Here is a 57,671-nt window from a genome sequence, read left to right on the forward strand (position 1 = left end):
CCGGCGGGGACCGGGGTGCGGCTGACCACCAGATTGATGCCGCTGTCGTCCGGCAGCACAAAGACATTCATGGATTCATCCCGCCAGTTGCCCGGGATAGTCAGTGAGCCTTCATTCATTTGATAGGGGGTGTTTTCCATGTTTTTTCCGTTGTTGATTGAAACAGGTTGTCATGTTCCAGTGAACTTACCTGGCGTGGTCAGATAATAACAATCAGATAACAAGGTTAACTGAACGTATTATCAGGTCAGGGGAGCAGCTCATAAGCTGCCCCAAAGGTTAAAGCGCCTCGGGCAAGTTATGTCAGAACGATGAAAGCGCTGGCAGTCTGTGGCTGACAGTCTTATTGATAACCTGTATGAACAGGCAACGTCGGGGATATTCCATTGCGGCTTAAGAGCATCGTGAAGATAGCTCATCAGTCGTTTTATGTGTTTAATATCCAGTCAAAAACATATAACAAAAAACTTATGTTGTCCCGTCTGTTTGGGTGATGAATATTTGATTAACTTAATAAATGTGACATAAATCGCAAATCCTTTAACCCGCTACGTTCACCAAAAATCCGATTTAAGTGAAGCTCAGGTTAATTAATATTCATCAAATTCTTCAATGGTCACTTGCAGCGATAATATTTTCCCATTGCGCAATAAAGTGACAGGAACCACGCTGCCGGGGCGTATTTCAGCCACTTGATCCATTGTTTCAACCGCAGAAATAGCGGGTTTGTTATTGACGCTGGTAATGATATCACCCACTTTAATACCGGCTTTTTGCGCAGGCCCGTTTGTAGTTACCTGAAATACTCGTAGCCCTTGAAGCTGGTTAATATTGCCGTTAGAAGAGCGAATATGTGGCAGCTCTTGCGATGTTATGCCGATAAAACCCCGGATAACTCGTCCGTCACGGATAAGTTTCTGCATAATCTTAGTAGCGAGTTCAGTCGGAATAGCGAACCCCAACCCTTCTGGCGTTTCACCATTTTCACTTTTATCGAATGATAATGTATTGATACCTACTAGCTCGCCAAGGGTGTTAATCAGTGCGCCGCCGGAGTTACCCTGATTAATGGAAGCATCAGTCTGGAGAAAGTTTTGACGGCGGGTAGGGCTTAATCCAACGCGACCGGTAGCGCTAATAATCCCTTGGGTAATGGTTTGCCCCAAATTATAAGGGTTACCAATGGCGAGAACGACATCTCCCACATGGGCTACTCTATTTGGATTAATCGTTATGACAGGCAGGTTTTCAGCATCAATTTTCAGGACGGCAAGATCCGTTAAGCTGTCAGAGCCTATGACCAAGGCTTCATAAAAATGGCCGTCTTGCAGTGCAACAATAATTTGTCCTGCATTATTAATGACGTGTTTATTGGTAAGGATGTAGCCTTTATCACTCATGATGACGCCGGAACCAAGGGTATGGTTTTCCCGGCCTTGATGAGAAAAACTCCCCATGTTGCTGCTGTAGACGTTGACTACGGCGGGCGCTGCCCTGCGGACACCTTTATTAAAGCTGAATGGAGCTTCGTCATTACTGTTGCTGGTAATTGCAGACATCAGCCCGCTAGGGCGCAGTGATGGAATGGTAATCAGTAAAATTACAGCTACAAGTAATCCTAAAAAAGCAGAGCGCAGCAACTTGGCAATCATGGGTATTATTCAGTGTGAGTTAATGAGTCATGGCAGGATAACATAGAAATTAACAGATACTGCATTATGCTGTATCTCGGATTGCTGACTTTGAGCGCTTCGATTATCACCATTGAGTTTTTATTAATAATAAAACGAAAAAATTTGTACTGACAGTTTTCATGGGTATTAAACTCTTTTTTATCGTATTTTGCTACAACCCGCCGGGTTTTAACGCTGTTTTTAATTTTTCGTTTTAGTGTTTTTTTATTGACTTCGCCATGTTGAGATTCACTCAGATTAAATCATGTGGAGTACCGTTTTTCATATTGTTTGAATGCAAGGCGTGTCAGAAATTTTCACTCATTCAGGTAAGATGAGGTACGCTTTATCTGCATATGATAAAACAGTCGTTAAAAAGCCGTTTATGGTCTGCCAGTGTCGTTTTAAAATCTGGAAAAAATAGTCAGTGTGTTATGAAAAAACAGGTAAAAATTTTAATCATTAACGGTGAAAATAAGTGATTAAGGTTTTTTTTAAACGGGTAAAAAATTCACTGCTATATTAACATTGGAAGAGAAAACATCAGGAAAAACCGGTCTTGAATTGATTAACAAAGTGATAGCGTTAATCCAATGATAAGAATGAAAATATTTAACAGGATTTACGAGTTAAGCTAATGTGTTTAAATAAGCGGTTTTATATGGGCTGTAAGGGGTTTACGAAAACAGAGAAAATCGATAAACCTTTAGATTGATTAGATTAGCCGTATTAAACATGATGAAATAATCAGGTATTGAGTTTAAATATTATTAGCATATCGGTTATCTGCTCTGGTTTTAAAGTTAAAAAATTAAATATAGGAAAAAGGGAAAACTTAAACATCAGTTTAATGAAAAATGGGGAGGTTAAATGCGTATCAGGAAACGAAAAAACATAAGGTTTATAAAAACTGCTCAATGAACCCCCTCTTTTGCTTTAAAAAATAGGAAAGCCCCGGGAATGAGAGTTGTTTTAACGACTCCATCTCTTTTAACATGGTTAACTTTCTCTTTTTACGTGTATTTCCCGCTTTTAGCGATCATAAGCGCTTTTTTATCGGTAATTAATTCATCTGAGGATTAAAAAAGCAGGTATCCCATTAATGCCAGATTTTTAAAAGGGACGGCATAAATAAAAAAGGTTTATTCCTTGCTATGATGATTTAAAAGTGAGTATACAGAGAGATTAAAGATTTATATAAGGATTTAACTCAATAGATACCTTTTTATAAGGACAGTTAATTGATTGTAATAAAAGTCTATTAACCATTAACAGAGAGTTGAAAAGAAATCAGCAGGTAAAATAATGTTATTCGGCATGTTGATATTAAAATATTTTCTCACCGTTATTTTACTGAGCAAGTTATAAACATAACGCAATAAAAAGAAGTATAAAACGGTTAATGTGGTAGGATTTAACTTCTAAAAAGAGAGTTGATTATCAGAGAAAATATAAAGGGGTGTCTTTAATATTATCAGGCTGTTTACTGGCCTAATTTATGTGAAAAATAAAGGGTGATAGTCTATATAAACATCTCTGGATTGAGAGTAAACAGCCTCAGCAAAGATAAAAAGCGGGTATAATTAACGTTGGTTAAATGTAAAATACGATATGCCATGATGATTAAACTTAATAAAAATCAGGTATTAAAAGTGGTAAAAACAACGATTAAAACCTGATGCCAATTAAAATCAGAGGTTAAAACAATGGCTTATATTTTTTCATAACTTAACGCGTTCTTTTTCCACAATATCCAGCCGTTCGGTTAAAAAGTCAGAGTTAGCTTTTTCTTGTGGTAAAAAGGAATTCCAACTGGGTTTAATCGGTCGCAGAATAATGATATCGCCTTCACGAATAATCTCCAATTCGTTCACTCCCTCGAAATCGAGGTCGTGAGGTAAACATACAGCTCGGTTATTGCCGTTTTTAAATACGACTACGGCTCTCATATTGAGTCCTCCAGAAAAACTATTTACAAACTCACCCGTCGCGAGGGATATCAACGACTTTAAGACACAGCGTTACGCTGTGTCTTAAATGGAATTAGATCGATTTTTACTAAAAATATTAATTTCTCAGTAACAAATAGATACTCTCTTCGCCGCGAAGAATGTTCAGCGCTATAACTGGCGGTTTAGAATCAATAACTTTGCGCAGTTCGTTAATATTCTGTATCCGTTCATTATTGATCCCAACAATCAGGTCATTTTTCTGTAAGCCAGATAATGCCGCCGGTGAGTTTTGAGCGACACTATCTATTTTCACACCGTAAGTCCCTTTCACTTCGCCATTGCTCAGGGTTGCACCTTGCAGGGCAAGGGTCAGATTTCCGGCTTTGGTTGTTTGACCTTCACTGTTTTCCAGCGTAACAGAAACCTCCATTGGTTTACCTTTACGCAATAAGCCAATTTTAATTTCTTTACCTGGTATCGTTGTGCCGATTTTGGCTTTCAGCTCAGCAAAGCTACTAATCTTCTTACCATCAACGGAAACAAGAATGTCGCCGGATTTAATACCTGCTTTCGCGGCTGCGGATTTTGGTAATACTTCACTGACAAATGCTCCGCGCTGGGCATCGATATTGAATGCTTTGGCGATATCGGAATTCATTTCCATGCCTTTAATACCAAGAATACCGCGTTTGACTTCGCCATGAGCGATAAGTTGCTCACTCAAGGTTTTTGCCATATTACTTGGGATTGCAAAGCCGATACCGATGTTACCGCCGCCTGGGGCCAGAATAGCGGTATTGATACCGATTAATTCACCATTCAAATTAACCAGTGCGCCACCGGAGTTGCCACGGTTAATAGATGCATCCGTTTGGATGAAGTTTTCTAACCCTTCAAGGTTCAGACCACTACGCCCTAACGCAGAGATAATGCCGGAAGTTGCAGTTTGACCAAGGCCGAATGGATTACCAACCGCAACAGCAAAATCACCAACTCGGAGCTTATCGGAATCGGCCATAGTAATGGCAGTTAAATTCTTAGCATCTTTCAGTTGCAGCAGGGCGATATCCGTCTGAGGATCGCGGCCTAACAATCTGGCTTCATATTCACGTCCATCATTTAGTTGGACACGGATTTTATCTGCATTCTCGATAACGTGATTGTTGGTTAATATATAACCTTTGGCGGCATCAATAATGACGCCTGAGCCAAGCCCTTGGAATGGGCGGGTACTTTCACGGCCCATTGGTAGATTTGGACCAAAGAAGAATCTGAATTCTTCGGGTATGCTCTGTTCCTGTTGTACTTGCGTACCGGAAACATGCACACTGACAACGGCTGGCAGGACTTTTTCAAGCATCGGTGCAAGGCTTGGTAACGTCTGACCGGCAATAGCAGCAGGTAAAGCAGCGCTACTGATAGTCGGGATCGAAATTGTAGACAGTCCGATACTGATTGCTAACGCACTAAGGAGTAAGTGTTTTCTTTTCATCTAATTTTGTTCTCTTGTATACCTAAGCCAGAAGGCCAATGAAGTTAATTCCGGCAAGCAGCCATGATTATTCTATGACTGTTAATTATTAAATAAAGTTCATCGGGCAAACAGATTTAGCATGATTCTTTACAGGTATTTACATGATTGAGAAACAAAAAGACAAAACTTGCAGGTAGATAATAGATTTTACATTTGAATTAATGCTGTGGCACGAACATGCCACAGCAAAAATTTTTACTGGTTTTTTTCGTTCATCGGACGAAACAGGCCGGAAGCGCCGTCGGAATAATCCTTTGGTGGCATCTTAACCGGAGCTTGATCATTATCCGCTTCTGATTCAGTCAATCGATAATTAAATGGGTTGTCTTGTACTGGCATATTCGGCATCAGTTCATGAGAGCTTTTAGCCATATGCTGATATAACTGACGATAATCGCGAGCCATATTGTCGAGTAATTCTGCACTGCGGGCAAAATGACCAACTAATTCTTTACGGTACTCTTCCAGTTCTGATTTATTATTCTCCAGTTCGGTTTGTAAGGCTTTCTGCTGGCGCAGCTTAGCGTTACCAAAACGCATAACTAGCGCTCCGATAACAAAACCAACTACCAATCCAATCAGTGCATACTCCCAAGTCATAGCTACTCCTTCATCAACATCGTTGTTCCGCAGAATGTTTCACTTAATTATCGTCACTATAACCGTTAATCTAGTTAGAGTGGAATATTGATCATGATTTACATTTGTTTGTAGACCTTATTCTGAACCTTATTGTAGACAATTGATCCGGTAATAAGGTCAATCTGAATCATAAAAACGATAAAAAATGGGCGATTATTTTAAGGATTGTTATTGTCATGCCATCATTGATTACCCCTTCATCATACTATCAAAAAGCCCTTTCCGAGGGTAAATACCAACCAGATGAGGTTCAGCGTCAAGTCGTTGCTCAATTGGATACCATTCATCATGCTCTGATTAATGCTTCTCCCGGCCGTCCCGTGAAACGCCAAAGCTTGAAAGGTCGTCTGAGTAAACTGTTAGGCAAGCCGACTTCAATGATCTGTAGACCTGTTCAAGGGCTTTATATGTGGGGAGGCGTTGGTAGAGGGAAAACTTGGTTAATGGATATGTTTTACCAAAGTTTACCCAGTGAAAGAAAATTACGTTTGCATTTCCATCGTTTTATGCTGCGAGTGCATGAAGAGTTAAAGGCATTGCAAGGGCATGAAAATCCGCTGGATATTGTGGCGGATGGTTTTAAAGCGGAAACCGATGTGCTTTGCTTTGATGAGTTTTTCGTTTCCGATATTACCGATGCCATGATTCTCGGTACATTGTTGGAGGCGCTGTTTGTCAGGGGAATTACCTTGATTGCAACGTCCAATATTCCTCCTGATGAACTCTATCGCAATGGCTTACAGCGAGCTCGTTTTTTGCCTGCTATTGAGCAGATCAAAAAATATTGTGACGTTATGAATGTGGATTCGGGTATTGACTATCGGTTGCGCACATTGACGCAAGCTCATCTCTATTTCGCACCGCTGAATGAAGATAATGAACGAGCGATGGATCGAATGTTTATTCTTTTGGCCGGTAACAGCAGTGAACAAGCTTCGGTGTTGGAAATTAACCATCGGCAGATGCCGGCGATTCGTAACGCTGATGGTGTATTGGCAATTGGATTTAAAGTTTTGTGCGAAGATGCGCGTAGTCAGATGGATTATATTGTTTTAGCAAAACTTTATCACACTGTTTTGTTATATCAGGTTCCAGCGATAATGCCGGGTAATGAAAATGCCGCTCGCCGTTTTCTAGCGCTGGTTGATGAATTTTACGAACGCCGGGTAAAACTTATCATTAATGCGGCGGTGCCGATGGAGCAAATTTACCAAGGGGTGTTGTTGACTTTCGAATACCAGCGTTGCTTATCTCGTTTGCAAGAGATGCAAAGCGAAGAGTATCTGAAATTACCTCATTTACCTTAATTTTATGTTTACCCGTATATTTCAGATTCAAAACTGATTTTAAATATTCAAATTGGGGTCGATTTTTATTTTTGACTTCTCTATAATCTTGCGACCCCACGTTACAGCAATGTTTTTTTTCCCAAAAACTTGCAATAGTGCCGGCATAGGCTATTCGAAGGGGTAGGTTTGCTGGACAAGAGTCGTGTGAACCTCAGCAAGTTTCTGAACCTTGAGTGTTCACCAACGTGTAACTTATTATTGGGTAAGCTTTAATGAAAACTTTTACAGCTAAACCAGAAACCGTAAAACGCGACTGGTATGTTGTTGACGCAGATGGCAAAACTTTGGGCCGTCTTGCAACTGAAGTGGCTCGTCGCCTGCGCGGCAAGCATAAAGCGGAATACACTCCGCATGTTGATACCGGTGATTACATCATCATCGTTAATGCAGAAAAAGTTGCAGTCACCGGCAACAAGCGTTCTGATAAAATCTACTATCACCACACCGGTCATATCGGTGGTATCAAGCAAGCGACCTTTGAAGAGATGATTGCTCGCCGTCCTGAGCGTGTAATTGAAATCGCGGTTAAAGGCATGCTGCCAAAAGGGCCACTGGGCCGTGCAATGTACCGTAAACTGAAAGTTTACGCCGGTAGCGAGCACAACCATGCGGCACAGCAACCGCAAGTTCTGGACATTTAATCGGGATTATAGGCAATGGCTGAAAATCAATACTACGGCACTGGTCGCCGCAAAAGCTCTTCCGCACGTGTCTTTATTAAGCCAGGTAGCGGTAACATCGTCATCAACAAACGCAGCCTTGAAGTTTACTTCGGCCGTGAAACAGCGCGCATGGTTGTTCGTCAGCCGCTGGAGTTGGTTGATATGTTGGGTAAACTGGATCTGTACATCACCGTTAAAGGTGGTGGTATTTCTGGTCAAGCAGGTGCAATCCGTCACGGTATCACCCGCGCACTGATGGCGTATGACGAAACTCTGCGTTCTGATCTTCGTAAAGCTGGCTTCGTTACCCGCGATGCTCGTGAAGTTGAACGTAAGAAAGTTGGTCTGCGTAAAGCACGTCGTCGTCCACAGTTCTCCAAGCGTTAATTTTTTGTCTTTATGGCAATTATTTAATGTGCAAACCCGTCTTTGTGGCGGGTTTTTTACTTAATTATCCATACACTTCCCCCAAAATGTACAAAATCTGGTAAACTAGTGCCAATTTTTGCCTCATCCATTTGTCTGCCTATTATCTGAACGATGGTAATTGTGTTGGATAGTAATTGCGCTGGATAATAATTGTGTTGAGTAGCGCATTCCGTATTCACCGTTGCGGCGCAGAAACATAAAGGGTGAGAATGAATGAGTAAGAATAGTCGTGGTCGTGTGGGGCTATTCATTCCTTTTTTAGATAAACTTGGAGGTTTTCATGGCTGTCGCTGCCAACAAACGTTCGGTAATGACTCTGTTTTCAGGCCCGGCCGACATTTTTAGCCATCAAGTGCGAATTGTATTGGCGGAAAAAGGTGTCAGCGTTGAAGTTGAACAGGTTGAGGCAGGTAACCTGCCACAGGACCTCATCGATCTGAACCCTTATCAGACAGTTCCGACTTTGGTTGATCGTGAGCTGGCGCTATATGATTCCCGCATCATTATGGAATATCTGGATGAACGTTTTCCTCATCCGCCATTAATGCCAGTGTATCCAGTTGCCCGTGGTTCCAGCCGTTTGATGATGCACCGCATCGAAAAAGACTGGTACTCCCTGATGCATACGATTGAAGAAGGCAATTCTCAAGAAGCCAATACTGCCCGTAAAAGATTAGCAGAAGAGTTGCTAGCAGTGGCGCCAATATTTAAAGAGATGCCATTCTTTATGAGCGAAGAATTCAGTTTGGTTGATTGTTATCTTGCTCCTTTACTATGGCGTTTACCGGTATTGGGTATAGAGTTACCGAGTTCTGGCACTAAAGATTTACAAATTTACATGCAGCGTGTCTTTGAGCGTGATGCATTCTTGGCTTCGTTAACCGAAGCTGAACGTGAAATGCGCTTGCAATCCAGGAGCTGATTTATGGAGCTGTCTCAAATGTCTCCCCGTCGTCCTTATTTGTTGCGTGCTCACTACGAGTGGTTGCTCGATAATAATATGACTCCGCATCTGGTTATAGACGTGACTTTACGTGGAGTTAATGTACCAATGGAATATGCCCGCGATGGGCAAATTGTGTTGAATATAGCGCCGAGAGCTGTTGGTAATCTTGAGTTAACCAATGATGAAGTACGCTTCAATGCCCGTTTTGGTGGTGTTCCCCGTCGGGTTAATGTACCGATGGCGGCAGTTATAGCGATTTATGGCCGTGAAAATGGGGCGGGAATGATGTTTGAGCCTGAAGCAGCTTATAAAGATGAATATCTTTTTAAATCTGCTTCAGATCAGGATAAAGCGGGTACCTCTGCATCTGCGACAGATAATCTGGTATTAGTTACGGATACACTGAGTGATGCCGAAGATAATAGTGGAACTTCACCTGATGATGAGCCACCAAAGCCAACGAGAGGGCGCCCTGCTTTACGGGTAGTTAAATAAGCTTAGAAGAGGGGGCGATTCGCCTCCTTATTTTTTTAAATTTATTAATTAGAATTCTGTATTGTAGGCTTTTTCTAACTCCCAGAAACAATCATTAGCTCTGTCTTTAGCTTTGCTATCAGTGATGGCACCTAAACTCTTTTTGACCTTATCTATAAACTCTATTTTATTCTCTCTGGTTCCCAGTTCTGGTGGGATTGTGCAGATATCAGCCAGTGATAGATTGTTTTCTTTATCTGCGTTAGCAAGGACCTCAACAGGATTATTAATTAATGCCAGGGATAATGCGTAGCGTATCTCTTTGGCAAAATCCTGGTGCATGCTTTGCGTTAATTTGAAAGCCAGTTTTATCCATTTACGGTCACCAGTCGTAATTTTGTGAGTGATTTCTTGCCTGGCTCCCATTTCTCCTAATTCTGCCACTACAGAGTTGGTACCTCTGTTTATGATTTCTTTAGTAATATTTTCAGGTGTTAAGGGATGTGATAAAGCAAGAGCCGTTTGACTGATAAACAGAGTTGGAGACAACAAAATCAGGATTTTTATTAGCTTCATTAATGTTTCCAGTGTTTGTAGTTAAGTAAATATCGTAGAGTTTAGCCCTATTGGTTAGAATATTTTATTTAAATTCCACATTGATAAGAAATAATATTCTAAAATATTATCTATGACAGTAATAAGTTTGAAATGTTCATTAAATCTACTTACTTTTTTGTGTAAGGGTAATTCAATTAATATAATTTATTGAATTGGTAATAGAAAGAGACGGGAGCTGAAAAGCTCCCTTGGTTGATTAAATGTTTAGATAATCAAGAATGCCTTGCGCGGCTTTACGCCCCTCGGCAATTGCGGTTACAACGAGATCAGAGCCACGGACAGCATCTCCACCAGCAAATATCTGCGGATTGCTGGTTTGAAAGGGAATGTCTGAACTCTCTGGTGCGACAATGCGTCCCTGTTTATCCAAGGTTACTTGATGATCATTTAGCCAGTTCATGGTATGTGGTTTAAAGCCGAATGCCATGATCACTGCATCGGCCTTAAGCAGGTGTTCTGAACCTGCGATAATTTCAGCTTGGCGGCGTCCATTCTCATCAGGTTGACCTAATTGAGTCCGTACCATTTTTATGCCACAAACTTGACCTGAATGGTTGATTTCGATACTGACTGGTTGCAGATTAAACAGAAACTCTACGCCTTCTTCCTTGGCATTTTTGACTTCACGCTGGGAGCCTGGCATGTTGATTTCGTCACGACGATAAGCACAAGTAACTGAAGCCGCTTTTTGGCGAATCGAGGTTCTGACACAATCCATTGCAGTATCACCGCCGCCAAGCACCACGACTCGCTTACCTTGCATATTAATAAAAGGTTGCGATTGCAGGGCGGGATAACCCATCAAATGCCGGGTATTGGCAGTCAGAAATGGCAGAGCCTCATAAACACCATCAGCATCTTCATTTGCCAGCCCTCCACGCATTGACTGATAGGTTCCTACACCAAGGAATACTGCATCAAACTGCTCAGTCAGTTCAGATAAGGCAATGTCTTTGCCTATTTCAGTATTGAGCCGGAATTTAATTCCCATCTCAGAGAAAATTTCACGGCGGCGTATCATGACCTCTTTTTCCAGTTTAAACGCCGGTATGCCAAAGGTGAGTAATCCACCGATTTCCGGGTGACGATCAAAAACAACGGCTTGTACGCCATTACGGGTTAATACATCAGCACAAGCTAGCCCCGCAGGGCCTGCGCCAATAATCGCAACCTGTTTGCCCGTCGGCTGAACTTGTGACATATCGGGCTTCCAGCCCATAGCAATCGCTTTGTCATTGATATAGCGTTCAATATTACCAATCGTCACGGCGCCGAACTCATCATTCAGAGTACAGGCGCCTTCACAAAGGCGATCTTGTGGGCAAACACGACCACAAACTTCCGGCAGGCTGTTTGTTTGGTGGGATAGATCAGCCGCTTCCATAATACGTCCTTCATTGGCAAGTTTAAGCCAATTGGGAATGTAGTTATGAACGGGGCATTTCCATTCGCAATAAGGGTTACCGCAAGAAAGGCAGCGATCGGCCTGTGTCTGTGCCTGAATTGCTGAAAATGGCTCGTAGATTTCCACAAATTCTATTTTGCGGATTTTCAGCGGTTTTTTAGGCGGATCGACGCGTTGTAAGTCGATAAACTGATATACATTCTGGCTCATCTTGGCTCCTTATTGCGCTTGAATTCGCAATTCTGCGGAAGAACGACTGCGATGTCCCAGTAGGGCTTTCACATCACTGGATTTGGGTTTCACAAGCGCGAATTTACTCAGCCACTGTTGCCAGTTAGCAAGAATATCTTCACCGCGCTGAGAGCCGGTCAGGAGGACGTGCTCAGTGATAAGTCCTCTCAAGTGTTCTTCGTGGATAGCTAAGGTAGCTACTGCCAGTACTTCGACTAACTCTGGGTTAACCCGTTTGCGGAAATCATCATTTTCATCCAGGACATAAGCAAAGCCGCCAGTCATTCCGGCACCAAAATTTATTCCAGTGCGTCCGAGAATACAGACGATACCTCCTGTCATATATTCACAGCCATTATCTCCTATACCTTCTACAACCGTAATCGCTCCTGAATTACGAACAGCGAAGCGTTCTCCTGCCCGCCCGGCAGCAAACAGTTTGCCTCCGGTTGCTCCGTAGAGACATGTGTTGCCGATGATGGTTGCCTGATGGCTTTTGAAGGCAGAACCCACCGGCGGGTGTATGACAATGTGGCCGCCAGCCATACCTTTACCGACATAATCGTTGGCATCACCGATAAGTGTTAGCTCCAGACCGCCGGCGTTCCAGACACCAAAACTTTGACCGGCAGTACCGTTGAAATGAATTTTTATTGGCGCCGCAGCGATCCCCTGATTACCATGTCGAGCAGCGATAAAACCGGAAAGGGAAGCGCCCACTGAACGATCAGTATTACGGATATCGAAATAGAAAGTTTTACTTTGCTGGTTCTCAATATAGCTGGAAGCTTGAGCCAGTAAATTTTTATTCAGAGTCCCATTATCGAATGGTGGATTGTTTTCGGTGCAATATAATGTTTTGCCTTGATGGGGTTCTGCGGTTGCCAGGAGCGGATCAAGATTGAGTTTGCTCTGTTTTGCTGAAATACCTTCTAATACTTCAAGCAGGTCAGTTCGGCCGATTAAATCAGTTAGCTTTTTGACACCCAATGCAGCCATGATCTCTCTGGTTTCATGGGCGATAAAGCGGAAATAATTCATTACCCGCTCAGGCAATCCGTGGTAGTGGTCGCGACGTAATTTCTCATCCTGAGTGGCAACCCCGGTTGCACAGTTATTGAGATGGCAAATACGCAGATATTTGCACCCAAGGGCAACCATCGGTCCGGTGCCGAAACCGAAACTTTCAGCGCCAAGAATGGCCGCTTTGATAATATCTACGCCGGTTTTCAACCCGCCGTCAACTTGTAAGCGGATCTTATGGCGTAACCCGTTAGCAACTAGCGCTTGTTGGGTTTCCACCAGCCCCAATTCCCAAGGGCATCCGGCATACTTCACCGATGACAATGGACTGGCGCCGGTACCGCCGTCATAACCTGCAATAGTAATTAAATCGGCATAAGCTTTGGCAACGCCAGTGGCAACAGTACCAACGCCGGGTTCTGAAACCAGTTTTACTGAGATCAGCGCATTGGGGTTGATCTGTTTTAGATCGAAAATCAACTGAGCTAAATCTTCAATAGAGTAAATATCGTGATGTGGTGGTGGAGAAATAAGTGTTACGCCGGGCACGGAATAACGCAGTTTTGCAATATACGGTGTTACCTTATCACCTGGTAATTGCCCACCTTCTCCGGGCTTAGCGCCTTGCGCGACTTTAATCTGAATCACATCGGCGTTGACCAGATAAGCTGGTGTTACACCGAATCGACCGGAAGCAACTTGTTTGATACGGGAAACCTTTTTTGTTCCATAACGTGCGGGGTCTTCTCCACCTTCGCCGGAGTTGGAAAAACCGCCTAGCGTATTCATGGCTTCGGCCAGAGCTTCGTGTGCTTCGGGGCTTAATGCTCCAATCGACATCGCTGCGGTATCAAAGCGTTTAAACAGCTCTTCGGCAGGTTCTACTTCTTCAATAGGTAGAGGTTCAGCTTTTGTTTTTATCGCCAGTAAATCACGGATGGTGGTAATTGGGCGTTGATTAACCAGACGAGAATATTTCAAGTAATCGTGATATTCGCCACTATGAACCGCAGCCTGTAAAGTGCTTACAACATCCGGGTTATAAGCGTGGTATTCGCCGTTATGAACATATTTCAGCAATCCCCCCTGATCGAGTGGTTGACGGGCAAGCCATGCGCGTTTGGATAAGTTTCTCAGATCCTGCTCGAAATCGCTGAAATTAGCACCGCCAATTCGGCTGACGACGCCGTTGAAGCAAAATTCAGTTAATTCGGAATGTAAGCCGACAGCTTCAAATAGTTTAGAACAGCGATAGGAGGCGATAGTCGAGATGCCCATTTTCGACATGATTTTATATAACCCTTTATTGATACCATTGCGGTAGTTAAGCATGACATCAGCATAGGGTTTATTAATTGTGCCATTATCGACCATTTTGGCCAGTGATTCATAAGCCAGATAGGGATAAATCGCTGTGGCGCCAAATCCCAGTAGTACAGTGAAATGGTGTGGATCACGGGCACTCGCTGTTTCTACTATCAGGTTGGTATCACAGCGCAGGTTTTTTTCTACCAAGCGGTGTTGAATCGCGCCAACAGCCATAGGCGTTGGTATGGGTAACTTCTCCGGCGTAATGTTGCGGTCAGATAATACCAACAATACGGCGCCATCTCTGGCGAGTTGTTCTGCCTGGTCACACAATGCGAACAGGGCATTTTGCAGATTGGTTTCTTGTGGATTGAAAGTTAAGTCTAATCGTTCTGCGCGATAGTGTGGACTTTGCTGCGTGATTAATTGATGAAAATCAGAGTAGAGCAGAATAGGGGATTTAAAGCTTAATCGGTGTGCCTGTCCCTCTGCTTCGCAAAATACGTTCATCTCCCGCCCAATGCAGGTGGTGAGAGACATAACATGTGCTTCCCGTAGTGGGTCGATTGGCGGATTAGTGACTTGAGCGAATTGCTGGCGGAAATAGTCATAAATAATCCGTGGACGGCTGGAAAGGACGGCAAACGGTGTATCATCCCCCATTGAACCGGTTGCTTCCTGACCATTCTCTCCCAAGACACGGATGATTTGATCTAGCTCTTCGTTGCTGTAGGCAAATTGTTTGTGATAGACCGCTAAGGATTGATCGTTCAGATCCCGATGACCAGCTTGATCTTCCAGTAGCTCTTCAAATGGAGTAAGGCGTTTGACGTTTTTATCCATCCATTCTTTATAGGGATGGCGGCTTTTTAAGTCATTGTCTGTTTCTTCTGCATGAAGGATGCGGCCTTGGCGGGTATCAATCACGATAAGTTCACCGGGACCAACGCGCCCTTTTTCCACCACTTCGTCCGGTTGATAATCCCAGATGCCGATTTCGGAAGCACAGGTGATCAGCTTATCTTTGGTGATAACATAACGGGCCGGGCGCAAGCCATTGCGATCCAGATTACAGGCAGCATAGCGCCCATCTGACATAACGATACCCGCCGGGCCATCCCACGGCTCCATGTGCATGGAGTTGAAATCAAAAAAAGCTCGCAGATCTTCATCCATATCAGGATTGTTTTGCCATGCGGGAGGAACCAGCAATCTCATAGCACGGATTAAATCCATTCCGCCGTTGAGAAACAGTTCCAGCATGTTATCCAGCGAGCTGGAATCTGACCCTGTTTCGTTGACAAAAGGGGCAGCCGTTTGCAGATCGGGAATCAGCGGCGTCTTGAATTTATAGGCCCTTGCTCGTGCCCACTGGCGATTACCGGTGATGGTGTTTATTTCACCGTTATGGGCAAGGTAGCGAAAAGGTTGTGCTAATGGCCAGCGGGGGACGGTATTGGTTGAGAAGCGCTGGTGGAATAGGCAAATTGCCGATTCCAAACGTAAATCAGCCAGATCGGGATAGAAGCGGGGCAAATCTGCCGCCATGCACAGCCCTTTATAGATAGTCACCAGATTAGACAAACTGCAAATATAAAAATCGTTGTCGTTAATGCGTTTTTCTATTCGGCGGCGAGCAACGAACAAACGGCGTTCTAAATCACGTGCACGCCAGCCTGCTGGAGCATTAACAAAAATCTGTTCGATACGGGGGAGGCTTGAGAGGGCTATTTCGCCCAGAATATCACTGTTGATGGGGACTTCACGCCAGCCAACGACTGACAGAGTTTCATTTTGTAGCTCCTGTTCGACGATTTCCCGGCAGTTTTGTGCAATCTGAGGATTTTGGCTGAGAAATAGCATTCCGACGGCGTAATTGCGGGCTAAATGCCACTCTTGCTCCTGTGCGACCATCCGAAAAAAACGGTCAGGTTTTTGCAGTAATAAACCACAACCATCACCGGTTTTGCCGTCTGCCAGGATTGCCCCACGATGTTGCATTCTTGCCAAGGCATGGATAGCGGTACGTACTACTTTGTGGCTTGGCTCCCCTTCAATATGGGCTATCAATCCAAAGCCACAGTTATCCTTTTCTTGAGATTTGTTATACAGCATATATGAACCTCCCGAGGTTCTGTCCGACTCTCACAGAAACTCACAGACATTTGTGAGATTAATATTTTTACTGGCGTCTGAATTGCGCCCTCAATCAACCACCACTTGTTTATTTGTGATAAACAGGTGGTGACTTAAATGATATTGTTTCACTGCATAATTATGGTTCAGATGAGAATCTGACAGATGATTTCCAGTGACTTTCCAAGTTAACTAGAAATATAAATCAGGTCAAATATAGCCGGGATAAGATAAGGATAGGTGATAATTAAAGCTAACATTATAATTTTTAAGTAAAAAATTTAATATTGGAGTTATGTGATATAGATCATGTTAGGATTTTAATGTGATTTATATCACTAATATTAGTGTAATATCTGTTTTATATATGCTGTTAAACTTTTATTTATTAGGTTTAAAATCTAAACAATGTGAACTTTAAAGAATTAATATGTATTTTTGTTTCTTTATAAGAATAAAGTTTTATCTTTTTGGGGGTGTTAAAGGAGTAAAAAAGAATTTTATGCTTATTTTATCAATGTATTTGATTATTTATTCATATTTGGATTGTGCGAAAAGACCGGCAGGAGTAAAACGCCAGAATAATATTTGGTGAGTCATAACTAAAACTATTAAATAATACTATTGTTTTACCAGGTCAACAATTTCTGTTATTCCTTCAACGAAGTGGCCGGTCTTTTACGGTATGATCTGGAATGGTCATATTTAACGGGAGTTTTTATGAAATGAAGCTGCTCAGGGGCCTGGCCCAATATTATGTTGATTTAATGATGAAATTGGGGTTAGTGCGCTTTTCATTACTGCTTGCATCCGCATTGGTTGTTCTTGCAATGGGTGTACAGATGGTAGTCACTTTTTTGCTTCAAGGAGGAGTGCAAAGTATTGATTTAGTTCGCTCAATCTTTTTTGGTTTGTTGATTACGCCTTGGGCTGTCTATTTTCTTTCGGTTGTTGTTGAACAGCTTGAAGAGTCGCGCCAACGATTATCCAAATTAGTTGAAAAGTTGGAAGTTATGCGTCAGCGTGATCGGGAACTTAATCAGCAATTAAAAGACAACATTATTAAGCTTAATCAGGAGATCTCTGTAAGGGAAAAAGCTGAACAGGCGCACCTGATACTGTTGGATAAACTCAAAGAAGAGATGAAACACCGTGAGCAGACGCAGATTGAATTGGAACAGCAATCGGTATTGTTGAAATCTTTTCTCGATGCCTCTCCTGATTTGGTCTATTACCGCAATGAAAATAATGAGTTTTCTGGTTGTAACCGGGCGATGGAGTTGCTGACGGGGAAAAGCCAGAAACAACTTGTCGGGCTGACGCCAAACGATGTTTATGACAAAGAAGTTGCTCGCAAAGTGATGAAAACCGATGAAAAAGTGTTCCGTCATAATGTTGCGCTCACTTATGAACAGTGGCTGGTTTATCCCGATGGCCGGAAAGCCTGTTTTGAGCTTCGGAAAGTCCCTTTTTATGATCGGGTGGGAAAAAGACACGGGCTTATGGGATTTGGGCGCGATATAACGGAACGTAAGCGCTATCAGGACGCTTTGGAGAATGCAAGTAGGGATAAGACTACTTTTATCTCAACGATTAGTCATGAGCTTCGTACGCCTTTAAATGGCATTGTTGGTTTGAGCCGTATTCTGCTGGATACTGAGTTGACGTCTGAACAAAATAACTATCTGAAAACGATTCATGTCAGCGCGATCACGCTTGGTAATATTTTCAATGACATTATTGAAATGGATAAAATTGAACGGCGTAAAGTACAGATTGATAATCAGCCAATTGATTTTACCGGTTTTATATCCGATCTAGAAAACCTCTCTGGGCTGCTGGTACAGCCGAAAGATATTAAATTTGTAATGAGTCCAGAACTGCCATTGCCTGCCAGAATCATGACGGATGGTACTCGCTTGCGCCAAATTCTGTGGAATTTGATTGGCAATGCGGTGAAATTTACGCAAAAAGGGGAGATTAATGTTCGGATTTGGTACGAAGAAGGGGAACGCCTGCTGTTTGAAGTCACAGATACGGGGATTGGTATCCCATATGATGAGCAAGAGAAGATTTTTGCGATGTATTATCAAGTGAAAGGCAGTCATGGTGGTTGTCCTGCAACGGGAACGGGTATTGGATTGGCGGTATCCAAGCGTTTAGCTCAAAGTATGGGAGGGGATATTGTGGTGGAAAGTGAGCCGGGACAGGGTTCTCGATTTACACTATCTATCATTGCGCCTGCTATGGAGGAGTGTCTTCTATCCAAAGAAGATACAGAAGATTGCCCACTTCCGGCTTTGCATATCTTATTGGTAGAAGATATTGAGCTGAATGTGATTGTTGCTCGCTCTGTACTGGAGAAATTGGGTAACAGCGTAGAAGTCGCCATGAATGGTAAAGATGCGCTAGAAATGTTTGAGCCAGAAGAGTTCGATCTGGTATTGCTGGATATTCAGTTACCCGATATGACTGGATTAGATATTGCCCGCGAATTACGTCGGCGATATGCCAAAAAAGATCTGCCCCCACTGATTGCACTGACGGCAAATGTCTTAAAAGACAAAAAAGAGTATCTGGATGCGGGTATGAATGGTGTGTTGAGTAAGCCTCTCTCTGTGAATGCGTTAACCGCCATTATTGAACAATATTGGGGGGAACAGTCTGTGCATCATATGCAGCCGGAAGAAGAGGAGTCAGGATTGGTGAAAAAAAATGAAGATTTGCTTGATACAGAAATGCTTAACCAATACATCGAACTCGTTGGACCTCAGTTGATTAGCGATAGTCTGAGTGTGTTTGAAAAGATGATGCCGGGTTACTTGTCTGTTCTTGACTCGAACATGACAGCTAAAGACCAGAAAGGCATTACGGAGGAAGCGCATAAGATAAAAGGTGCCGCGGGATCGGTTGGATTACGTCATTTACAGCAACTGGCTCAGCAGATTCAATCACCTGATTTACCAGCATGGTGGGATAATGTTCAGGAATGGGTTGATGAGTTAAAGCAAGAATGGAGAAACGATACGGAAATTTTAAGAGAATGGTTGGCGGAAGCTGAAAAAAAATAACCCCAACCGAGGTTGGGGTGCGCGAATACTGCGCCAACACCAGGGAAAACTTTTTACACGCCTATTTAATAGATCTTTGGTTGCGGCGAGTAAATGGGGAATTCTCCGTACATCATACAAGTACCAACATAGCAAAGATAAGATTTTTTGTTACAAGATTCATTAAAATCTGTGATGAAGATTGGTGTTTAACCCCCTAAAGGGTTAAGCAATAATCTACTACAAATGGAGTGAGGTATGAAATCAGTTGCGGTTGTCTTAAGTGGATGTGGTGTCTTCGATGGTAGCGAAATTCATGAGTCAGTATTAACTATGCTTTCTTTAGACCGTTTAGGTGTTAAAACGAGCTTTTTTGCACCTGACGCACCACAACTTCATGTTATTAATCATATTAACGGCGAAGAAATAGGGGAAGAACGTAACATCCTACAGGAGTCTGCCCGTATTTCGAGGGGAAAAATTAAGCCTTTATCACAAGCAAATGCAGATGAATTTGATGCCCTGATAATTCCTGGGGGATTTGGTGTTGCGAAGAATTTATGTGACTTTGCTGTTAAGACAGTTGATTGCGAAATAAATAAAGATTTATTAAGTTTGGTAAGGGCTATGCATAAGCAACATAAACCAATGGGATTTATGTGCATTGCGCCTGTTATGTTGCCAAAATTACTTAATAAACCGGTGAAACTAACGGTCGGCAATGATCCTGAAACGGTTGCTCAAGTAGAGGCTATGGGAGGTGTCCATATAGTTTGTGAGGTAAATGATGTTGTTATTGATTTAGAAAATAAAATTGTGACAACACCAGCCTACATGCTTGCTGAATCTATTTCTCAGGCAGAAGTGGGAATTGATAAACTTGTCAGAAAAGTATTGGAAATGACTGAGTAACTGGATGCGAAATCCTTTTCAATTTTTATGGTACTGGCTTAAAAAAATCGTAATCTCAGTTACTATCTTATGGATAGTTTCTGTTGTTGCATTTTCATTTTTGCCAGTGCCGTTTTCTATGGTTATGGTTGAGCGCCAGATTAGCGCTTGGTTATCAGTTAATTTTTCTTATGTATCTCATTCTGACTGGGTAGGGCAAGGACAAATATCGCCAAATATCGCATTGGCTGTTATTGCTGCGGAAGATCAAAAATTCCCACAGCATTGGGGATTTGACTTTGATGCTATCGAAAGTGTACTTGCGCGTAACCAAAATAATTCTGGAAGACTCAGAGGGGCTTCAACGATTTCTCAGCAAACGGTCAAAAATTTATTTTTGTGGTATGGGCGTAGCTGGTTAAGAAAAGGGGTGGAAGCCGGGATGACTTTTGTCATTGAACTAGGATGGTCAAAAAGTAGAATTCTGACTGTTTACCTTAACATAGCAGAATTTGGTGATGGAATTTTTGGTGTTGAAGAGGCATCCAGGCACTATTTTCATAAATCGGCCAGTAAATTGACGGCATCAGAAGCGGCTTTACTGGCGGCTGTATTGCCTAATCCACACCGCTATAAAGTTAACGCACCTTCGGCTTATGTTTTACAGCGTCAACAATGGATTTTGCGGCAAATGCGGTTGTTGGGCGGGGTGAGTTACCTTGAGAAAAATGGGTTAATGCAGAATGATTGAGGGAAGAATAGAGAAGTTATTCGGTTTGACGTTGGATGATGAAAAGAGGTAAAACGCCGGCGCCAAAAAATGACGCGGCCTAATACCTAGATGTTTGACCGATTTATCGTGTCATCATCTTCAATCAATATGGTTAATTCAGATAAGTGAATGCAGTTGTTACCCGCTTAACACCGTTAGTTTCGCTGGCAATTTTTGCTGCGGCGTTACCTTCTTGTTTGGTCAGAATGCCTAATAAAAAGACTTCGCCGTTTTCCGTAACGACTTTTATGTTAGAAGACTTAACTGAGTCACTAGCCAAGATTTTTGAGCGTACTTTAGTTGTAATCCAGGTATCTTTGGAGGCTGTACTTAATGCAACGGGTTTCCCCTGACGAATTTCATTGTAAACAGTATGTGCCCCATCAACCCGCGATGCTATCTGTTTAGCTCGGTCTGAAAGGTTTGAATCTGGGCTTTGACCTGTCAGTAAAACTTTTCCTTGATAGGCGGTGGTAATAATACGGGTTTGCTCTTTGAGCTGCTTATCTTTGTTAAGCGCATTACTGACACGGGCTTCGAGGGTACTATCATCAACCTGTTGACCAACTGTTCGGGGATCGGTTGCTGTTTTAGTCGCTACGGCGGCAGAGCCTACCACGACTGCACCAATACACCCCTGTAACATCACAGCAGTGCAAATCGTAGCTAATAGGGAGAAAAATCGCATTATTGGCTCCTTAGTCATCCTGATGGGGAAAGAGTGTATTATCGATTAAGTCACATAAGCAGTTAACTGTTAGCATATGAACTTCTTGAATTCTGGCACTGCGATGAGATGGAATACGAATCTCTACATCTTGTGGCCCGAGTAAGCCGGCAAGCTCGCCGCCATCGTAGCCTGTAAGGGCGACAATCGTCATATCGCGGGTTACAGCGGCTTCAACGGCTTTAACAATATCACGGCTATTACCATGCGTGGAAATCGCTAATAACACATCGCCTGGCTGACCTAATGCCCGTACTTGTTTAGCATAAATTTCATCATGCTGTTTATTGCTTGAAATCGCGGTGATGACCACATTGTCTGCGTTAAGCGACAATGCAGGCAGGCTTGGACGTTCAGTCTCAAACCGGTTGATCATATTGGCAGCAAATCGTTGGGCGGTCGCGGCTGAGCCGCCATTGCCACAGCAAAGAATTTTGTTACCATTCAGTAATGACTGAACCATCATCATTGCCGCTCGCGAAATAGCATCAGGTAATGCTTCTGCGGCTGCAATCTGAGTTTGAATACTTTCTGTAAAACAGACTTTAATTCTATCCAGCACCTTTATAACCTACTCAGTATCATTTTAACGAGAGAACTCATTTTGATTGAAGGCATTTTGCAACCATTCAAATTGTTGACCAGTAATAGCACAAATATCAAAGCGACAAGAAGAGGTTTCAAAACATTCACCCCGTTGCAACAGCCATATTGCGGCTGAGTGTAATAATTTTTTACGCTTGCTATGGGTGACGGTCGCCAGTGCATCTCCATGTTGCCCTGATTTGCGGAAACGGACCTCAATAAAAACCCAAGTTTGCTTGTCTTTCATAATCAGGTCAATTTCACCACCACGAACTTTCACATTTGCGGCGATAAAAGATAGCCCTTGTTTTTGTAAAAACAACTTTGCTTGCGCTTCATAGTTGCGTCCTAGCAAATAACTTGTCGGCTTTTTTATTTTCATCCAGCTTTTTTATTTTCATTCTGACAATGAGTCATTTGAATTGAAAGGCCGCTTGGTAACAAGCGGCAAATTACTTAATTAAATAGCCGTGATTTGGCCTTGATGATATTTCATCCATGAGAGCTGTCGGAAAATGGTACAGTTTTCCTGAACGGACAGCATCCCGGAAGCGCCATTGAGATGGAAATCGCTTTGAAGTTGAACCTGGCTGAATTGATTTGCTAATGACCAGGCATCAATGCCCATAGCGTAAAGGCGCATCAAAGAGTAATCATTTGCAAATTTACTTGCTGCTTGCTGCATCAGCGGCAGGTTAGTTCCGGCGATTAAGGGAATGTCGCTGAATTGCATTCCTTCCATCTCCAGACGGAAATCGGGACCGACGCCAGCCTGATTACTACGGGAACTTGCGTAAAGGGCAGGCTTATCGCGGGAACTGATCGCCATATCGATCATTGTCTTAATCAGCGTCAGTTCATCCAGAGTAGAAACAATATAAACTGCATCCACTGATCCACCGGTAGAGGCAGGAACAACATCGGTGTTTATCTGAGGGATTTCCAGATCACCAATGGCGATAGATGCAGGTTGATTGCTTGTGACATTGACGGCTGTTCCGGTTAGGCGAATGCCCGTACCTCTATTAATTAATTGTTTCAGTTCGGCGGAAGAGCCAAAGGTTTGTTGCAGAACAGTATGCCCCCCTTGTTTTTGCCATTCCTGTGCAAAGGCGTTGGCAATACGGTCGCCAAAAGTCCCTCTGGGGACTAAAATCAGAGGATTATGTTTCTGCTGTTGCCAAATGTGTTCCGCGGCATTTTTCGCTTCATCTTCTGGCGATAAAGAAAAATAGCAGATATTGGGGTGTGGTTGAGCATTATCTAACTCGTTGAGTACTAGCATATTTAATGAAGTATTTATCTGGACGAGTTTAACCACATCGGGTTTGAGTAACGGTCCGACAACTAAATTCACGCCGTCCTGCTTAGCCTGAATTAATAAATTTTCCAATGGCTGGCTGGCGGTGTCATAGATTTTGACCTGTTGTGTATTAATCGGCGCATTGGCTATGACAGGGGTTGTCTGAATAGTTGGTGTTGCTAATTCCACGGGCACCACTTCACCGGGGGAGATATCGGCAGAAACCACGCCATCTGACGCACTATCGCTGTCTGCCATAGATAAATTTTCCGGGTTTTCTATTGGCAGTGATGGACTTGGTAAACCGGCCTGAGCATCAAGAAAACCTTGGCGAATGGCTTCACCGAATACTTTTGCTTGACCGCTTAACGGCAGAAACAGGGCAATACGGATATTCGTATCTTGCTGTTGGATGGCTGCCTGTTGTAACTGAGTTGGGAGTGACAGTGCGGCAGGGTTTTGTGGATAACGAATTTTCCAGTCATGGATAGCCGCCTGTAGTTTGTCAGAGTCCTGTTTGTTATCCTGATAGGCACTGAGTAAGTCCAGCCAGCCTTGCAGAACATTTTCATCAGCGTTGATGACTAACCCACGGCGCTCTTGTGGTGAAAGACGGGTCAGCATTTGCCAGGTATCATCAATATTTTTTTGATGAGCCGCACTCTCTTTCAGAAGTGGTTCCTGAGCAATATAAGCACGGATAACATCAAGAGAAGGTTCGCCATGAGCGGCATCAATGATGGATTGATAACGGGCGATTTCTGTACTGATTTTGTCCTGAATTTGCGAAGGTGGTTGCCCCTGTTGGTCAGGCGCGGTACATCCTGCGATGATCATAACTGCCAGCATAGCTGAACAGACTAAACCAGTTTTGATACGCACAAAAATTGAGGAAAGCATACTGTATCCAGCGATGTTTTTTTCAAAGATGCTCAATTTTAAATCGGCCATTCGGATGAAACAATGAATCAACCTAATCGAGCAGTGGTTACGACATCCACGCTATATGTTGTGCCAACCCCCATTGGAAACCTGGGTGATATCACTCAGCGTGCGCTTGAAGTTCTTGAGCATGTCGATCTGATTGCTGCCGAAGATACGCGACATACTGGCTTGTTGCTTCAACATTTTGCCATTAATGCGCGCATGTTCGCACTTCATGATCATAATGAACAGCAGAAAGCAGATCAATTAATTACAAAGCTCCAACAAGGGCAAAGTATCGCATTAGTCTCTGATGCAGGAACGCCCCTGATTAACGATCCTGGTTATCATGTGGTTCGCCGTTGTCGTGAAGCCGGTATTCATGTTGTCCCACTTCCGGGGCCTTGTGCGGCGATAACCGCCTTGTCTGCTGCGGGTCTGCCATCAGATCGTTTCTGTTACGAAGGGTTTCTGCCCGCAAAACGTAAAAGTCGGAGTGATACGTTGCGGGCTTTGGAAAAGGAGTCGCGCACATTAATTTTTTATGAATCTACTCATCGTCTGATCGATAGTTTGGAAGATATGGTTGAAGTGTGGGGAGTTGAACGTTACGTCGTTCTGGCGCGAGAATTGACAAAAACTTGGGAATCTATTCAGGGGATGCCAGTAGGTGAACTTTTGGCGTGGGTTAAGGAAGATGAAACCCGTCGCCGTGGTGAAATGGTATTGATCGTTGAAGGCTATAAAAAACCGGATGACGATGTTTTGCCTTCAGAGGCATTAAGAACACTGGCGCTTCTTCAACAAGAATTGCCGTTGAAAAAAGCGGCTGCATTGGCGGCAGAGATTCATGGCGTGAAGAAAAATGCGCTTTATCGTCATGGGTTGGGACAGAGTGAAGAATAATGGTAATTGCTGATAAACAGGGCAGATAATCAGTAAACGCCTATACATCGTCAGGCAAACCCCTTATAATCCGGCGCGGAGTTGACTAGACAGTCGCTGCTTTACCATTAATCCTTTGGACGATGGGTAGAGGAGAGGAAAGTCCGGGCTCCACAGGGCAGGGTGCCAGATAACGTCTGGGGGGTGAAAGCCCACGACCAGTGCAACAGAGAGCAAACCGCCGATGGCCTGCTTAATGTAGGATCAGGTAAGGGTGAAAGGGTGCGGTAAGAGCGCACCGCACGGTTGGTAACAGTCCGTGGCACGGTAAACTCCACCCGGAGCAAGGCCAAATAGGGGTTCATTAGGTACGGCCCGTATCGAACCCGGGTAGGCTGCTTGAGCCAGTGCGTAAGTGCTGGCCTAGATGAATGGCTGTCCACGACAGAACCCGGCTTATCGGTCAACTTCAAAAATTTAGCCCCATTAGATTAATCTGATGGGGCTTTCACTTTTCTAAGCAGCCAGATCAATTAACAGCCCCTGAAATTCAGTATCTGCTTTTAAAACCAGACGATTTTCTTCATGAATAAAAGCGCCATCTCCGCATTTAATCAAAATATTGTCCTTGGAATTGCCTCTTATTTTTATATTTCCGTTTAAGGATTGCAGATAGGCATTTTTTCCCTTCAATTGCAGATGATGAGATTGATTTTTAGTCAGGGAAATATGATTTACCCACACTTGCTGACGTAATTGCATACTGCCATCTTCTGCGGTTGGAGAAGCTAGCATAGCCAATGGTTGTTCTGGTAGCTCCATTCGTTGCAATGGTAAGCTTTCCTGCTGAGGAAAGGCATTCAGCCAAAGCTGTAAGCGCGTCAGTGGTTTGTTAGTACTGGCATTATGTTCACTGTAGCTGATGCCTTGACGGGTAGAAAATAGTAAACATTCTCCCTTACGCGCTCTGATGTAGTTGCCTTCGCTGTCACGGTATTCTGCTTCACCTTGTAGAATAATATTCAATATATCCACATGTGGATAGGATTTAGGTTGGAAAGCGGCTTTGGGGGCGATGACTTCTTGATTGAGTACACGTAGTGCGCCATAACCTAAAAACTTTGGGTCAAAATAGTGACCAAATGAAAATGTATAACGAGCCTGTAGCCAACCATAGTCAGCTTTCCCACACTGTTTTGCTGTTCTATTTATAATCATGATGGCGGTTACCTTGAAAAAAACACACACTAAGAATAGTAATTATCTGGACGGCGAAATGTTAGCCAGTTAATCTGGTCACCATATTCAAATTTCCTGATTGAGAAAAATATGAGCAAAGAACGAGCGCTTACACTGGAATCTCTCCGGGTCATGGATGCGATTGACCGGCGGGGAAGTTTTGCTGCGGCTGCTGATGAGCTTGGCCGTGTTCCTTCTGCACTTAGCTATACGATGCAAAAATTAGAAGAAGAACTGGATGTAGTACTGTTTGATCGTTCAGGTCACAGAACTAAATTCACCAATGTTGGTCGTATGTTGCTTGAGCGTGGACGTCAATTGCTTGAAGCGGCGGATAAATTAACCGCTGATGCAGAAGCATTAGCGAGAGGTTGGGAAACTCACCTGATAATTGTTTGTGAAGCGTTGGTTCCGGCTTCTTCATTATTCCCATTAGTGGGCAAGCTTGCTCAAAAATCGAATACTCAGCTCTCTTTATTGACTGAAGTTTTGGCCGGTGCATGGGAGAGGCTGGAAACGGGTCGGGCGGACATTGTTATTGCACCAGATATGCATTTCCGTGCGTCGGCAGAAATTAATTCACGTCAGCTTTATAGCATTACCAATGTTTATGTCGCTAGCCCTGATCATCCTATACATCAAGAGCCGGAACCTTTGTCCGATGTCACGAGGGTGAAGTATCGGGGTATTGCTGTGGCGGATACAGCTAGGGAGCGCCCGGTATTGACGGTTCAATTGTTAGATAAGCAACAGCGTTTGACAGTAAGTTCTTTGGAAGATAAACGCCGTGCTCTCTTAGCTGGGCTGGGCGTTGCTACCATGCCTTATCCTATGGTGGAACAAGATATTGCAGAGGGTCGTTTGCGGGTGATTAGCTCCGAATACAGCCATGACACAAATGTCATTATGGCATGGCGACGAGACAGCATGGGGGAAGCTAAGTCTTGGTGTTTGCGGGAAATCCCTAAATTGTTTGTTAGTCGGTAAGTGGAAGTGATGTGAGTAATCAAAATTAGAAGGCAGGCTGAAAAAACATGATTTGATGATTGCTTAACCTGTGTCTTCCTGCGCCCTTAATCTGATTGCCGAAAGAGCTTGGGGGCTTTGCTACCAAGCTCTTTTTGAGCAGAGTTATCATCATTGGTAGGTGTAAATTTTTTGATCTCTATTCGATAAATATTGATGGTTCTATTCTTTGGGTACCAGACAGTGATGAAAACAGGGGGACTTTCGGATTTATTAATAACACCAGAACGGTTTTCCCTAGGTCAGAATGGTTGTTTTGATGTCAATATATTCTTATAGGGTTGTTGGCTGTATCTCGTGACACTGGTAAGAAAAGTGAGTTTATCTTGCTCGGGATTTAATTTCTTTTGTCCCGGAGCATTCGTTAACTTTTCTTGACGGGGCTATTATAGTGCATCTTTTGTTTATCAATGGCAACAAATAGGCTAGGCCATAGTGCATTTTTCTTTGGCAAGAAAGATGCTACTATAGCAACCGCCTGACTTTTTGAAAAATTGTACTTATTAGCTTAATTCGTCTCCATCTATTATTTTTAGCCAAAATTATCTTTTACCATATGATATTGCTTGAGAAGATCATCGGTATTGTCATATATGACAGACCAGCTACTTAGGCTAATTGTTGTGTTATGTTTAGCGTTGTCTTTGCTCTTTTTTCTATAATCTTTTATTTGTAGTCTCCAACGTATTCCTAATACCCCAATTCCATTGCCTGTATCTTTTTCTTTATCGAAATTATCTATTAGTAAGAGGAGTTTTATTCTCCAGCCGGAATCATAATTTTGGATATTGTCATCATTAATTGAGCTTAGGAGATTTGTTAGCGCAGATTCCATATCTGTTTTGTCCAGAGGTTGTACTAGAGTCTCAGAAGATCCTTTGGCAATTTGGATAAAGGCACTTTTCACTGCATCTACGTTATCATATTTATCTGTTGATGCTGGTGGATCATCCTCATTTCCCGCAAATGTACTACAATTTTTCCCTAGCCATTTAAAATGTTCAGGTACACCAATATAAATTAGTTGCGTTTTGTATCCAAGGGCCTGGTCCTCTGGTGACCAGTTAGCTCTGGATGTATGTACGAATTTGTCAGCAATATATTCCCCAATTGCAAATGACTGTGTACTTCCTGTAATTAGTTGTCTTCTTACGTCCTCAATATATTCTGTGAGTAAACTTTCATCCGTAAGGTCACATGTTAATCCAATAGCAGTCAATTGTGCCTTTAAGTCATTTGCGGATAGTTGGTCTGGTGTGTCTTTTCTTAATTTCACATTTATTTTTTTACCATGAATAGTCATAAATTCTCCGTTATTATTTTATGTGAATTAAATGTTGATTTAACAATGCATTATAAGTACATTGATTAATGTTAGCTCTATTTTTCTGGCTTGGAATTTTATGGTCTATAAATTAATTCAATGCCTCTTAAATTACCAAGTCTTACGCAAACGTTAACTTCTAATGCATTGAGATAAGCATTATGACTCATATCATAGAGTCCATAAACACCGTTACCCTCTGTAATACCAGGGGTTAGATATGTATCATACCATTGCCCTTCTACTAATACATTCATGGCAGGTCCATTTCCATTTTGGTTGCTAGTAATATTTATACTGCTTATAGATGTATTAGTAATTAATTTACCGTCGCAAACATCCTTTAATTTTCCTGCTCCGGTAGCATAAAATGGCATTAAACAAATAATGGTATAAGCAATTGAGCTATATTTCATTTGTCTTCCCTATTCGTTTATTTTATGAAGAATTCTGTGAATTATCTGGCACAGGTATTTTGGTGAAATTAAAACATAAATATTTAAATTTAAATACTAACTATTAGCCTACGTTACTATCAATGTTTTTAATGGCTTTCCTGTTGATTAAATGATTTTCTAATGTATATAGTTATGTGTCAAGTTGTTTTGTTCAAGAGTTATAGGAATTTTTAGTTTTATGCTGTAATTTAAAAAACAACTGATTGTTTTTTTAAAACCGATTGTCTTAATATTATTTTTAGGGAAAAGTGGTTGTAATATAATAAGTGTAGCTATTGTTGAAATGGTTTTTAATTTAATGTGATAATGTTAAATTTTTATTATTTTATTGCCTGGAATATAATGAGCGATAATTATGTAAAGGAAACATATTAATCGTAAAATTAAATAATAAAAACGTGTGAATTTTAATTTAAATCGCTATATAAATAATCATTCGATGTTGTAATAGCAATAATTTATTATAAAATAATAAAGTAATTTAATTATAATAGGAGTGCAAAAATTATTTTTTAAATTTGATAATGTCTGATTTATGCTGAAATATATTATGACCTATTTGTGAATGTAATATTATTGATATGTGGTAATTTATTTCATTTTACGGGAGCAAGTTAAATAAATTTAAAGTAATTATATTGTGATTAAAAAGTTGAATTTGATTAAATAATCTTTAAATATATTTAAGTTAATTGTTGTTTATTTAAATTAGTATTGTAGGTGTTAATAGGATTTACACTGCAAATTCTATACTCTTTATGTTAAATTATTAATGGTGCTTTTAATATGTTGTCGAAAATAGAGTTAATTATTTCCTGCCGAGAAATGAGGTGGTTATTTATTTTGATAAAATAATTATTTTACCAGAATCACTATAATTCAATAAAAGTTTGGTCTATTGATTAAAGTAATCCGAAAGATCTTCCAGATCTCTCGAATTACTATTTATCTTTAGGCTCAATATTGGGTGATTGGCTGATAAAATCCTTGAGCAAGAGAGGGATTTTAATCGTTTCACTTTTTACCTGAGAATGGTTATCTCTCAGATTCAGAACAGCCACAGCAAGATATTACCAGTTTCTCTTTATCAAGTGGTCGATACTGAATTTACCTGGACCTGTGATAGCCAGTAACAGGTAACCTCCACCGATGGTCAGGTTCTTGAGAAACATAGTCTGGTTCATGCCTTCAGCGAAATTGCTGTGGAAGAGTATGGCAGTCAAGATACAGAAACCAAAGGTAAATAACGCCGTGGTACGAGTTAAGAAACCAAATAGAACGGCCAGACCACCACCCAATTCAAGTAAAATCGTCAGTGGTAATAGAAAACCAGGGACGCCCATAGCATGCATATATTGCTGAGTATCCGCGTAGGAATCACCTAATTTTCCATAACCTGCAACGATAAATAGGATTGGCATTAAAATACGGGCCAGTAGCAGGGCATTGTCTTCAAATTTTTTCATTAACAACTCCAGATATACAGGTAAATCACGATGGTTTGTTTGATGATTAACTTGTACCAACCCGAAATAGCACAATTTGTTAATCATTAACGGATGGAATGTATACTAAAGAGAGATGAGCTTAGTTGTAAGCAAGGATTATTAACAATTTTATACAAAGTTTTTGAATATAAGCAACCAGAGTGATCATCAACCAAAGATATTATGAAGAATTATTACCATTTTCATTTCAATAGTCGAATGATATAGCGCGACAAATGATAGAACTTCACAGGGTGACGGAGGCTATATAAAGAGATAGCGTGGATTGCGGGTCGCAGATAGGGTTTTAATGACAAAAGCTTCTGCCAGCTTTTGTCATAAGGTTCAGTGAGGTTCTTCCAGAGCTGTGTATTGTTGGAAAGTTCAAGTCGTTGTAGCTGGATATTTCTGAGTAACTGCTGTTTTCTCAGCTTTTTTTCCTGACGTTGTTTACTCATTACTGTAATCTTCCAGCATTTCTCGGTCGATCTTGAGTTGCTCGCGAGTAGCGCTAAGTAATGTTGAACTTTTCGCTTTCCTAATGGTCCATATAAGGCCAATAAGCGCCAGAACGAGTAGTGTGCCAGTGGTACTTGCTAATACGGTAAAACGCCAGTTGGGATCGATAGCCCAAAAAATCATAACAAGTAGACACATGAGGCCGAAAGCGGTGAGTAGTAATGTCAGGCTGGCTATGACTATCAGCTGTATCAAAGTGGCTTTTTCTTTTTCCAACTCTACAACGATGAGTTGTAAACGAGTTTCTACTATCTCGACAACAACAGTGGCAATACGTTGGAGAATATCAAGGACCCCTTTACCGGGGCCTTGAGATTTGGATGAGTTACTCATATTAGCGTTTAGCTAATAATACACCTAATATGGCACCAACCGCAGTACCTATACCGATGCTTGTCCACGGTTTGTCATGAACGTAGAGATCGGCACGGCCCGCCATATCTTTTGTTTTCTTAACAACCATATCGCTGGCATTACCGAGTTTAAAACGAGTATCTTTGATGACTTCCTCTACTTTGTTGCGAAGTTCTTCTAACTCAACTTTGGATTTATCACCAGAGCTTTTGATCACTTCTTCCAGTGTTTCTGCAAGTGATTTTAGTTCAATGCGTAGATCTTCAGTATTTTTCATCTGTGACATGTAGATTACTCCTCATTTAAGGTATGTATATTTGACTTAGTTAGTCGCTTTTCCTGATGCCGGAAAAGACTATCCTTAAATATAGCTTATATTTGGAAAGGTGAATAAAAAACATTAGAGTTATTTCACTATTCTGCTGCAAACAATACTTCTATCTACAGCAGGGAGGAATATTAGGTTTTATTGGAATTAATTACTTCTTTTGAGGGGATTGGCAGGTTTTTTTACGCCACACAACTAACAAACTGCCGCTAAAACCAATAATGAGTAAAGCAAGTGGCAGTAATATCAGGAAATTCATTACCAAGTCTTCATACTGACGGAAAATGGGGGTCTTACCAAGTGCATAACCCAAAGAGGTGAGGATAATGACCCACAGGAAGCCACTGAGCCAGTTAAAAAACTGGAAACGGCTGTTTTGTAGACCTGTTAGTCCTGCAAGTGTTGGTAGCAGGGTTCTGACAAATGCGAGGAAACGGCCGAGAAGTAAAGCTGACAGGCCGTGGCGGTGAAAAAGACTGTAAGCTCTTTGGTGGTAATAGGCGGGAAGGTGAGAGAGCCAGCCTTGTACTATTTTGGTATTTCCTAGCCATTTCCCTTGGAGATAACCGACCCAACAACCTAAGCTTGCTCCGGCGGTTAATATTACAATCGTCAGAGGGAAACTCATTGCACCTTTGGCAATTAATACGCCAACCAGTATAAGCAGGCTGTCTCCTGGCAAGAATGCAGCGGGAAGGAGGCCATTTTCAAGGAAGAGGATCAAGAATAGCATGATATAAATGGCCCATAATAGGGATGGATTGGCCAGAGTTTCATAATCCTGGTGCCAAAGTGCATATATAAGTTCTTTTACTATTTCCATCAGGTGTTCCTAAAATGCCTTTGTTCGTTCATCCTGAAAGCATGAGGCTAAACTGATTAAATTACGTCCTGTTTTACGTTATTTGGCTGGTTTTAATGCCTTTTTACTCCGTTGAAAAAGGCAAATGACGCAGCCTGTGCCACTGTAACAAAATCAGGGGTGACTAAACAGAAAATTTTGGTGATCAATTGAACGTTCATTAAAATGGGATAGGAAATGGTTTATGAGGTTGGATGAATTGCGTTTGTTCCTACTGTTTTTGCTGTTATTTTTTCAGTGGTAGATTGATTCTTGTATCGATTTGATTTATTTTTCACCATAGCAAAGGGGAGTAACTTCCTTGCCGGTTTATCGTCATTACGATGCAACAGCATCCGGTAGCCGGGCAACCCTGAACTTATACCTGATGGTGCATTTTCTGTGTTGTAAGTGAGACCTTGCCAGAAGGCGAGGGTTGCTTGCGATACATCCATCTCCACGATGTGGGGAAGAAATATAGCAGCGGCTGGCGTCTTCTGAGACTTCAGCCGTTTTTGTTTGTGAGAGAAAGAAAATGAACTCTGTGGGTAGCCCTCTTTTATGGGGAAGTTTTGCTGTCTTAATTACGATTATGTTACTGCTGGATCTATCCTTACAGGGGCGTAAGAAAGAGCAGGCAATGTCATTTCGTCAAGCTGCTGTCTGGAGTGTGATCTGGATAAGTTTATCGCTCTTATTTGCATTAGGATTATGGTGGTATTGCAGAGAAACCGCAGGGGAAGCTGTTGCCAACAGTCAGGCGATGGCTTTCCTGACAGGGTATTTACTTGAGAAAGCACTTGCTGTTGATAATGTGTTTGTTTGGCTGATGTTATTTAGTTATTTTGCTATTCCGGCAAATTTGCAACGTCGGGTACTCATTTACGGTGTCTTAGGAGCAATTGTGCTGCGTACCGTGATGATCTTTGCAGGGAGCTGGCTGGTTTCTCAATTCAGTTGGATACTCTATCTGTTCGGCATCTTTCTGCTGGTTACCGGTGTTAAGATGGCGTTGGCGAAAGAGGATGACTCCCCGATAGGCGATAAACCTTTTGTCCGTTGGTTAAAAGCGCATATTCGCATCACTGATAATCTTCACGGAGAACGTTTCTTTGTGGAAGAAAAAGGTTTGTTATATGCGACTCCACTAATCCTGGTTCTGATTTTGGTTGAAATTAGTGACGTTATTTTTGCTGTAGACAGTATTCCTGCTATTTTTGCCGTGACGACAGATCCTTTTATTGTTTTAACTTCTAATCTTTTCGCTATTTTAGGATTACGTGCAATGTATTTTTTACTGGCAGGTGTGGCAGAGAAATTTACAATGCTGAAATATGGTTTATCAGTCATTCTGGTATTTATCGGTATTAAGATGCTAATAATGGATTTTTATCATATTCCTATGGGGGTTTCCCTGGGAACTGTAGCGAGTATTTTGATAATAACAATGATTATTAATGTTTGGGTAAATAAGTATAAAACTAAAGAGATCCAGTAATTAGATAACTATTTTTTAACAGATAACCATATCTTTCTTGAATGGGAAGATATGGTTTCTTTTTGTCTTAAATTGCTGCGAAATGATTAAACATAAAAATAAATAATTGTGTTTTGTAAATGTGTAAATTGCCGTTTTGATCACACAAATGTGAATGTATTGTTAATAAGTGCTGGCGAGGTTGTATATTTTAACTATCGCAGCTTTTCACTACTCTTGGTTTCCCTATACTGAGGAAACAAACACAAAAAATATAGGCTTAACAGAACTGTTAATAAAATGGATTAGCTATGGAAAAACAAAAACGTGGCTTCGTGTATTACCTTGTACAAGGGAGCCTGGTTAAACAAATTTTGGTAGGTTTAATTGCAGGGATACTGTTAGCGTGGTTGACGCCTTCGGTTGCCAAATCAGTCAGTTTGCTTGGGACGTTGTTCGTTGGCGCCTTGAAAGCGGTAGCCCCTGTATTGGTATGGATTCTGGTTATGTCTTCTATTGCTAACCATAAAGAAGGCCAGAAAACCAATATTCGTCCGATCCTTATCCTCTATGTCTTGGGTACTTTTTTTGCTGCTTTGGTTGCTGTGGCCGGTAGCTTTATGTTCCCGTTACAACTGGTGTTAGCTGTCAATGATGCTCAGATGTCTCCGCCTGAAAACATTATGGAGGTGATTAAAGGGTTACTGGTTAATATTGTCGCTAATCCAGTAAACGCGTTACTGAACGGTAATTATATCGGTATTCTTGCTTGGGCTATTGGTCTTGGGATCGCACTGCGCCATGCAACGGATTCAACTAAATCTCTAATTCATGATATGTCTGAGGCGGTTACTCAGATTGTTCGGGTGGTCATTCGTCTTGCACCGATTGGTATTTTTGGTCTGGTGTCTTCAACCATTGCAGAAACGGGATTTGGTGCCTTACTGGGATATGTTCAATTGCTGGTTGTATTACTGGGTTGTATGTTGGTTATGGCGCTCATTGTAAATCCATTGATTGTTTACTGGAAAATTCGTCGTAATCCTTATCCGCTGGTATTTGCTTGCCTGCGTGAAAGCGGCGTAACTGCATTTTTTACTCGCAGTTCGGCTGCAAATATTCCGGTGAATATGGCGATGTGCCGCCGTATGAATCTGCATGAAGATACTTATTCAGTTTCTATCCCGTTGGGAGCTACCATCAATATGGAGGGCGCTGCGGTGACTATTACGGTATTGACTTTAGCCGCGGTCAATACGCTAGGTATATCGGTTGATTTGCCTACAGCATTTCTACTGAGTGTGGTTGCTGCAATTTGTGCCTGTGGTGCTTCTGGTGTGGCAGGAGGATCATTATTGTTGATCCCTTTAGCGTGTAGCATGTTTGGGATTTCCAATGAGATGGCTATGCAGGTTGTCGCAGTCGGTTTGATCATTGGTGTATTACAAGATTCCGCGGAAACGAGTCTGAACTCTTCTACCGATGTATTGTTCACTGCCGCTGTTTGTCAGGCTGAGGATGACCGTCTGTCATCGGATCAGCTAACTCAACGTAATTAATTGATTAAAGTATTCAGGTTTTAAAAAATTAGGTAAGAGCGAGTAAAATGTCCGCGCCAGGAATGGCGCGGCTTGAGGATTTACTTTGTTTTTACGACTTGTCTGTGACCGCTATTATTTATCATCAAATTTTAAGACCCAACCGAGTACCTTGATCGATAGCCCGTCGAGCATCCAATTCGGCAGCAACATCTGCCCCACCAATAAGATGCACAGTTTTTCCTGCTTGCTGTAACGGTTGATACAATTCTCTCAGTGGCTCTTGCCCTGCACAAATGATGATGTTATCTACGGCAAGACAGCTCTGTTCCCCATTGCAACTAATATGTAGCCCTTGATCATCTATTTTTAAATATTGCATGTTGTTTAGCATTTTTACGCCGCGCAGGTGTAGATTGGTTCTATGTATCCAACCTGTTGTTTTACCTAGTCCTTCACCAACCTTTGTCGGCTTACGTTGCAATAAATAAATTTTCCGGGGAGAAGCTTCTGGTTTGGGGCCTTGAGGGGATAAGCCACCACGGTGAGTCAAATTATGGTCAATACCCCACTCTTCACTGAAAGCGGTACTATCAAGGCTAGAACTTTTTCCTGGTTGACTCAGATATTCTGCGGTATCAAAGCCGATGCCGCCTGCGCCAATGATAGCTACACGTTGACCGACATTTTTCTTATCCCTTAATACATCTAGGTAGCTCAGTACCTTTTCGTGATGGATACCCTCGATCGTGAGTTGGCGAGGCGCAATGCCGCTGGCGATAATCACCTCATCAAAATCGGAAAGCGCTTCTGTTGTTGCGGTCTGGTTCAACCGTACATCAACATGATGGATTGCTAACTGGCGTTGAAAATAACGCAGTGTTTCATGAAATTCTTCTTTACCAGGGATCTGTTTGGCAATATTAAATTGTCCGCCAACCTGTCCGTTACGTTCAAACAGAGTGACATGATGGCCACGACTGGCAGCGGTCACGGCGAATGACAATCCGGCAGGTCCGGCGCCGACAACCGCCAATTTTTTAGGCATAGTAACAGGTTCGGCGGCCATTTCTGTTTCGTGGCAGGCGCGAGGATTAACTAAACAAGAGGCTATTTCACCGACAAAAATCTGATCCAGACAGGCCTGATTACAACCAATACAAGTGTTAATCTCATCGGCTCGTCCTTGCTGGGCTTTCATAACAAATTCAGCATCGGCCAGAAAAGGTCGCGCCATAGAAACCATATCGGCACAACCTTGTGCTAGCACTTGCTCTGCAATGTTGGGATCATTAATTCTGTTTGTTGTGATCAGCGGGATAGAAACTTTTCCCATTAGTTTTTGCGTTACCCAACTGAATCCAGCACGAGGAACCATAGTGGCAATTGTTGGAATCCGAGCCTCATGCCAGCCGATACCGGTATTGATAATAGATGCTCCCGCTTGCTCAATGGCAACAGCGAGTTGCTCGATTTCCTGCCAATTAGATCCCTCTTCTACTAAATCCAGCATTGAAAGCCGGTAGATTAGAATAAATTCTCGTCCAGTTGCTTGGCGGACAGCTTTAACAACCTCCACGGCAAAGCGCATTCGATTTTCAAAACTTCCGCCCCATTTATCTTTACGGTGGTTGGTACGGGTAGTCAGGAACTGGTTAATCAGATAACCTTCAGAACCCATGATTTCTACGCCATCATAACCTGCTTGTTGTGCCAGTTGTGCGCAATGAGCGAAATCAGCAATGGTTTGCTGGATGTCCTCTTCTGTCATTTCACGAGGCATGAATGGATTAATCGGTGCTTGAATAGCGGTGGGGGCGACAAGGTGTGGTTGATAGCTGTAACGGCCGGTATGTAAGATTTGCATGGCAATTTTTCCACCAGCCTGATGAACTGCATCTGTAATAACTTTATGGTGAATAAGGTCTTTTTCATCTACCAGAAATGCAGTGCCTTTTCCTATAACACCTTGTTTATTTGGTGAAATTCCTCCGGTGACAATCAATGCCACGCCTCCGGCTGCTCGTTCAGCGTAAAAGCGGGCAAGCCTCTGAGCGCGATCGGGATGTTCCTCTAGCCCAGTGTGCATTGATCCCATCAAAATGCGGTTTTTCAGTGTGGTGAACCCTAGGTCTAGAGGGGTCAACAGGTGAGGATAATGGCTCATTGCAATCTCCGTCGGGTGTTTGTCAATCATAACCAGATTATTATTGTGTCCTAAACCACGGGACAAAACTCCAGGTGGTCGGATGAGTAATGGTTCAAATTTAGATGGAATAAGGTTAATTGGGAAAAAAATGTTAAATGAATGTGATGAAGGTCATGAAATCAGGTTCTTTCATAAAGTTAGTGAAAAAAATCTGAATGTAAACGTTATTGATGTACTCCTTGTTGATTGATTCGTACAGGAAAGGTTAACCAGCCTACAATATAGGCCATAATCGATTTCAGTCGTTCACTTTCCCGGAGAGTCCGTAGCGTGGCTTTGTATTTTTACACGGCAAGAATATGACTAATTCAGCTAGGCGATTTGTTTACCCAATTTTAGTATTTTTTTCTGAATGATATGAGAGTCATCAGAGATGTTAAAAGTGCGGGTTTTGCTTTAATAGGGAATTGATTTTCCATATATTAACTTAATTCCGGTTTTGACTCCGGAATAGGGTGAATTCCTCTATTCTGACTTAATTTATAACTCAGTGGTTATTATGAAAAAACAGATGATTGAATGGGTAACTTTGGCGGGAAAAGGGGTGACTTTAGAACCTCTGACACACCAACGGCATGATGAGTTTTTACAGGCAATCGAAGAGGGTGAACTGCATAAATTGTGGTACACCAGTGTCCCTTCGCCAGCTGAGCTAGGTAACGAGATTGAACGCCATTTATTGCTACATGAAAAAGGTACTATGCTGCCTTTTGCTATTGTTGATCATCGAACAGGTAAAGCGGTTGGAATGACCACGTATATGAATATTGATTCTGGTGCCCGCCGGTTGGAAATCGGTTATACCTGGTATGCACGTTCTGTTCAGCGGACACATATTAATACGGAAGCAAAATATCTCTTATTGAAGTACGCTTTTGAAGAACTGGGATGTATCGCAGTGGAGTTTCGCACTCATTTTTTTAATCATCAGAGTCGGAAGGCGATAGAGCGACTGGGCGCAAAACTTGATGGGATTTTGCGTAGTCATGCTGTATCTAAAGATGGCAGTATCAGGGATACTTGTGTTTACAGTATTATCAGTTGTGAATGGCCTGCGGTTAAAATGCATCTTGAATGGCAGATGGTTAAACCGAGGTAAGAGTCATCGCAAAATTAGGCCGTCCTGTGAAAGGGAGCGGCCTAATATCTGATTTAATTTGAAAGTAGGGAATGCAGCATGCCATTGTCCAGTTCATCTAGTAATTGATAACGGCGACGATATTCCGCCCGCTTTTTACTGGCTATATCTTCAAGAGGTTTTCTTTCAATAGATAATGGCAGATGGAAATCTTTATTTTTTACCTTTGCTCCACCCAGTGATTCCCAGAAAGAATCGTAATCAGCGACTAATTTATCTTTCTTTTTATGCCAATAGCGTAGGCTTTTATAGATATGGGTATCGTTGCTGGCTGCCAGAATTTGCTGACATTTAAAGTGGGCAGCAAAGCGGCAAATAGATTCAATCAGTAAGCGTTTTGGAAATAATCCATAACAATCTTTTGTTGCATCGCGGATAATCTCAAGGGTTGCATCGCCTTTGGAGCCTTGCAGCCCACCGATGAACAGTGTTTTTTTACCGGCAATAGTGAGTAATGTGAAAGCACATCTCGCCAAAGTTTTATTATCTTCTGTTGCAATAAATAGAGTAAGCTCACCTTCTTTATTAAAACAGTCCATAGAATCTAAAAAAATAGTATAAGCTCCACTCTTACCATTGATAACCGCTAATGGATATGCATTGGAACGAAATATTTTATTAACAATAGACTGGTTCAAACCAGTAAATAATAGCTGGTAATGTTCATTTATTGCACGTAACGTCTGCCCTCTATTGAAGTTAATACTGAGATAAGGGCGATGCAGTTTAGAAGGTAAACAAGGTTGTTTCTTCAAAATATCCAGATAGAACGGTGTATTAACTATCTGGTTTAGTAGTTTTAACGTCGCTATTGGCATCAGAGCGCTGCGTAAAGCAAATTTAGTGCGATTCTGGGCCGAATACCAATGGGGGCTTGGGCTGATTTTTTTTCCGACTAAATCTGTGAACAGTCGAATTCCTGAGCTGGCAGGTTGATACATATATTCCATTTCTTTATCTAGTTCTAAAAAATACTGGTAGGGAAGAAGACATTGAGAAGGCTGAGTATACTCCTTTGGTATTAAACAAAACTTCAACGGATGTGTATTTATGTTTTTTTAAGATAAAAAATCAACAGTTGTTTAGTGAATGTTTAGTTTTCAGGGGGATTTTTTCTTTTTTGTTTATTATTCGTTTAGTTTTCAGTGATGTTTTTTTGTTGTAAAAGCACATCCAAAAAGATGAGAAAAACAGTTATAACTTTGGTGTGGTACCCGTGGTTATGATCTGTCACAAATTTAGTAGGTGAGTATTAATGGTAAATAATGAATATATTCTTTTTTGAATCCGTTTAATTAAAATATTAATAATTATTATATTAATTTGTTTTGTTTTTTCGTTAATATCAAAACGGAATGGATGAGATATTTTTATTTTATGATGTGTGTCATATTTTCATGATGAATTTCTTATTCTTATAAAGTTAATTTGGCACTTGCAGAATATGGATTATGTTTTATTGTTAATTAAAGTTTTTGATTCTATGTTATTCAATACACACAAAGGCTATTAATAATGGATGAAATACTTGTTCTTGTTGATAAATATGACAATCCCATTGGTTCGGCGGGAAAAACTGATATTCACCAGAAGGGTATGTTGCATCGGGCCTTTTCTATCTTTATTTTTGATAATAAAGGAAATTTACTCCTACAGAAGCGAGCAGCAACCAAATATCATTCAGCCGGACTTTGGACTAATAGCTGTTGTGGTCACCCTAGGGTTGGTGAAGTTCTGGGAGCCGCTGCGCACCGGCGTCTTGGAGAAGAGATGGGTTTTGACTGTCCATTGAAAAAGGTTTCGTCATTTATTTATCACGCGATACTACCTAATGATTTGATTGAATATGAATATGATCATGTTTTTATCGGGCGCTTTGATAAAGAACCGATAATTAATCCTGATGAGGTGTCCGATTACAAATGGGTTAATCCATTGAAATTGAGGGAGCTAATTAATAATGCTCCTGATGTGTATACGGTGTGGTTCAAAAAAATCATTGATGGCCTTTCGTATCAAAATATTGAGGAGTGGCAAAGACTGATCTGATAGTAATGTAATTTATCGGTAATCACGGCATTAAATTAATTAGATATGAATATTTCGTTGAAATTTACTAATACGCCGCAAATCCTGACAAATTAAGGGTGCGACGTTTTTAAAAACCTTTAATAAGGAAAAGCTCATGAGTAGCTTTAATAATGTATTTTACACTGATGTTGAGCCTGTCCTGCCCTATCATATCATCCGGGGGGAAACTACCGACGACTACGAAAGTAAGGTGGTACAAACTTATTGCGAAGATCCAGAACACTGGCGTAAGGTGATTGGCGATACGCTGTTATTCCAGTTTGGTGTTTACGATGATCCGGCTTCAAAACCACCAATTTCATTGGGTGAGTCAGGTATCCGCTATTTTGATCGTCAGTTGCTATTGGCTGGTTTGGAAACAAAGATCGAAAGGCCACCAATTCGGCGTATCTTGGATCTCGGTTGTGGCTGGGGTTATGTCTTGAAATATCTGGCTGAGCATTTTCCTGAATGTAAACGTTTAGATGGCGTAAATATCAGCGAACAGCAGTTGCAATATTGTGCCAAATTTCATGCACAACGTGGACTTTCTGAGCGTATCAATCTGTATCTGTGTAATGCACAGGATATTGATTGCTTGCCTGATCCACAGGAGCCTTATGATTTGGCGATTATCCGTGGTGTTATTTCGCATTTTCCGAACTCGTTGTATGAAAAGGCTATGAGTGCATTGTTCAAACGCATGAGCACGGGTGGTCAGGTGGTGGTTTCTGACAGCCTCTATAATGTGGCTTTGAATAGCTATCAATCGGATATTTCCGACACCATTGATCGCCTCGCTTGTGGTAATCGCAAAACGCCTGCTTATTTTAGACAAGTATTGGAAGAAAGTGGCTTTATTATCAAAGATATGAGGGTGTTGCCATCTAATATTGATGTTGTGCATTGGCTGTTAGATATTAAGGCTAACATCGAACGAAATTTTCCTGAAGGTGTTAGTAGCTCTTTCGAAGAGCTGCATGCAGTAACTGAAAATTTCTCGATTGCCTTGGTAAAAAATTATGTATCAGTCTATAGCGTTATCGCACAAAAACCATAGCGAGTAACTTTGTTTTCTTGGTGTTGAAAAGTGGGGCTGCTAAAACCTTTGTTGCTGTTTTGTTGTCACTGACCGTTGAAATAAAATCTGTGTCCCCCTTTTTTACGGAGTAGCCTGATCAGATCGAGCCAGCATTGATGGAGCGAGAGAAATCTCCAACTGAAAAGTTTTCAATAAATTTCGGTTCTTGGGCCTTATACACCTGTGATTTGGGTAGGAAGCCAGTGAATCAGTGTCATGACCTTGATGTTAGAGAGGCTGGGTGTGGTTAAGGAACTGGCTGAACTGACGGCCGCGCATACGTACCACAATACAGGCATGCCGGAGAACGCCAGTGCGATAAAGAACACGGCTTGTAAATCGGATGAGCTGAAACAGAAGTATTCTCCTGTGATTGGGTAAATATCATTCCATTTATGTGAGGTTTTTTTACTCTGCACCCTAGGTTGATATTTTATGCTGTAGGCATTAGACTAGTTATGTCAGTTAAGGAATATCGCGCTAGGACTGAGGCTACCAATCTCGGTAATGGCACAAAAGATGCCCGCGCCCTGTATGGGTAAAAACAAAAAAGCCAACCTCACCAGTTGGTTTTTTTGTTTTTACCAACTCACCATTTTAATTGATTGAATCATCTGAAAATAAACCTATAATCAACGGCTGTTAGTTTTGGGTAGCGTTCTGGCCTGTGTATCTCTGACGCAAGTTTTCGTAAGTCCTGGCTGAAGAACAGGTGGTGCTGCTTCAGTGCCTCGGTCAGAGTGCGATATTCCTTAACTGACTTGATGGAAGTCAGCCGGACAGGCAGCGTAAAGGCAATGGCTGGTTAAATCGTGCTCCTAACTGGAGCAAACGGGTGAAAGCATTTATTGACACTGCTATCATCGTTCTCAAAGCGTTAATCGCGCTTTTAGAGCTGATCCGTGCATTTCTGAAATAGATAACGGAAACGTAGCTAAGGCCATCGGGGTAACCTCCCGGTGGCCTTTAACATTTACCGCCTTTGATCAAGCAAGCCACTCTTGTTTAAGTCGCCCAATATACTGATCTAACAGCTTAAATTTGGTAATCCCTACTGGACTTGAACCAGTGCTCAAGCTAGGCGAGCAACTGCGGCGGCGGCAGCGGTCGGAAGTCTCGCAGAGGGTAACTCAGGAAGGGAATTGGATTCGTCAGACTGACCAGACCATTAATGAATCGTCCATGCACCGTGAAGTCAGGACAGACACGGAAACACGTACTGTAGTCGCACGGGAAACCACGATACAGGCCACGGATAAAACCACGGTTTTGGGCACGTCTATGCTATTGGCAGGCGCTGTCCAGCAAATTGCAGACGGTGACTATAGTATGGCGACCTCATCAAATTTCGTTGCCAGTGTAGGGAAAGAGGCCAATGTTGAAGTCGGACAAAAGCTGATAGAGAAAATTGGCCTGCTTAAGCAGAGCATCGCCGGTGCCAGGCAAGAAATCATCGGCCCGTGGTTTGGGTGGGCAGCCAGCAAATCAATGTTATGCAATTGATGTTAGAGACGCTGGATGTGGTTAAGGAACTGGCAGAACTGGCTGCCGCGCATACGCATCACAACACAGGCACGCCAGAGAACGCCAGTGCGATAAAGAACACGGCCTATAAATCGGATGGGCTGAAACAGAAATATTCGCCTGTGATTGGCTAGATTGATTGGCCTCTCTTCGGTAAGGTTTATTTTTACCTTTTCTATATGGTAAACAAAAATGTTGACATGGTAAGCATAAATGTTTACTGTGTTTGTATGTTCAACAGAATGGAGGAGTGGTGAAGCAAAGCGAGTTTAGACGGTGGCTGGAAGCTCAAGGCGTCGAAGTTTCAAATGGGACAAACCATCTGAAACTGAGATATCAGGGGAAACGAAGCATTATGCCGAGACACCCTAGCTAAGAGATCAAAGAGCCGCTGAGGAAAGCAATCATTAAGCAATTAGGATTGTGATAAAAACCCGCCTCGCAAGGGGCGGGTTTTCGCACAGGTTCACCATTAAAAATATGCGATATCCAGTCACACTAGAGCCAGTAGAAGAGGGCTGTTATTTCGTCTCGTTCCCGGATATCCCCGAAGCTTTAACCCAGGGGGATACACGGGAAGAGGCGCTAGAGATGGCACTCGATGCGCTAATAACCGCCTTTGAATTTTACTTCGAAGATAATGAAAAGATCCCGCTTCCTGGCCCCGTAGGGCAGGATTATGTTGATGTGCCCTTAAGCGTGGCCTCTAAGGTGCTTATGCTCAATGCGTTTCTTGATTCCAAATTAACGCAAATTGAATTAGCCAACCGTATGGGGGTGAAAAAGCAGGAAGTGACCCGTATCTTTGATTTACGGCACTCAACTAAAATTGATACGGTGGGTAAGGTCGCATCGGCTATCGGACATCAGTTAACTTTGTCCATTGAATGAAAATCACCATTAATTAACAGGCTGCGTTAATACGTGGCCTTTTTTATATCCTAATAAACTGCAACCAGATGCACACAGCACTGTTATCAATCAAACCAATACGTACCAGGTTAATAATGCGGTATCAATCAGCGCTACGGGTTCGTGTTCTGATGGTCTGAAACACATAATTGATTAATTATCTCGCTCGCAAAATATGCGGGCTGTTTTACATCTTTATAGAGCTATGAATACAATTCTGATATTAAAAGAATGGGCAATAAGTGTAATAAAAAACTGATAATTCAGCGTGTTATATTAGCTTAGTGATTTAAAAGTTGTCGTTACTTTTTCGGATATAGAAATAACTTATGTGATATCAGAATTGTTTGGTAAATCATTTCGGATGATTCGTTTGATAGGCTGCTTATTTTCGTCAAAATACCGACTGGGCCATATCTCAGCAGGTGTAACACCAATTTCCTGAGCAATCAACCATTCCCCTTTAGGCCAGGGACGCGTTAAAGCATTTGCTAATGTTGAAGAACTTAAACCGTGCTCTCTGGATAATGATGCCAGCGTTTTATTCTTCTTGCGTATCGCTGCGATAATATCGGCGGTATGCCAATCTTTTTTCATATTCCTGCTTACCTCTTTGGTGGTGGCGGTTCAAACAGGGTTCGCAGTACCGGAGAGTAACCATTCCGGCGAGGCATAGCCTCCCCTGCCTGAACCGCCATAGAGGGGCGATAGCAGGCGCATTGGTAAAAACTTCTTACCAGCGTCCATGAACGCAAGGCTGCAAAACCTTGGTCACTGGATTTTGCCAATGACAACACTGCTTTAACCGATTGTATTATCTGACTCAAGAATCAAATAAATACCTTAGTGATGGTTTGTCTCACTGCGCTTATGACGAAATAAATGAACTTATGGCGAAAACGGCACTACACCGCACCCGCCTGCACGTTTTGGATCAAAAAATTTTTTCAGTTTTAAAATCCTACGAAGCATATAGCCAGACTGCGCCAGCATTGGCAGTGCGAGAGAAGCCGTAAACTGAAATGATTGAAAAGATTTACAGGAAATTTCAGTTTTTGGATCAAGAGAGGGTCACGGCAGAAAGGTTAACACAATGATAGTAAGGAAATATTTCTATTTTACGTAAGAAGTAAGATCACGAAGATAAGCCGAAGGAAATTGCAAAACACAGTACTAGCGTGGTCTCGTGGCTATTAGAAAATTGAAATCAACTAAGTTAAGTAAATATATTTTCATTGGCAGAAAATTTTTTTCGTGTTTGGTTCGTTCGGTCAAAAAATAATCTCCCTTGTGTATGAACAATGGTACAACAGGGACATGAAAGTTTTCTCAGGGGACAAAAAGGGGACACTGGCTAAAAGACATAAAAAAACCACTCTTGCTTGAGTGGTCTATCTATCTGTTTTCACAGCTAAAATCTGGTGGCCCCTACTGGACTTGAACCAGTGACCAAGCGATTATGAGTCGCCTGCTCTGACCAACTGAGCTAAGGGGCCGTTGGATGGAAGGGATTATACGTACAGTTTTGCTCGCGGTCTAGCTTTGTAAATTCGTATGATCATTTTATGTGCAAAATTGCGTTTTTAGTAAGTAGTGAAAACGGGGAGTGATATATGTCAGTTGTTTTTATAGCCTATTTAACGTTTTTATCCGTCACTGGATTAATTTTTCAGAAGCGATTTTGCGTCATCTGGTCATATTATTATTCCGATAAAAAGCTATTCTATACGTGATTATTTTAATGATAACTATGTCCCTTTCATTCCTCTTTAATCACCAAATGGAAAACGACTTTTTTATCTATCGATTGGAGAGAGTGTTAATTGAGTTATATCAGAGAACTTGTGATGATATTTCTGCGTAAATATCATATTGTCAGAGGATTTAAAAAGTGTCTCCGATATAAAAGACAAAAGCGTCTACCGAAGCAGACGCTTTTTAGTCAGAATGAATAAAATTTGTAATTATTCATCAAGGAAGCTACGCAGAACTTCAGAACGGCTTGGATGACGCAGTTTACGTAGTGCTTTCGCTTCGATCTGGCGGATACGTTCACGGGTAACGTCGAACTGTTTGCCGACTTCTTCCAATGTATGGTCAGTATTCATATCAATACCAAAACGCATACGCAGTACTTTTGCTTCACGCGCGGTCAGACCCGCTAAAACATCATGGGTTGCTGAACGCAGGCTTTCTGAGGTTGCAGAATCCAGTGGCAGTTCCAGTGTTGTATCTTCAATGAAATCACCTAAATGTGAATCTTCATCATCACCAATTGGCGTTTCCATTGAGATAGGTTCTTTGGCAATTTTCAGTACCTTACGGATCTTATCTTCCGGCATCAACATTCGTTCCGCCAGCTCTTCCGGCGTTGGCTCACGTCCCATTTCCTGCAACATTTGACGGGAAATTCGATTGAGTTTGTTGATTGTCTCAATCATATGAACGGGTATACGAATGGTACGAGCTTGGTCAGCAATTGAACGTGTAATTGCCTGACGTATCCACCATGTGGCGTAAGTTGAGAACTTATAACCACGACGATATTCAAATTTATCAACCGCTTTCATCAGGCCAATGTTGCCTTCTTGAATTAGATCCAAGAATTGCAGGCCACGGTTGGTGTATTTTTTGGCAATTGAAATAACCAAACGTAAGTTGGCTTCAACCATCTCTTTTTTCGCTCGGCGAGCTTTTGCTTCACCGATGGACATACGACGGTTGATATCTTTTACCTGTTCAATGGTTAAACCAGTTTCTTCCTCAATTTGACGAAGTTTTTGCAGGCTGCGCTGTACTTCTTCTTCCACCTCAAGTAGTTTTTCAGACCACGGTTTGTTCATTGCTTTTGCAGCAGTAAACCAAATGTCGCTGGTTTCATTACCGGAGAACAAAGTGATGAAGTTCTTCTTCGGCATTTTGCACTGTTCAACACACATTTTCATGATTTGGCGCTCTTGAAGACGAACGCGATCCATCATAGAACGCATGTTGTTGACCAGATAGTCAAACTGTTTTGGCACCAGACGGAACTGTTTGAAAACTTCTGAAAGTTTTAAAATTTCGGCCGCAGTATTTGGATGGTTGCGACCATTATCCTTAATTTCCTGACGGGTAATATCATACTGTTGTCGTAGTTCTTGGAATTTCTGGCGCGCTAATTCTGGATCGATGCTGTTGTCATCATCACCATCGCTATCGTCATCACTGTCTTCATCATCGTCGTCTTCATCATCATCAAGTTCTTCCTGTGGGAGCTCAGAACCAACGTGAGTAGCAGTGGGCGCAAGGTCTTCTTCTGCGTTTGGGTCAACGAAACCGGTAATGAGATCTGACAGGCGAGCCTCATCTGCTTCCACACGGTCATATTGTTCCAGTAAATAGGTGATTGCTTCTGGGTATTCAGCAACGGAGCACTGTACCTGATTGATGCCATCTTCAATGCGTTTAGCAATGTCAATTTCACCTTCCCGGGTCAATAGCTCAACGGTACCCATTTCACGCATGTACATACGTACCGGGTCGGTGGTGCGACCGATTTCAGATTCAACACTAGACAGGACTTGCGCAGCAGCTTCCACAGCGTCTTCATCTGTGTCGTTAGCGGTTTCTGCTAGCATCAGATCATCGGCATCAGGTGCTTCTTCCATTACCTGAATGCCCATGTCATTGATCATCTGGATGATATCTTCGATCTGATCGGAATCGACGATATCTTCCGGCAGATGGTCATTGACCTCAGCATAGGTCAGATAGCCTTGCTCCTTACCACGGGTGACAAGTAGCTTTAGCTGTGACTGCGGGTTTTGCTCCATAAGACGGTATCCACACTTCAGAGTATTTGGGTTGGTGTCGGTCGGCGAAACTAATCTGCCAACAATAACTTTTAAGGGCGTTTTCGTTATATTGCCGCTGCCCACTTATAGCGGCAAAATGTAGGGTTATTTCCCTACCAAATGCGGCACTTAAGCCGTGAATTCAGTGTTTACTTTCTGGCACGGGATTCATTAATCAAGCGAACTTCTTCGCGCTCTTCCGGTGTCAGGCCTTCTGTTCTTGCCCTGGCGATAAGAATGTTTAAACGTTCTTCCAACGCTGAATCAACGAGATGATCCAATGCGTCACGAAATGTATTTTCTGCTATTTCTTCTACTTGTATATCGTTCCATGTAGCTAATTTTTCAAGTTGTTTACTAAATTTATTATCACGATATTGTTCTAGCAGTTGTCCAGTTGTCAGCCCTGGCTGAGTAAGACAAACCTCTACAAGCTCCATGAATAATGGTAAGCCTGCGATTTTGGCCTGCATAATTCCCTGTAGGGGGGGAACTAAAGCGGCTAAGTGTGGGTTTTGTACCAACAGTCCTATAAGTATACGCATAGTTGTCGGTTTTAGCTGCGGCATCTGATAATTATTCCCACTCTCCAGACGCTGCGGTAATAAACGTTCCAACTGTACTGCATCAGGAATGCCTATCATATTGCCAAGTTCTTGTCTCATATAGAGACGCAAAGTTTCCCCAGGAATCTGGTTAATCAATGGTACAGAAAGTGAACTGAGTTTTGTTTTCCCTTCAGGGCTACTCAGGTCAACTTGTGGCAGTAATGATTCAAACAGAAATTCAGACAATGTATGAGATTGTTCCATTCTTTGTTCAAATGCTTTCCGGCCTTCCTTACGGACTAGTGAATCAGGATCTTCGCCATCAGGCAAAAACATAAAACGTAACTGCCTACCATCATTCAGATAAGGTAGCGCTGTTTCCAATGCTCGCCATGCTGCATCACGCCCGGCTCTGTCGCCATCGTAACAGCAGATGACGTTATCAGTAGCGCGAAAAAGTAATTGAATATGTTCCGATGTAGTGGAAGTACCTAGTGAGGCAACAGCATAATCAATACCAAACTGCGCCAGTGCTACCACATCCATATAACCTTCAACCACTAATAACCGTGAAAGATCACTGTGATTTTGTTGTGCTTCATAGAGACCGTATAGCTGACGGCCTTTATGGAAAATTTCAGTTTCTGGTGAGTTGAGGTATTTTGGGAGTGCATCTCCCAGAACACGCCCACCAAATGCAATCACGCGCCCTCTGCGGTCACGGATTGGAAACATTATTCGTTCGCGGAAGCGGTCATAGGTACGGCCATTATCATTTGCGACCAGCATTCCGGCGTCGTTTAACTGTTTATGCTCTTCTGCATTATGAGCAAACCGTTTCAAGGTGTTATCCCAACCAGAGGGAGCGAAACCAATCGAGAAACGGTGGATAATTTCTTCACTAAGCCCACGCTGAGCCAGATATTGCCGGGCTTGTTGTGCTGCGGGAGTGTTTAATACATTTTGATAGAAGCTGTTAAGCTTATCCATCAGTTGATAAAGGTTTTGTCTTTGGTGACGTTCTATCTGACTGCTACTGGAACCTGCTTCATAAGGGACTTCCAGACCATGCATAGCAGCTAATTCTTCGATGGATTCGACAAACTCAAGTCTATCGTAATTCATCAGAAAATCGATGGCGTTGCCGTGAGCTCCGCAACCAAAGCAATGATAAAACTGTTTATCGCCATTAACAGTAAACGAGGGTGTCTTTTCGTTATGAAATGGACAGCACGCGTGGTGATTTTTACCCTGTTTTTTAAGTGGCACACGAACATCGATCAGATCGATGATATCGGTACGAGCTAATAAATCATTGATAAATGCGCGCGGAATTCGTCCAGCCATAAGCCCTTTTACGCCTGTTGATGAACGACAATAAGCCGCGCTCCCTTTCGGAAAGCACGGCCTTTATCTGCAACTACTGTTGTCTGCAAATTCAATCACTATGCGGATCAACCGCAAGGATTAGTACAGACGAGTGCGGCGTGCGTTTTCACGAGCCAGCTTTTTAGCGTGACGTTTTACAGCAGAAGCTTTAGCGCGTTTACGTTCAGTCGTTGGTTTTTCATAGAATTCACGACGGCGAACTTCTGCTAATACACCTGCTTTTTCGCAGGAACGCTTAAAGCGACGCAATGCTACGTCGAATGGCTCGTTTTCACGTACTTTAATTACCGGCATGTGCCTCTCACCTCAATAGAAATCGGTCTTGCTGGCGTGGGATGCCAGCCATCTTAAAATGGTGCGGAATTTTACTTCAATGAACACGGCTTTGTAAAGCGCCGCCGCAAATTGAAACAATAACATTACGACGGTGATCTGCAAATCAGTTCCGTAATATTGACGATAACCACACAGGAGTTTTACGTAGAGGGCTGATTATAGACTAAGCAGCAAAAATAGTCAGCATGTAAGCCGCGCAAATTATCTTATTAATGATAAACTGGCCCTCTTCTGTGGAATATAGGTAGTGTAATGCGAGTTTTAGGTATAGAAACGTCTTGCGATGAAACCGGAATCGCAATTTATGACGACAAAGCCGGTTTATTGGCAAATCAATTATACAGTCAGATTAAACTGCATGCTGATTACGGTGGTGTCGTGCCTGAATTGGCTTCACGTGACCATATCCGCAAAACAGTACCTTTGATTCAAGCTGCTTTGAAAGAGGCAGGATTAACCCGTAAAGATATTGATGCGGTGGCTTATACGGCAGGTCCTGGTCTCGTTGGCGCGTTGTTGGTAGGGGCGACGATTGGCCGTTCTCTGGCGTTTGCTTGGGATGTTCCTGCGATTCCTGTTCATCATATGGAAGGGCATTTACTTGCCCCGATGCTGGAAGATAACAGCCCTGAATTCCCGTTTGTGGCTTTGCTGGTGTCTGGTGGTCATACACAGCTCATTAGTGTAACGGGTATTGGTAAGTATGAGCTGCTTGGTGAATCAATAGATGATGCCGCTGGTGAAGCGTTTGATAAAACAGCTAAGTTATTGGGATTGGATTATCCAGGGGGGCCGATACTCTCCAGGATGGCTCAGAAAGGGGAAACTGGGCGTTTTGTATTTCCTCGTCCGATGACAGATCGTCCTGGGCTGGATTTCAGTTTTTCGGGATTGAAAACTTTTGCTGCTAATACTATTCATAGCAACAGCGATGATGAGCAGACTAGAGCGGATATTGCCCGTGCTTTTGAAGATGCGGTAGTTGATACATTAGCGATTAAATGTAAAAGAGCGCTTGAGCAAACCGGATTCAAGCGACTGGTAATGGCTGGTGGTGTCAGCGCCAATCGTACATTGCGCGCCAAGATGGAAGAGGTCATGGCAAAATTGGGTGGCGAAGTATTTTATGCGCGTCCTGAATTCTGTACAGATAACGGTGCCATGATTGCGCTTGCCGGTATGATTCGCCTCAAAGGAGATGTGAGTGATTCACTTGGTGTGACAGTCAAGGCCCGCTGGCCGCTGTCGGAATTACCCGCATTATAAATCTTCTTGATATAATGAAAATAAAAGACCAGTAACTCAATGAGTTGCTGGTTTTTATCCGGTTCTGTTGTTGATAGTCTTTATCTTTGCTCTTTTTCTGTTTGGTTTTTTTCTTTTTCAGTCATCTCTTTTTTCTTTTTGAACTTGTTCCAAATACGACTTTCTTGGCCGCGCCACAGGCGCTGGATATTATCATGGTGACGTAGTAACACCAGACAGCAGAGCATGGCGACGGGGAAAGTAAATTCAGGTTTAAACCACCAGACATAGAACGGTGCTATCAAGGCACTAATAATTGCCCCTAAAGAGGAATAGCCGCTTAGTAATATAGTCAACAACCAGGTACCCATCATCAAACCTGTTAGATCCCAACCGATTACCGCGATAGCGCCAAAAGCGGTTGCGACACCCTTACCGCCTTTGAATTGGAAAAAGATCGGGTAAATATGACCGAGACAAGCCGCGATTGCTGTAATTCCTAAATAGAAAGGGGGAACATAGAGTTGATAAGCCAACCAGACGGGGATCATCCCTTTCAGAACATCACACATTAGTACTATTGCCGCGGTACTGCGGCCGCCAATTCGCAGTACATTTGTCGCGCCTGGGTTGCCTGAGCCATGTTGACGAGGATCAGGCAACCCAGCCAGACGACAAATAAGTATTGCGCTGGAGATTGAACCGCAAAGATACGCGAAGATGATCATGCCAAGCGCGATAGCACTCATAATGTCTCCCCAATAATAATGGTCGTTTTCTTAGTCTAGTCATGGATAATACGCATATTTAGTCGGAAGTGGTATCCGACAAATTGAAAAACAGGAAAATGACGTGATGGATATCGTATTTATTGAGGAGTTAGTCGTTATTACCACAATTGGTGTTTACGACTGGGAACAGACCATTAAACAGAAGTTAGTGTTCGATATCGAAATGGGATGGGATAATAAACGCGCATCTTCCAGTGATGATGTCGAATATTGTTTGGATTATGCCAAAGTTAGCGAAGCGATCATCAATCATGTAGAAAATCAGAATTTTGCTCTGGTTGAAAGAGTGGCTGAAGAGATAGCGGATCTGCTGTTAAAACGTTTTAATTCTCCGTGGATACGGATAAAAGTCAGTAAACCGGGCGCTGTTGCGCAGGCTCGTCAAGTTGGTGTTATTATTGAAAGAAAAAAATAATCTGATCAGTAGTGAATTCGGCTGCCATATTATTGTCATTGTTCTTACATAGACTGGCATGCAGTAATGCCAGGCTTGATAATTATGTCAATTGATTAATGACAATGGGAATAATGGTAGTTGAGTTTATTCCATGCTACTTGTTTCGGATATTTATTAATGGGCGACTTCTCTATATGACTGACCTTTCTACCTTGTTTCATGCAGCTATTCTTGGTGTTGTTGAAGGGCTAACTGAATTTCTTCCTGTTTCCTCTACCGGCCATATGATTATCGTTGGCCATATGTTGGGATTTACTGGCGATAAAGCTGAAACATTTGAAGTTATTATCCAGCTTGGATCTATCCTTGCTGTGGTAGTAGTGTTTTGGCGTCGCTTATTTGGACTCATTGGTATCCACTTTGGTGACGTTCCCCACGAAGGTAAAACCAATGGCAAACTGAAACTGAGTCATATTATTTTAGCAATGTTACCTGCGGTGACGCTTGGGTTGCTGTTCCATGATGTCATCAAATCGCTGTTTAACCCACAAAGCGTGATGTACGCCTTGGTTATTGGTGGTGTGTTGCTGATTACAGCAGAAATCTTGAAACCTAAAACACCGAGAGCAGAAGGACTGGATGATATTACTTATCGCCAGGCTTTTATGATTGGTTGCTTCCAGTGTCTGGCGTTGTGGCCGGGATTTTCCCGTTCAGGCGCGACAATTTCTGGTGGAATGCTGATGGGGGTTAATCGTTATACTGCATCAGAATTCTCGTTTATTCTGGCTGTACCAATGATGATGGGGGCAAGTGGATTAGATTTATATAAGAGCCTACACTTTTTGAGTGCTTCTGATATCCCAATGTTTGCTGTCGGTTTTATTACTGCATTTGTTGTTGCGTTAGTCGCCATTAAAACGTTTCTAGCATTGATTAAACGTATATCTTTTATCCCGTTTGCTATCTACCGCTTTATTGTGGCAGCCGCTGTTTACTGGGTATTTATGTAGAGAATGGTTCCCCTGATATCAATTCGAAGATTGCCTAATGTTTGATATCAGGGGATGTTTCAGGTAACAGTATTACCTTGAACAGCATTGTTTTGAACAGTATTGTCTCGTTGTTTCCATTCTGCCAATGCGTGCTGACGTTGACGTCGTAGCTCATGACCAATGTCCGCGCCACGTAACCCATTGTCTACAATGTTTTTCACTTGAACTTGGCAGGCAACTTTGAATGCCTGTTGCAGATAATCGCCTTGCGGATATGGCGTATCTTCAAAACCGGTACGACCTCGTGCATCGGCTTCACTGATGATAATCAATTGCTCTATTCGCTGAGGCTTACGCCATGCATCAATGGCATCAAACAATTTAAGTAATGTTTTTGGCCGCAATTGAGCAACGGTATGTACTAAATCATGATATTGAGCAGCTAATTTTGCCAAATCACGGGCAGAATTAGGAATGCGCAGACGTTGGCATAATTGATCGACTAACTTAACGCCTGCTGGCCCATGTCCATAATGGTGAGGCCACCGTTCTGGCGGAGTCAGCCCTTTACCAAGATCATGGCATAGAGCAGCAAAACGGCTATCGACTTCATCTGTTAATTCAGTCGCTACTTTCAGCACCATTAACGTATGAATACCGGTATCAATCTCAGGGTGCCACTTCTCTGGTGCGGGAACGCCAAACAAATTATCGATTTCAGGAAACAACACCGCCAATGCGCCACAATCACGTAAAACCTGAAAAAAGACCTGAGGGGAATGGGTAACAAGGGCTTTTTCGGTCTCTTTCCAGACACGTTCTGGTGTGAGGGCTGATAGCTCGCCGTTAATTGCCATATTTGACATTAACGCCTGTGTTTCTGGGGCGATGGTAAACCCTAAGTGGGTGAAACGAGCGGCAAAACGAGCCACTCGTAATACCCTTAGTGGATCTTCAAAGAAAGAATCAGAAACATGGCGTAAGATACGATTGTTTAAATCATCAACACCATGATAAGGATCGACAAGTTCACCCGTGGATGTTTGAGCAATCGCATTAATTGTCAGATCACGGCGCTGCAAGTCGTCTTCCAGTGTGACATCCGACGCAGCATAACAAGTAAAACCGGTATATCCCTGGCCGGATTTTCTTTCAGTGCGTGCCAGCGCATACTCTTCGTGGGTTTGGGGATGCAGGAACACCGGGAAATCTTTGCCAACTTGCTGATATCCTTGGGATAGCAATTCTTCTGGCGTTCCACCCACAACAACCCAATCCCGCTCATTTACAGGAAAATTTAGCAGGCGATCACGTACTGCGCCGCCAACCAGATAGACTCTCACCTAATATGCTCCTTAAAATCAACTCATCCAACGGTCATTACGCTTACGGCGTGGGAGCATATGTGGCAGTAATAACCCAAAGATTAAACCAGCGCCTGCAACACCACCGCCGTACATAAACCATTGCAGAATGATATTGCGTTGTTTGTCATCAAGTTGCAGATTTGCGGCATCGAGCTTTTTTTCTGCTACCGTCAGTTTGTTTTTCAACTTCTCATTCTCTTTTTTCAACTCTGCAAGAATGTTACTGCTATTGGCAACCTTCAGTTGCATATCGGCAGTGCGTTGATTCCAGTTATTGTCTATATTGGCTAACTTATCCGTCAATGTTTTCACTTCCTGTTCTAACTCCGGCAGGCGGGTACGCAGGCTGGGTTTATGACTAAGCTGGTTAACTGGTAGCCAGACAAGACGGCCTTTATCATCTTTAACTTGAGCGTAATTACTCTCCCGATTGATGCTTATCAACGTGACTGCGTCACCGGCATTTAGTGTACCGGCTATACGGTATTGGTTACCCGGCCCGGCGTGTGTGTAGGTAGATAACTCATCAGATACATAGCGCTTTTCTTCCGCGTGGGTAGTCAGCGAAAAGCTTAGGCTCAATAGCGCCGTAAGAAGTAAAGGTAATTTTCGCATTGTGATTTCAACTGTTCTTTATCTATGGTGAGTTTAGAATTTGATAGTAAAGAGTTAAGTTTGCTAGAGCAATCGGTAAACCAAAATGACACTTTTCTAATCGATTGAATACAGGGCTTGTTGTCTGTTGAACGAAACATTTCCTGTTAATTACTATCATAACTTGCAGGAGAGAGAAATTTTAATTTTCTTCTTACTCATCGTGGAAAAAAGCGAAATCAAGGTAAGATGAAGGGCAAAGATTGTCATCAATGGTGCAGATATGAGTGTAGAAATTGAATTAAAACTTATCGCCAAACCACAAGCTATTCCCGCAATTCGTCAGCAGTTACTGTTATTTCCTCATGACTATTTTTCTCCCCAAAAGTTAACCAATATCTATTTTGAAACGTCGGATAACCAACTGCGCAGTCTTGATATGGGGTTGCGGATACGTGGTTTTGATGACCAGTATGAGATGACGATCAAAACAGCCGGTAAGGTGGTTGGCGGGTTGCATCAGCGACCGGAATATAATGTGCCATTGGTAAAGCCGGAACTGGCATTGACTCTGTTTCCACGGCACATCTGGCCTGACAACTGTGATGTGGAAGCGTTGCAATCCCGCTTGAATGCGTTATTCAGTACTGACTTTATGCGGGAGAAGTGGGTGGTGACTTATGGACAAAGTGAGATTGAAGTGGTGCTCGATCAGGGGGAAATTATTGCAGCAGACCGTAAGGAGCCAATGTGTGAGTTTGAACTGGAGTTAAAGCAAGGAACTATAGCCGATGTATTAACATTGGCGGTTGAGTTGGCAAAATCAAACGGCTTGCGGCAAGGAAATAAAAGTAAAGCAGCTCGTGGTTATCAGTTAGCTCAGGGAAAACCAAAGGCAGTCTTGCTTTCAACTCAGGTAGAAATTGATATGCAGCAGTCATTATCTTCGGTACTTACATCAATATTAGCCCATTGGCAGGAACAAGAGGAACGTTGGTTGGCTGGTTTATCGGATGGTCGGGATGGTTTAAAGCAAGTACTGACTTTGATTCAGCAAATGATCAAATATTCTAGTGAGCCGAAACAGTTGAATAACCAATTAGTTGCTATCAACCAGAAATTATTGGAT

At 42.3% G+C, this 57,671-nt stretch carries 54 protein-coding genes, 1 tRNA gene, 1 other RNA gene and 2 pseudogenes (1 of these 58 running past the window's edge); 26 read left to right on the top strand and 32 right to left on the bottom strand.

Annotated elements, in window-relative coordinates:
• From EAE93_RS18040 to zapG, 5 genes are all read right to left on the bottom strand, one after another.
• The coding region (locus EAE93_RS18040; RefSeq protein WP_214040274.1) for a DcrB-related protein at positions 1–140 on the bottom strand (140 nt) is incomplete at its 3' end.
• A gap of 450 nt (positions 141–590) precedes the next feature.
• A complete protein-coding gene (gene degS / locus EAE93_RS18045) occupies positions 591–1,652 on the bottom strand; it encodes an outer membrane-stress sensor serine endopeptidase DegS (protein WP_036808595.1) in 1,062 nt (353 codons plus the stop codon).
• A gap of 1,742 nt (positions 1,653–3,394) precedes the next feature.
• Positions 3,395–3,622, bottom strand: coding sequence for a type II toxin-antitoxin system VapB family antitoxin (gene vapB / locus EAE93_RS18050; protein ID WP_214040251.1), 228 nt, complete (start codon positions 3,620–3,622; stop codon positions 3,395–3,397).
• 118 nt (positions 3,623–3,740) lie between these two features.
• Complete coding sequence (degQ, locus tag EAE93_RS18055) at positions 3,741–5,117, bottom strand: serine endoprotease DegQ (protein ID WP_036780300.1); 1,377 nt, start codon at positions 5,115–5,117, stop codon at positions 3,741–3,743.
• 237 nt (positions 5,118–5,354) lie between these two features.
• Complete coding sequence (zapG, locus tag EAE93_RS18060) at positions 5,355–5,759, bottom strand: Z-ring associated protein ZapG (RefSeq protein ID WP_036780302.1); 405 nt, start codon at positions 5,757–5,759, stop codon at positions 5,355–5,357.
• Positions 5,760–5,977: 218 nt separating this feature from the next.
• Here zapG and zapE point away from each other — a divergent pair, with 218 nt between their 5' ends.
• The 5 genes from zapE to sspB all read left to right on the top strand — a co-directional run bounded on the left by zapE (position 5,978) and on the right by sspB (position 9,682).
• On the top strand, positions 5,978–7,108 hold the full coding sequence (zapE, locus tag EAE93_RS18065) for a cell division protein ZapE (RefSeq protein ID WP_214040252.1): 1,131 nt from the start codon (positions 5,978–5,980) through the stop codon (positions 7,106–7,108).
• A 254-nt stretch (positions 7,109–7,362) separates the two neighbouring features.
• Positions 7,363–7,791 (top strand): 50S ribosomal protein L13, encoded by a 429-nt coding sequence (rplM, locus tag EAE93_RS18070; protein ID WP_011148147.1) that lies wholly within the window; start codon positions 7,363–7,365, stop codon positions 7,789–7,791.
• 15 nt (positions 7,792–7,806) lie between these two features.
• Entirely contained in the window at positions 7,807–8,199 is a 393-nt protein-coding gene (gene rpsI, locus EAE93_RS18075) for a 30S ribosomal protein S9 (protein WP_011148146.1), read from the top strand.
• Between the two features lie 322 nt (positions 8,200–8,521).
• Positions 8,522–9,163, top strand: a complete 642-nt coding sequence (gene sspA / locus EAE93_RS18080; RefSeq protein WP_036780307.1) for a stringent starvation protein SspA — start codon at positions 8,522–8,524, stop codon at positions 9,161–9,163.
• A 3-nt stretch (positions 9,164–9,166) separates the two neighbouring features.
• Entirely contained in the window at positions 9,167–9,682 is a 516-nt protein-coding gene (gene sspB / locus EAE93_RS18085) for a ClpXP protease specificity-enhancing factor (protein ID WP_036808601.1), read from the top strand.
• 48 nt (positions 9,683–9,730) lie between these two features.
• Here sspB and EAE93_RS18090 read toward each other — a convergent pair whose 3' ends face one another.
• From EAE93_RS18090 to gltB, 3 genes are all read right to left on the bottom strand, one after another.
• The gene (locus tag EAE93_RS18090; protein ID WP_036780312.1) at positions 9,731–10,237 is read right to left on the bottom strand and encodes a hypothetical protein; all 507 of its coding nucleotides are present in this window, start codon (positions 10,235–10,237) and stop codon (positions 9,731–9,733) included.
• 238 nt (positions 10,238–10,475) lie between these two features.
• On the bottom strand, positions 10,476–11,894 hold the full coding sequence (locus EAE93_RS18095) for a glutamate synthase small subunit (protein ID WP_040148836.1): 1,419 nt from the start codon (positions 11,892–11,894) through the stop codon (positions 10,476–10,478).
• Positions 11,895–11,903: 9 nt separating this feature from the next.
• Positions 11,904–16,361, bottom strand: coding sequence for a glutamate synthase large subunit (gltB, locus tag EAE93_RS18100; protein WP_214040253.1), 4,458 nt, complete (start codon positions 16,359–16,361; stop codon positions 11,904–11,906).
• Positions 16,362–17,107: 746 nt separating this feature from the next.
• Between gltB and arcB the strand changes: the two are divergent.
• The 3 genes and pseudogenes from arcB to mtgA all read left to right on the top strand — a co-directional run.
• Positions 17,108–19,499 (top strand): annotated as a pseudogene (gene arcB, locus EAE93_RS18105) (aerobic respiration two-component sensor histidine kinase ArcB); the annotation flags it as partial.
• A gap of 191 nt (positions 19,500–19,690) precedes the next feature.
• Complete coding sequence (gene elbB / locus EAE93_RS18110) at positions 19,691–20,344, top strand: isoprenoid biosynthesis glyoxalase ElbB (protein ID WP_036780318.1); 654 nt, start codon at positions 19,691–19,693, stop codon at positions 20,342–20,344.
• A gap of 4 nt (positions 20,345–20,348) precedes the next feature.
• Complete coding sequence (mtgA, locus tag EAE93_RS18115) at positions 20,349–21,074, top strand: monofunctional biosynthetic peptidoglycan transglycosylase (RefSeq protein ID WP_214040254.1); 726 nt, start codon at positions 20,349–20,351, stop codon at positions 21,072–21,074.
• Between the two features lie 133 nt (positions 21,075–21,207).
• On the opposite strand, the gene dolP is transcribed toward mtgA, so the two are convergent.
• The 4 genes from dolP to EAE93_RS18135 form a co-directional block, all read right to left on the bottom strand.
• On the bottom strand, positions 21,208–21,783 hold the full coding sequence (dolP, locus tag EAE93_RS18120; protein ID WP_036808610.1) for a division/outer membrane stress-associated lipid-binding lipoprotein: 576 nt from the start codon (positions 21,781–21,783) through the stop codon (positions 21,208–21,210).
• Between the two features lie 10 nt (positions 21,784–21,793).
• Entirely contained in the window at positions 21,794–22,384 is a 591-nt protein-coding gene (diaA, locus tag EAE93_RS18125) for a DnaA initiator-associating protein DiaA (RefSeq protein WP_036780324.1), read from the bottom strand.
• 24 nt (positions 22,385–22,408) lie between these two features.
• Positions 22,409–22,789, bottom strand: coding sequence for a YraN family protein (locus EAE93_RS18130; protein WP_036808613.1), 381 nt, complete (start codon positions 22,787–22,789; stop codon positions 22,409–22,411).
• A 78-nt stretch (positions 22,790–22,867) separates the two neighbouring features.
• Positions 22,868–24,610: a penicillin-binding protein activator gene (locus tag EAE93_RS18135; protein WP_214040255.1), complete on the bottom strand. Its 1,743-nt coding sequence runs from the start codon at positions 24,608–24,610 to the stop codon at positions 22,868–22,870.
• A gap of 63 nt (positions 24,611–24,673) precedes the next feature.
• Here EAE93_RS18135 and rsmI point away from each other — a divergent pair, with 63 nt between their 5' ends.
• Positions 24,674–25,540, top strand: a complete 867-nt coding sequence (rsmI, locus tag EAE93_RS18140; protein ID WP_214040256.1) for a 16S rRNA (cytidine(1402)-2'-O)-methyltransferase — start codon at positions 24,674–24,676, stop codon at positions 25,538–25,540.
• 77 nt (positions 25,541–25,617) lie between these two features.
• Positions 25,618–25,994, top strand: an RNA gene (gene rnpB, locus EAE93_RS18145) — RNase P RNA component class A.
• A gap of 41 nt (positions 25,995–26,035) precedes the next feature.
• Here rnpB and EAE93_RS18150 read toward each other — a convergent pair.
• Complete coding sequence (locus EAE93_RS18150; protein ID WP_036780329.1) at positions 26,036–26,737, bottom strand: pirin family protein; 702 nt, start codon at positions 26,735–26,737, stop codon at positions 26,036–26,038.
• Between the two features lie 111 nt (positions 26,738–26,848).
• Between EAE93_RS18150 and EAE93_RS18155 the strand changes: the two genes are divergently transcribed.
• The gene (locus tag EAE93_RS18155) at positions 26,849–27,745 is read left to right on the top strand and encodes a LysR family transcriptional regulator (RefSeq protein WP_040148844.1); all 897 of its coding nucleotides are present in this window, start codon (positions 26,849–26,851) and stop codon (positions 27,743–27,745) included.
• Positions 27,746–28,316: 571 nt separating this feature from the next.
• Here the strand turns inward: EAE93_RS18155 and EAE93_RS18160 are convergent.
• From EAE93_RS18160 to EAE93_RS18195, 8 genes are all read right to left on the bottom strand, one after another.
• Positions 28,317–29,087: a hypothetical protein gene (locus EAE93_RS18160; protein ID WP_036780334.1), complete on the bottom strand. Its 771-nt coding sequence runs from the start codon at positions 29,085–29,087 to the stop codon at positions 28,317–28,319.
• A 98-nt stretch (positions 29,088–29,185) separates the two neighbouring features.
• Entirely contained in the window at positions 29,186–29,524 is a 339-nt protein-coding gene (locus EAE93_RS18165; protein WP_051560799.1) for a hypothetical protein, read from the bottom strand.
• Between the two features lie 1,112 nt (positions 29,525–30,636).
• Positions 30,637–31,032, bottom strand: a complete 396-nt coding sequence (locus EAE93_RS18170; RefSeq protein ID WP_036780336.1) for a DoxX family protein — start codon at positions 31,030–31,032, stop codon at positions 30,637–30,639.
• Positions 31,033–31,256: 224 nt separating this feature from the next.
• Positions 31,257–31,511: a YqjK-like family protein gene (locus EAE93_RS18175; RefSeq protein WP_036780338.1), complete on the bottom strand. Its 255-nt coding sequence runs from the start codon at positions 31,509–31,511 to the stop codon at positions 31,257–31,259.
• Positions 31,504–31,905, bottom strand: a complete 402-nt coding sequence (locus EAE93_RS18180; RefSeq protein WP_036808622.1) for a phage holin family protein — start codon at positions 31,903–31,905, stop codon at positions 31,504–31,506. Before EAE93_RS18180 ends, EAE93_RS18175 begins: the two co-directional genes overlap by 8 nt.
• A 1-nt stretch (position 31,906) precedes the next feature.
• On the bottom strand, positions 31,907–32,212 hold the full coding sequence (locus EAE93_RS18185; RefSeq protein ID WP_036780342.1) for an ElaB/YgaM/YqjD family protein: 306 nt from the start codon (positions 32,210–32,212) through the stop codon (positions 31,907–31,909).
• Positions 32,213–32,405: 193 nt separating this feature from the next.
• Positions 32,406–33,077 carry a DedA family protein gene (locus EAE93_RS18190; protein WP_036780344.1) on the bottom strand — a complete coding sequence of 224 codons (672 nt, stop codon included), beginning with the start codon at positions 33,075–33,077 and terminating at the stop codon, positions 32,406–32,408.
• 221 nt (positions 33,078–33,298) lie between these two features.
• Entirely contained in the window at positions 33,299–33,550 is a 252-nt protein-coding gene (locus tag EAE93_RS18195; RefSeq protein ID WP_214040257.1) for a hypothetical protein, read from the bottom strand.
• An 80-nt stretch (positions 33,551–33,630) separates the two neighbouring features.
• Between EAE93_RS18195 and EAE93_RS18200 the strand changes: the two genes are divergently transcribed.
• Entirely contained in the window at positions 33,631–34,593 is a 963-nt protein-coding gene (locus EAE93_RS18200; protein WP_036808628.1) for a TerC family protein, read from the top strand.
• A 290-nt stretch (positions 34,594–34,883) separates the two neighbouring features.
• Positions 34,884–36,131, top strand: coding sequence for a serine/threonine transporter SstT (gene sstT / locus EAE93_RS18205; protein ID WP_036808629.1), 1,248 nt, complete (start codon positions 34,884–34,886; stop codon positions 36,129–36,131).
• Positions 36,132–36,255: 124 nt separating this feature from the next.
• Here sstT and EAE93_RS18210 read toward each other — a convergent pair whose 3' ends face one another.
• Complete coding sequence (locus EAE93_RS18210) at positions 36,256–38,277, bottom strand: oxidoreductase (RefSeq protein ID WP_036808630.1); 2,022 nt, start codon at positions 38,275–38,277, stop codon at positions 36,256–36,258.
• Positions 38,278–38,359: 82 nt separating this feature from the next.
• Between EAE93_RS18210 and EAE93_RS18215 the strand changes: the two genes are divergently transcribed.
• On the top strand, positions 38,360–38,509 hold the full coding sequence (locus tag EAE93_RS18215) for a hypothetical protein (RefSeq protein ID WP_157297560.1): 150 nt from the start codon (positions 38,360–38,362) through the stop codon (positions 38,507–38,509).
• 309 nt (positions 38,510–38,818) lie between these two features.
• Positions 38,819–39,418: a GNAT family N-acetyltransferase gene (locus tag EAE93_RS18220; RefSeq protein ID WP_036808631.1), complete on the top strand. Its 600-nt coding sequence runs from the start codon at positions 38,819–38,821 to the stop codon at positions 39,416–39,418.
• Positions 39,419–39,471: 53 nt separating this feature from the next.
• Here the strand turns inward: EAE93_RS18220 and EAE93_RS18225 are convergent, their stop codons facing one another.
• The gene (locus tag EAE93_RS18225; protein WP_036808636.1) at positions 39,472–40,407 is read right to left on the bottom strand and encodes a VirK/YbjX family protein; all 936 of its coding nucleotides are present in this window, start codon (positions 40,405–40,407) and stop codon (positions 39,472–39,474) included.
• 565 nt (positions 40,408–40,972) lie between these two features.
• On the opposite strand from EAE93_RS18225, the gene idi reads away from it, so the two are divergent.
• The 7 genes and pseudogenes from idi to EAE93_RS18255 all read left to right on the top strand — a co-directional run bounded on the left by idi (position 40,973) and on the right by EAE93_RS18255 (position 45,023).
• A complete protein-coding gene (gene idi, locus EAE93_RS18230; protein ID WP_036808639.1) occupies positions 40,973–41,506 on the top strand; it encodes an isopentenyl-diphosphate Delta-isomerase in 534 nt (177 codons plus the stop codon).
• Between the two features lie 136 nt (positions 41,507–41,642).
• A complete protein-coding gene (locus EAE93_RS18235; RefSeq protein ID WP_214040258.1) occupies positions 41,643–42,587 on the top strand; it encodes an SAM-dependent methyltransferase in 945 nt (314 codons plus the stop codon).
• Positions 42,588–42,824: 237 nt separating this feature from the next.
• A complete protein-coding gene (locus tag EAE93_RS18240) occupies positions 42,825–42,989 on the top strand; it encodes a hypothetical protein (RefSeq protein WP_214040275.1) in 165 nt (54 codons plus the stop codon).
• Between the two features lie 466 nt (positions 42,990–43,455).
• On the top strand, positions 43,456–43,527 hold the full coding sequence (dinQ, locus tag EAE93_RS25645; protein WP_369293964.1) for a damage-inducible type I toxin DinQ: 72 nt from the start codon (positions 43,456–43,458) through the stop codon (positions 43,525–43,527).
• 146 nt (positions 43,528–43,673) lie between these two features.
• Positions 43,674–44,266: pseudogene (locus EAE93_RS18245) on the top strand (hypothetical protein); the annotation flags it as partial.
• A gap of 119 nt (positions 44,267–44,385) precedes the next feature.
• Positions 44,386–44,508, top strand: coding sequence for an mRNA interferase (locus tag EAE93_RS18250; RefSeq protein WP_071647067.1), 123 nt, complete (start codon positions 44,386–44,388; stop codon positions 44,506–44,508).
• A 104-nt stretch (positions 44,509–44,612) separates the two neighbouring features.
• The gene (locus EAE93_RS18255; RefSeq protein WP_214040259.1) at positions 44,613–45,023 is read left to right on the top strand and encodes a type II toxin-antitoxin system HicB family antitoxin; all 411 of its coding nucleotides are present in this window, start codon (positions 44,613–44,615) and stop codon (positions 45,021–45,023) included.
• Between the two features lie 348 nt (positions 45,024–45,371).
• Here EAE93_RS18255 and EAE93_RS18260 read toward each other — a convergent pair whose 3' ends face one another.
• The 6 genes from EAE93_RS18260 to rpsU all read right to left on the bottom strand — a co-directional run bounded on the left by EAE93_RS18260 (position 45,372) and on the right by rpsU (position 51,111).
• Positions 45,372–45,641, bottom strand: coding sequence for a helix-turn-helix domain-containing protein (locus EAE93_RS18260; RefSeq protein ID WP_065823394.1), 270 nt, complete (start codon positions 45,639–45,641; stop codon positions 45,372–45,374).
• Between the two features lie 8 nt (positions 45,642–45,649).
• A complete protein-coding gene (locus EAE93_RS18265; protein WP_214040260.1) occupies positions 45,650–45,871 on the bottom strand; it encodes a hypothetical protein in 222 nt (73 codons plus the stop codon).
• Positions 45,872–46,463: 592 nt separating this feature from the next.
• Positions 46,464–46,540, bottom strand: a tRNA-Ile gene (locus tag EAE93_RS18270).
• Positions 46,541–47,008: 468 nt separating this feature from the next.
• On the bottom strand, positions 47,009–48,859 hold the full coding sequence (rpoD, locus tag EAE93_RS18275) for an RNA polymerase sigma factor RpoD (RefSeq protein ID WP_036778300.1): 1,851 nt from the start codon (positions 48,857–48,859) through the stop codon (positions 47,009–47,011).
• 170 nt (positions 48,860–49,029) lie between these two features.
• A complete protein-coding gene (gene dnaG / locus EAE93_RS18280; RefSeq protein ID WP_214040261.1) occupies positions 49,030–50,775 on the bottom strand; it encodes a DNA primase in 1,746 nt (581 codons plus the stop codon).
• A 120-nt stretch (positions 50,776–50,895) separates the two neighbouring features.
• Positions 50,896–51,111 carry a 30S ribosomal protein S21 gene (gene rpsU, locus EAE93_RS18285; RefSeq protein ID WP_001144069.1) on the bottom strand — a complete coding sequence of 72 codons (216 nt, stop codon included), beginning with the start codon at positions 51,109–51,111 and terminating at the stop codon, positions 50,896–50,898.
• A gap of 294 nt (positions 51,112–51,405) precedes the next feature.
• On the opposite strand from rpsU, the gene tsaD reads away from it, so the two are divergent.
• A complete protein-coding gene (tsaD, locus tag EAE93_RS18290; protein ID WP_105399025.1) occupies positions 51,406–52,419 on the top strand; it encodes a tRNA (adenosine(37)-N6)-threonylcarbamoyltransferase complex transferase subunit TsaD in 1,014 nt (337 codons plus the stop codon).
• Between the two features lie 80 nt (positions 52,420–52,499).
• Here tsaD and plsY read toward each other — a convergent pair whose 3' ends face one another.
• Positions 52,500–53,147, bottom strand: coding sequence for a glycerol-3-phosphate 1-O-acyltransferase PlsY (gene plsY / locus EAE93_RS18295; protein ID WP_040148850.1), 648 nt, complete (start codon positions 53,145–53,147; stop codon positions 52,500–52,502).
• A gap of 106 nt (positions 53,148–53,253) precedes the next feature.
• Between plsY and folB the strand changes: the two genes are divergently transcribed.
• Together folB and bacA are read left to right on the top strand one after the other, a co-directional pair.
• The gene (gene folB / locus EAE93_RS18300; protein ID WP_046396996.1) at positions 53,254–53,604 is read left to right on the top strand and encodes a bifunctional dihydroneopterin aldolase/7,8-dihydroneopterin epimerase; all 351 of its coding nucleotides are present in this window, start codon (positions 53,254–53,256) and stop codon (positions 53,602–53,604) included.
• A 176-nt stretch (positions 53,605–53,780) separates the two neighbouring features.
• The gene (gene bacA / locus EAE93_RS18305) at positions 53,781–54,599 is read left to right on the top strand and encodes an undecaprenyl-diphosphate phosphatase (RefSeq protein ID WP_036778308.1); all 819 of its coding nucleotides are present in this window, start codon (positions 53,781–53,783) and stop codon (positions 54,597–54,599) included.
• A gap of 59 nt (positions 54,600–54,658) precedes the next feature.
• On the opposite strand, the gene EAE93_RS18310 is transcribed toward bacA, so the two are convergent.
• Together EAE93_RS18310 and EAE93_RS18315 are read right to left on the bottom strand one after the other, a co-directional pair.
• On the bottom strand, positions 54,659–55,924 hold the full coding sequence (locus EAE93_RS18310; RefSeq protein WP_214040262.1) for a multifunctional CCA addition/repair protein: 1,266 nt from the start codon (positions 55,922–55,924) through the stop codon (positions 54,659–54,661).
• A gap of 18 nt (positions 55,925–55,942) precedes the next feature.
• Entirely contained in the window at positions 55,943–56,563 is a 621-nt protein-coding gene (locus tag EAE93_RS18315; RefSeq protein ID WP_040148853.1) for a TIGR04211 family SH3 domain-containing protein, read from the bottom strand.
• A gap of 262 nt (positions 56,564–56,825) precedes the next feature.
• Between EAE93_RS18315 and EAE93_RS18320 the strand changes: the two genes are divergently transcribed.
• On the top strand, positions 56,826–57,671 hold the 5' portion of the coding sequence (locus EAE93_RS18320) for a CYTH domain-containing protein (protein ID WP_214040263.1). It continues 93 nt past the right edge of the window; 846 of the gene's 939 nt are visible here — the first part of the coding sequence; it begins with the start codon at positions 56,826–56,828; its stop codon lies beyond the right edge, outside the window.

Origin of the sequence: Photorhabdus akhurstii, assembly GCF_018448925.1 — a bacterium.
Taxonomy (GTDB): domain Bacteria; phylum Pseudomonadota; class Gammaproteobacteria; order Enterobacterales; family Enterobacteriaceae; genus Photorhabdus; species Photorhabdus akhurstii.

Excerpts from the sequence above, each read along its gene's own strand:
- EAE93_RS18155 (WP_040148844.1), top strand. The coding sequence starts at position 26,849 with ATGAGCAAAGAACGAGCGCTTACACTGGAATCTCTCCGGGTCATGGAT.
- EAE93_RS18210 (WP_036808630.1), bottom strand. The coding sequence starts at position 38,277 with ATGAGCCATTATCCTCACCTGTTGACCCCTCTAGACCTAGGGTTCACC.
- EAE93_RS18095 (WP_040148836.1), bottom strand. The coding sequence starts at position 11,894 with ATGAGCCAGAATGTATATCAGTTTATCGACTTACAACGCGTCGATCCG.
- rpsU (WP_001144069.1), bottom strand. The coding sequence starts at position 51,111 with ATGCCGGTAATTAAAGTACGTGAAAACGAGCCATTCGACGTAGCATTG.
- sspA (WP_036780307.1), top strand. The coding sequence starts at position 8,522 with ATGGCTGTCGCTGCCAACAAACGTTCGGTAATGACTCTGTTTTCAGGC.
- rpoD (WP_036778300.1), bottom strand. The coding sequence starts at position 48,859 with ATGGAGCAAAACCCGCAGTCACAGCTAAAGCTACTTGTCACCCGTGGT.
- EAE93_RS18240 (WP_214040275.1), top strand. The coding sequence starts at position 42,825 with ATGACCTTGATGTTAGAGAGGCTGGGTGTGGTTAAGGAACTGGCTGAA.
- rplM (WP_011148147.1), top strand. The coding sequence starts at position 7,363 with ATGAAAACTTTTACAGCTAAACCAGAAACCGTAAAACGCGACTGGTAT.
- bacA (WP_036778308.1), top strand. The coding sequence starts at position 53,781 with ATGACTGACCTTTCTACCTTGTTTCATGCAGCTATTCTTGGTGTTGTT.
- EAE93_RS18235 (WP_214040258.1), top strand. The coding sequence starts at position 41,643 with ATGAGTAGCTTTAATAATGTATTTTACACTGATGTTGAGCCTGTCCTG.
- elbB (WP_036780318.1), top strand. The coding sequence starts at position 19,691 with ATGAAATCAGTTGCGGTTGTCTTAAGTGGATGTGGTGTCTTCGATGGT.
- EAE93_RS18150 (WP_036780329.1), bottom strand. The coding sequence starts at position 26,737 with ATGATTATAAATAGAACAGCAAAACAGTGTGGGAAAGCTGACTATGGT.
- tsaD (WP_105399025.1), top strand. The coding sequence starts at position 51,406 with ATGCGAGTTTTAGGTATAGAAACGTCTTGCGATGAAACCGGAATCGCA.
- EAE93_RS18215 (WP_157297560.1), top strand. The coding sequence starts at position 38,360 with ATGAGTAATGGTTCAAATTTAGATGGAATAAGGTTAATTGGGAAAAAA.
- EAE93_RS18170 (WP_036780336.1), bottom strand. The coding sequence starts at position 31,032 with ATGAAAAAATTTGAAGACAATGCCCTGCTACTGGCCCGTATTTTAATG.
- plsY (WP_040148850.1), bottom strand. The coding sequence starts at position 53,147 with ATGAGTGCTATCGCGCTTGGCATGATCATCTTCGCGTATCTTTGCGGT.
- zapG (WP_036780302.1), bottom strand. The coding sequence starts at position 5,759 with ATGACTTGGGAGTATGCACTGATTGGATTGGTAGTTGGTTTTGTTATC.
- EAE93_RS18195 (WP_214040257.1), bottom strand. The coding sequence starts at position 33,550 with ATGGATGTATCGCAAGCAACCCTCGCCTTCTGGCAAGGTCTCACTTAC.
- folB (WP_046396996.1), top strand. The coding sequence starts at position 53,254 with ATGGATATCGTATTTATTGAGGAGTTAGTCGTTATTACCACAATTGGT.
- EAE93_RS18185 (WP_036780342.1), bottom strand. The coding sequence starts at position 32,212 with ATGTCACAGATGAAAAATACTGAAGATCTACGCATTGAACTAAAATCA.
- idi (WP_036808639.1), top strand. The coding sequence starts at position 40,973 with ATGGATGAAATACTTGTTCTTGTTGATAAATATGACAATCCCATTGGT.
- EAE93_RS18090 (WP_036780312.1), bottom strand. The coding sequence starts at position 10,237 with ATGAAGCTAATAAAAATCCTGATTTTGTTGTCTCCAACTCTGTTTATC.
- EAE93_RS18160 (WP_036780334.1), bottom strand. The coding sequence starts at position 29,087 with ATGACTATTCATGGTAAAAAAATAAATGTGAAATTAAGAAAAGACACA.
- degQ (WP_036780300.1), bottom strand. The coding sequence starts at position 5,117 with ATGAAAAGAAAACACTTACTCCTTAGTGCGTTAGCAATCAGTATCGGA.
- EAE93_RS18260 (WP_065823394.1), bottom strand. The coding sequence starts at position 45,641 with ATGAAAAAAGATTGGCATACCGCCGATATTATCGCAGCGATACGCAAG.
- dolP (WP_036808610.1), bottom strand. The coding sequence starts at position 21,783 with ATGCGATTTTTCTCCCTATTAGCTACGATTTGCACTGCTGTGATGTTA.
- EAE93_RS18175 (WP_036780338.1), bottom strand. The coding sequence starts at position 31,511 with ATGAGTAAACAACGTCAGGAAAAAAAGCTGAGAAAACAGCAGTTACTC.
- EAE93_RS18220 (WP_036808631.1), top strand. The coding sequence starts at position 38,819 with ATGAAAAAACAGATGATTGAATGGGTAACTTTGGCGGGAAAAGGGGTG.
- mtgA (WP_214040254.1), top strand. The coding sequence starts at position 20,349 with ATGCGAAATCCTTTTCAATTTTTATGGTACTGGCTTAAAAAAATCGTA.
- gltB (WP_214040253.1), bottom strand. The coding sequence starts at position 16,361 with ATGCTGTATAACAAATCTCAAGAAAAGGATAACTGTGGCTTTGGATTG.
- EAE93_RS18130 (WP_036808613.1), bottom strand. The coding sequence starts at position 22,789 with ATGAAAATAAAAAAGCCGACAAGTTATTTGCTAGGACGCAACTATGAA.
- EAE93_RS18180 (WP_036808622.1), bottom strand. The coding sequence starts at position 31,905 with ATGAGTAACTCATCCAAATCTCAAGGCCCCGGTAAAGGGGTCCTTGAT.
- sstT (WP_036808629.1), top strand. The coding sequence starts at position 34,884 with ATGGAAAAACAAAAACGTGGCTTCGTGTATTACCTTGTACAAGGGAGC.
- sspB (WP_036808601.1), top strand. The coding sequence starts at position 9,167 with ATGGAGCTGTCTCAAATGTCTCCCCGTCGTCCTTATTTGTTGCGTGCT.
- EAE93_RS18200 (WP_036808628.1), top strand. The coding sequence starts at position 33,631 with ATGAACTCTGTGGGTAGCCCTCTTTTATGGGGAAGTTTTGCTGTCTTA.
- EAE93_RS18135 (WP_214040255.1), bottom strand. The coding sequence starts at position 24,610 with ATGCTTTCCTCAATTTTTGTGCGTATCAAAACTGGTTTAGTCTGTTCA.
- rpsI (WP_011148146.1), top strand. The coding sequence starts at position 7,807 with ATGGCTGAAAATCAATACTACGGCACTGGTCGCCGCAAAAGCTCTTCC.
- zapE (WP_214040252.1), top strand. The coding sequence starts at position 5,978 with ATGCCATCATTGATTACCCCTTCATCATACTATCAAAAAGCCCTTTCC.
- EAE93_RS18255 (WP_214040259.1), top strand. The coding sequence starts at position 44,613 with ATGCGATATCCAGTCACACTAGAGCCAGTAGAAGAGGGCTGTTATTTC.
- rsmI (WP_214040256.1), top strand. The coding sequence starts at position 24,674 with ATGAATCAACCTAATCGAGCAGTGGTTACGACATCCACGCTATATGTT.
- degS (WP_036808595.1), bottom strand. The coding sequence starts at position 1,652 with ATGATTGCCAAGTTGCTGCGCTCTGCTTTTTTAGGATTACTTGTAGCT.
- EAE93_RS18225 (WP_036808636.1), bottom strand. The coding sequence starts at position 40,407 with ATGGAATATATGTATCAACCTGCCAGCTCAGGAATTCGACTGTTCACA.
- EAE93_RS18315 (WP_040148853.1), bottom strand. The coding sequence starts at position 56,563 with ATGCGAAAATTACCTTTACTTCTTACGGCGCTATTGAGCCTAAGCTTT.
- EAE93_RS18190 (WP_036780344.1), bottom strand. The coding sequence starts at position 33,077 with ATGGAAATAGTAAAAGAACTTATATATGCACTTTGGCACCAGGATTAT.
- EAE93_RS18165 (WP_051560799.1), bottom strand. The coding sequence starts at position 29,524 with ATGAAATATAGCTCAATTGCTTATACCATTATTTGTTTAATGCCATTT.
- vapB (WP_214040251.1), bottom strand. The coding sequence starts at position 3,622 with ATGAGAGCCGTAGTCGTATTTAAAAACGGCAATAACCGAGCTGTATGT.
- dnaG (WP_214040261.1), bottom strand. The coding sequence starts at position 50,775 with ATGGCTGGACGAATTCCGCGCGCATTTATCAATGATTTATTAGCTCGT.